Annotated in this window: 41 protein-coding genes and 2 pseudogenes (2 of these 43 running past the window's edge); 17 read left to right on the top strand and 26 right to left on the bottom strand. The window is 41.4% G+C overall.

Annotated features, from left to right (window positions below):
- The 7 genes and pseudogenes from V7K30_RS05125 to pilM form a co-directional block, all read right to left on the bottom strand.
- Nucleotides 1-104: the start of an HU family DNA-binding protein gene (locus V7K30_RS05125; RefSeq protein WP_292772118.1), read on the bottom strand. Its footprint begins 181 nt before the window's first position; the window shows 104 of its 285 coding nt (coding positions 1-104); the start codon lies at nt 102-104; its stop codon lies beyond the left edge, outside the window.
- 601 nt (nt 105-705) lie between these two features.
- Nucleotides 706-1,211: pseudogene (locus tag V7K30_RS05130) on the bottom strand (Uma2 family endonuclease); the annotation flags it as partial.
- A gap of 273 nt (nt 1,212-1,484) precedes the next feature.
- A complete protein-coding gene (locus V7K30_RS05135) occupies nt 1,485-2,060 on the bottom strand; it encodes a Uma2 family endonuclease (protein ID WP_334997739.1) in 576 nt (191 codons plus the stop codon).
- Nucleotides 2,061-2,216: 156 nt separating this feature from the next.
- Nucleotides 2,217-4,640 carry an AMIN domain-containing protein gene (locus V7K30_RS05140; protein WP_334997741.1) on the bottom strand — a complete coding sequence of 808 codons (2,424 nt, stop codon included), beginning with the start codon at nt 4,638-4,640 and terminating at the stop codon, nt 2,217-2,219.
- 395 nt (nt 4,641-5,035) lie between these two features.
- Nucleotides 5,036-5,803 carry a pilus assembly protein PilO gene (locus V7K30_RS05145; RefSeq protein WP_334997743.1) on the bottom strand — a complete coding sequence of 256 codons (768 nt, stop codon included), beginning with the start codon at nt 5,801-5,803 and terminating at the stop codon, nt 5,036-5,038.
- A complete protein-coding gene (locus V7K30_RS05150) occupies nt 5,800-6,576 on the bottom strand; it encodes a PilN domain-containing protein (RefSeq protein ID WP_334997745.1) in 777 nt (258 codons plus the stop codon). The genes V7K30_RS05145 and V7K30_RS05150 overlap by 4 nt, the downstream gene beginning before the upstream one ends.
- Before the next feature lie 4 nt (nt 6,577-6,580).
- Entirely contained in the window at nt 6,581-7,708 is a 1,128-nt protein-coding gene (pilM, locus tag V7K30_RS05155; protein ID WP_334997747.1) for a type IV pilus biogenesis protein PilM, read from the bottom strand.
- A gap of 141 nt (nt 7,709-7,849) precedes the next feature.
- Here pilM and V7K30_RS05160 point away from each other — a divergent pair, with 141 nt between their 5' ends.
- The gene (locus V7K30_RS05160) at nt 7,850-9,148 is read left to right on the top strand and encodes an ABC transporter substrate-binding protein (RefSeq protein WP_334997749.1); all 1,299 of its coding nucleotides are present in this window, start codon (nt 7,850-7,852) and stop codon (nt 9,146-9,148) included.
- A 112-nt stretch (nt 9,149-9,260) separates the two neighbouring features.
- Here the strand turns inward: V7K30_RS05160 and V7K30_RS05165 are convergent, their stop codons facing one another.
- The 3 genes from V7K30_RS05165 to V7K30_RS05175 all read right to left on the bottom strand — a co-directional run bounded on the left by V7K30_RS05165 (nt 9,261) and on the right by V7K30_RS05175 (nt 11,634).
- On the bottom strand, nt 9,261-10,550 hold the full coding sequence (locus V7K30_RS05165) for a bifunctional folylpolyglutamate synthase/dihydrofolate synthase (protein ID WP_334997751.1): 1,290 nt from the start codon (nt 10,548-10,550) through the stop codon (nt 9,261-9,263).
- A 161-nt stretch (nt 10,551-10,711) separates the two neighbouring features.
- Nucleotides 10,712-10,837 carry a photosystem II protein Y gene (locus V7K30_RS05170; protein ID WP_229547922.1) on the bottom strand — a complete coding sequence of 42 codons (126 nt, stop codon included), beginning with the start codon at nt 10,835-10,837 and terminating at the stop codon, nt 10,712-10,714.
- Between the two features lie 269 nt (nt 10,838-11,106).
- Nucleotides 11,107-11,634 carry a gamma carbonic anhydrase family protein gene (locus V7K30_RS05175; RefSeq protein ID WP_334997753.1) on the bottom strand — a complete coding sequence of 176 codons (528 nt, stop codon included), beginning with the start codon at nt 11,632-11,634 and terminating at the stop codon, nt 11,107-11,109.
- 242 nt (nt 11,635-11,876) lie between these two features.
- Between V7K30_RS05175 and V7K30_RS05180 the strand changes: the two genes are divergently transcribed.
- The 5 genes from V7K30_RS05180 (at nt 11,877) to map (ending at nt 17,716) form a co-directional block, all read left to right on the top strand.
- Nucleotides 11,877-12,386, top strand: coding sequence for a TIGR02652 family protein (locus tag V7K30_RS05180; RefSeq protein WP_442941047.1), 510 nt, complete (start codon nt 11,877-11,879; stop codon nt 12,384-12,386).
- A gap of 153 nt (nt 12,387-12,539) precedes the next feature.
- Nucleotides 12,540-12,983 carry a VOC family protein gene (locus tag V7K30_RS05185; protein ID WP_334997757.1) on the top strand — a complete coding sequence of 148 codons (444 nt, stop codon included), beginning with the start codon at nt 12,540-12,542 and terminating at the stop codon, nt 12,981-12,983.
- Between the two features lie 333 nt (nt 12,984-13,316).
- A complete protein-coding gene (locus tag V7K30_RS05190) occupies nt 13,317-15,980 on the top strand; it encodes a M16 family metallopeptidase (RefSeq protein WP_334997759.1) in 2,664 nt (887 codons plus the stop codon).
- A 103-nt stretch (nt 15,981-16,083) separates the two neighbouring features.
- Nucleotides 16,084-16,608: a plastocyanin/azurin family copper-binding protein gene (locus tag V7K30_RS05195; RefSeq protein WP_334997761.1), complete on the top strand. Its 525-nt coding sequence runs from the start codon at nt 16,084-16,086 to the stop codon at nt 16,606-16,608.
- Between the two features lie 280 nt (nt 16,609-16,888).
- Entirely contained in the window at nt 16,889-17,716 is an 828-nt protein-coding gene (gene map, locus V7K30_RS05200; protein ID WP_334997763.1) for a type I methionyl aminopeptidase, read from the top strand.
- Between the two features lie 110 nt (nt 17,717-17,826).
- On the opposite strand, the gene V7K30_RS05205 is transcribed toward map, so the two are convergent.
- Nucleotides 17,827-19,323 (bottom strand): hypothetical protein, encoded by a 1,497-nt coding sequence (locus tag V7K30_RS05205; RefSeq protein WP_334997765.1) that lies wholly within the window; start codon nt 19,321-19,323, stop codon nt 17,827-17,829.
- Between the two features lie 198 nt (nt 19,324-19,521).
- On the opposite strand from V7K30_RS05205, the gene V7K30_RS05210 reads away from it, so the two are divergent.
- Nucleotides 19,522-20,925 (top strand): amidase, encoded by a 1,404-nt coding sequence (locus V7K30_RS05210; RefSeq protein WP_334997767.1) that lies wholly within the window; start codon nt 19,522-19,524, stop codon nt 20,923-20,925.
- A gap of 2 nt (nt 20,926-20,927) precedes the next feature.
- Nucleotides 20,928-21,604: pseudogene (locus V7K30_RS05215) on the top strand (Crp/Fnr family transcriptional regulator).
- Nucleotides 21,605-21,775: 171 nt separating this feature from the next.
- On the opposite strand, the gene V7K30_RS05220 reads toward V7K30_RS05215, so the two are convergent.
- Nucleotides 21,776-21,967, bottom strand: a complete 192-nt coding sequence (locus V7K30_RS05220; RefSeq protein ID WP_334997769.1) for a hypothetical protein — start codon at nt 21,965-21,967, stop codon at nt 21,776-21,778.
- A gap of 269 nt (nt 21,968-22,236) precedes the next feature.
- Entirely contained in the window at nt 22,237-23,103 is an 867-nt protein-coding gene (locus V7K30_RS05225; protein WP_334997772.1) for an aldo/keto reductase, read from the bottom strand.
- Between the two features lie 325 nt (nt 23,104-23,428).
- Here V7K30_RS05225 and V7K30_RS05230 point away from each other — a divergent pair, with 325 nt between their 5' ends.
- Nucleotides 23,429-24,190, top strand: a complete 762-nt coding sequence (locus tag V7K30_RS05230) for a hypothetical protein (protein WP_334997774.1) — start codon at nt 23,429-23,431, stop codon at nt 24,188-24,190.
- 264 nt (nt 24,191-24,454) lie between these two features.
- Nucleotides 24,455-24,724 carry a DUF3146 family protein gene (locus V7K30_RS05235; protein ID WP_372726526.1) on the top strand — a complete coding sequence of 90 codons (270 nt, stop codon included), beginning with the start codon at nt 24,455-24,457 and terminating at the stop codon, nt 24,722-24,724.
- A gap of 37 nt (nt 24,725-24,761) precedes the next feature.
- Here the strand turns inward: V7K30_RS05235 and V7K30_RS05240 are convergent, their stop codons facing one another.
- The 3 genes from V7K30_RS05240 to ntcA all read right to left on the bottom strand — a co-directional run bounded on the left by V7K30_RS05240 (nt 24,762) and on the right by ntcA (nt 27,694).
- The gene (locus V7K30_RS05240; RefSeq protein ID WP_334997776.1) at nt 24,762-25,217 is read right to left on the bottom strand and encodes a resolvase; all 456 of its coding nucleotides are present in this window, start codon (nt 25,215-25,217) and stop codon (nt 24,762-24,764) included.
- Nucleotides 25,218-25,363: 146 nt separating this feature from the next.
- A complete protein-coding gene (locus V7K30_RS05245; protein ID WP_334997778.1) occupies nt 25,364-26,854 on the bottom strand; it encodes a DUF3084 domain-containing protein in 1,491 nt (496 codons plus the stop codon).
- Nucleotides 26,855-27,022: 168 nt separating this feature from the next.
- Complete coding sequence (ntcA, locus tag V7K30_RS05250) at nt 27,023-27,694, bottom strand: global nitrogen regulator NtcA (RefSeq protein WP_094347373.1); 672 nt, start codon at nt 27,692-27,694, stop codon at nt 27,023-27,025.
- A gap of 379 nt (nt 27,695-28,073) precedes the next feature.
- Here ntcA and fabI point away from each other — a divergent pair, with 379 nt between their 5' ends.
- From fabI to V7K30_RS05275, 5 genes are all read left to right on the top strand, one after another.
- A complete protein-coding gene (fabI, locus tag V7K30_RS05255) occupies nt 28,074-28,850 on the top strand; it encodes an enoyl-ACP reductase FabI (protein WP_334997780.1) in 777 nt (258 codons plus the stop codon).
- An 81-nt stretch (nt 28,851-28,931) separates the two neighbouring features.
- Nucleotides 28,932-29,567, top strand: a complete 636-nt coding sequence (gene hisB / locus V7K30_RS05260; RefSeq protein ID WP_334997782.1) for an imidazoleglycerol-phosphate dehydratase HisB — start codon at nt 28,932-28,934, stop codon at nt 29,565-29,567.
- A gap of 202 nt (nt 29,568-29,769) precedes the next feature.
- A complete protein-coding gene (locus V7K30_RS05265) occupies nt 29,770-30,747 on the top strand; it encodes an ABC transporter ATP-binding protein (RefSeq protein WP_334997784.1) in 978 nt (325 codons plus the stop codon).
- A 518-nt stretch (nt 30,748-31,265) separates the two neighbouring features.
- The gene (locus tag V7K30_RS05270) at nt 31,266-32,735 is read left to right on the top strand and encodes a polysaccharide biosynthesis/export family protein (RefSeq protein ID WP_334997786.1); all 1,470 of its coding nucleotides are present in this window, start codon (nt 31,266-31,268) and stop codon (nt 32,733-32,735) included.
- Between the two features lie 1,127 nt (nt 32,736-33,862).
- Nucleotides 33,863-35,113 carry a right-handed parallel beta-helix repeat-containing protein gene (locus V7K30_RS05275; RefSeq protein ID WP_334997788.1) on the top strand — a complete coding sequence of 417 codons (1,251 nt, stop codon included), beginning with the start codon at nt 33,863-33,865 and terminating at the stop codon, nt 35,111-35,113.
- 924 nt (nt 35,114-36,037) lie between these two features.
- Here V7K30_RS05275 and V7K30_RS05280 read toward each other — a convergent pair.
- The 10 genes from V7K30_RS05280 to V7K30_RS05325 all read right to left on the bottom strand — a co-directional run bounded on the left by V7K30_RS05280 (nt 36,038) and on the right by V7K30_RS05325 (nt 50,398).
- Nucleotides 36,038-38,266 (bottom strand): GumC family protein, encoded by a 2,229-nt coding sequence (locus V7K30_RS05280; RefSeq protein ID WP_334997790.1) that lies wholly within the window; start codon nt 38,264-38,266, stop codon nt 36,038-36,040.
- A gap of 229 nt (nt 38,267-38,495) precedes the next feature.
- The gene (locus V7K30_RS05285; protein ID WP_334997792.1) at nt 38,496-39,686 is read right to left on the bottom strand and encodes a glycosyltransferase family 4 protein; all 1,191 of its coding nucleotides are present in this window, start codon (nt 39,684-39,686) and stop codon (nt 38,496-38,498) included.
- A 33-nt stretch (nt 39,687-39,719) separates the two neighbouring features.
- Nucleotides 39,720-40,484, bottom strand: a complete 765-nt coding sequence (locus V7K30_RS05290) for an FkbM family methyltransferase (protein WP_334997794.1) — start codon at nt 40,482-40,484, stop codon at nt 39,720-39,722.
- Between the two features lie 205 nt (nt 40,485-40,689).
- Complete coding sequence (locus tag V7K30_RS05295; protein ID WP_334997796.1) at nt 40,690-41,991, bottom strand: UDP-glucose/GDP-mannose dehydrogenase family protein; 1,302 nt, start codon at nt 41,989-41,991, stop codon at nt 40,690-40,692.
- Nucleotides 41,992-42,060: 69 nt separating this feature from the next.
- Nucleotides 42,061-43,113, bottom strand: a complete 1,053-nt coding sequence (locus V7K30_RS05300) for a glycosyltransferase family 4 protein (protein ID WP_334997798.1) — start codon at nt 43,111-43,113, stop codon at nt 42,061-42,063.
- Between the two features lie 171 nt (nt 43,114-43,284).
- Nucleotides 43,285-44,523, bottom strand: a complete 1,239-nt coding sequence (locus V7K30_RS05305) for an O-antigen ligase family protein (RefSeq protein WP_334997799.1) — start codon at nt 44,521-44,523, stop codon at nt 43,285-43,287.
- Nucleotides 44,524-44,863: 340 nt separating this feature from the next.
- Nucleotides 44,864-45,862 carry a glycosyltransferase family 2 protein gene (locus V7K30_RS05310; protein ID WP_334997801.1) on the bottom strand — a complete coding sequence of 333 codons (999 nt, stop codon included), beginning with the start codon at nt 45,860-45,862 and terminating at the stop codon, nt 44,864-44,866.
- A 63-nt stretch (nt 45,863-45,925) separates the two neighbouring features.
- Nucleotides 45,926-47,359, bottom strand: coding sequence for an oligosaccharide flippase family protein (locus tag V7K30_RS05315; protein WP_334997803.1), 1,434 nt, complete (start codon nt 47,357-47,359; stop codon nt 45,926-45,928).
- Between the two features lie 384 nt (nt 47,360-47,743).
- Nucleotides 47,744-49,186, bottom strand: a complete 1,443-nt coding sequence (locus tag V7K30_RS05320) for a sugar transferase (RefSeq protein ID WP_334997805.1) — start codon at nt 49,184-49,186, stop codon at nt 47,744-47,746.
- A gap of 1,050 nt (nt 49,187-50,236) precedes the next feature.
- Nucleotides 50,237-50,398: a hypothetical protein gene (locus tag V7K30_RS05325; RefSeq protein ID WP_334997807.1), complete on the bottom strand. Its 162-nt coding sequence runs from the start codon at nt 50,396-50,398 to the stop codon at nt 50,237-50,239.
- A 712-nt stretch (nt 50,399-51,110) separates the two neighbouring features.
- Between V7K30_RS05325 and V7K30_RS05330 the strand changes: the two genes are divergently transcribed.
- Together V7K30_RS05330 and V7K30_RS05335 are read left to right on the top strand one after the other, a co-directional pair.
- Nucleotides 51,111-57,071 (top strand): amino acid adenylation domain-containing protein, encoded by a 5,961-nt coding sequence (locus V7K30_RS05330; protein ID WP_334997809.1) that lies wholly within the window; start codon nt 51,111-51,113, stop codon nt 57,069-57,071.
- Nucleotides 57,072-57,591: 520 nt separating this feature from the next.
- Nucleotides 57,592-57,671 carry the beginning of an aldo/keto reductase gene (locus tag V7K30_RS05335; RefSeq protein WP_334997811.1) on the top strand. It continues 1,102 nt past the right edge of the window, so 80 of the gene's 1,182 nt are visible here — the first part of the coding sequence; the start codon lies at nt 57,592-57,594; its stop codon lies off the right edge, out of view.

Raw genomic sequence — 57,671 nt, forward strand, 5'->3', positions numbered from 1 at the left:
GCTTCAATAATCGTTTCCAAAGCGGCAGTTAAGACTTGATCCGCTTGTTTCTTGGTAACACTAGCTTTTTCAGCTACGGCATCAACTAATTCACCTTTGTTCATGTCAAACTCCTGAAGGTTTACTTGAGATTCTTTACGGATGCACCTTGACACATCTGTACTGAAATCTTTGTTTGCGGAAATACAAAAATCATCCTTTGGGAGTATTTTTATTCAAAACGGCTGTACATCCCATCGGCTCGACTTTTCAATGAATCATTCTAAGGTGTTGTAGCCTGATGTGGATAGATGAAACCATTAATTTATATAGATTTCAGGATGTTTTGTAATTTTAGGGTACTTGTTTCCCTAAAAACTACCCCAAAAGTAGGAAAAATACTTAGTAAAAACCGCGTAGGCGCAGCCCGCCGCAGGCATCGCTCAGTGAACAGGGGAGTGGGGAGGTGGGAGATGGTTAGTATTTGTTGAGATTAATTAAGGATTTGAAGAGTTATTGAAAATCGAAGCCTCTCCCTCTCCTGACTTTAATCCCTCTCCTTACCAAGGAGAGGGACAGGTTTTGCGTACTAAAACCAGGGTGAGGTTTTCTTGAGCTATTCGATAAACCATAAATTGCGTCCAGAGAAACTTGTGTGTACACAGTAAGTAAGTCCACCAGGGGAGAGGTTTGGCGATAATTATGGTCAATTTGCCGGACATGGTTTTACTGTTCCCTAGCAGAAATTTTCTGTTGCACCCAAGCCCGAAAAGCACGGGTGGTAGCAATTTCCCCATTCTTCTTCGCTTCTTGCATAAACAGAGGAATCTCTTTGACCGACACAGGCGCAAAAGTAGGGCTGGTTTCAACTTCTGAGTATTGCCCACCTGCAAGCGTGTAGACTCGCAACACACTGCCGTTATAACGCCAAAATTCCCGGACTGCGATCGCAGCATAAAACTTAAGCTTGTCTATTGCAGACCTGGAATATTCCACTTCCAGCACCAGGTCAGGAGGTGGGTCGATCGCTATGTTAATATTTTCCTGATCTCGAACTAATGCTTCATTTTGGATGTAGTAGCTACTATCTGGCTCGGCTCCCCGCTGCAAATCATTCCGCGTTAAAGTTAATGAACCAGCGCGTCAATTTCCCAGCCCAACTCTTCGCACAGCACCCCAACAAAACCTTCAATTACACGGTTTGAGTTCTCGTGCGGCATTTGTGGGGCTATTGGGTTGTTCTGCTGAATCAGTCATTGTATCGCCTGTCTTCTACTCTCTTAATCTTAGGTTTAACCTTTTTTAGTTAAAGAGTAGGACTTACGCAGAAGAGATTCCCCAACCCCCTTAAAAAGGCAGCTTTTCAGATCCCCCCCTTTTTAAGGGGGGTTAGGGGGGATCAAGGTTTCAGGTTTTCAGTGCGTAAGTCCTAAAAGAGGTGTGAATATGACAATCAAAGAACAACTTATCGAAGAAATTGAATCAATACCACACACTCCGAACTTTTACCAAATTCGTTGTATATTGAGTACAAAACCAGATAAAACATTTTCCCCGGAAATAGTTTGAGGAAATTTTAAAACTTCCACATCTTGTCCTGGACGATAAATTTCTACTTCCTGTTTTTTTCGGTTTATTAACCAACCTAGACGACAACCATTTTCGATATACTCTTGCATCTTATTCTGAGTTTTTTTCAAGCTGTCATTAGGTGAAAGTATCTCGATAACAAAATCAGGACATAGGGGAATAAATTTTTCTTTTTGTTCTTTAGTCAAAGCATCCCAACGAGATTTTTCCACCCAAGAAACATCTGGACAACGGTCAGCCCCTGAAGGTAAAGTAAATCCAGTTGATGAATCAAAAACTTCGCCCAATTGATTTTGGTCGTTCCAGAACCATATTTGAGCGTTAATAGTAGAATTACTTTTTCCTGTTTCCCCTCCTGTGGGTGGCATTATAATCAACTCTCCTTGGGCATTGCGTTCTAATTTTAAATCGGGGTTTTCTTCACACAATTGATAAAACTGCTCTCTTGTCATTTTAATGACAGAATTGAGGTTTAATGTAAGTGCTGTCATAGGAGTATCTCCCCTTTTTGTTTGCTGACTGGGCTATAAACCTATATCCATTTTGTTCTACACCACAATAAAAGTGAACAAGAAGATCCCCGACTTCTTAAAGAAGTCGGGGATATGAGTCTTTGCCAGAGGTGACTCACCCGCTTATCATCTTTATTACCTCGCCGGAATTTTCAACCCCCGACGCTCAAGGATTTGCCGCACTTCTGGGCTGGGGGTGTAGTTATAGCCGTAGGAGGAGTTATCAGAGTCATCCATGATTTGAGGTGTGAGCAATACAATCACCTCACTACGCTGGTTCTGTCTATTTGTACTTCTAAATAGCGAACCAATTAGTGGAAGATCACCCAAGATGGGAATTTTGGAAACAGTTGTCCGGTCTGCATCTTGAATGATGCCTGAGAGAATTAGCGTTTGACCATCTCGCAGGCGAATCAAGCCAGAATTAAGAGAGCGCTCAGATACCAAGAATATTTGTTGGCTACCACCCCCGCCAACGTTGATGGTAGCTGGAGCTTGGGGTGCTTTGACGACAGGAGCTACCGATAGAGAAACAAAACCATTGTCGTCAATCCGCTCAATTTTGACAGCTAGGGTTAAACCTACTCGGTCTTTTTCCGCTGAAATCGTTTCTGTAGCAAGATTTGCATCGCGAACGATTTCCCTTTTAATATTGCCTACCACTTCTTGAGTCAGGTTTACATTAGCGGTTTGGCCTTCTTGCACAATTAAGGTTGGGTCTGTCAAAATCTTGGCGTTGCCATTTTGCACTTGAGCCTGCAAGCTAGCGAGAAGACGCTTAGGAAACTGGAATAAACTTGGCAAAGCTGTAGTAGCTGCACCAAGAGTACCTTGTGTAATACTTGATGTGCCATCAGCGTTCCTTGTAATGATATTATCGGTTGCTGGGGTGATAGTAGAGAAACCTGGTTGTAGGGGGTTGCCAGTAGGCGCAATAGGTTGATAGAAAGTGCCACTTCCTGGGTTTGCAACTCTAGTGATGTTGCCGTTTGCGTCTACTACTACCGTACCTGGAGTAGTTCCTGGAATAGCTACGCCTGTGTTGGGGTCAACGAAAGGCGTTCCTGTAACGGGATTCTGGATGACAGGTGTACTAGTCACACTGGTTGATGCTTCAGCTCTTGTAGCTGGTCTCGAACCACCAAAATTCAGAGATGCTGCACCGCCATCATTGCTAAAGTAGTTGTTACCAACCCCAAAGGAAAAGCTAGTGTTGTAGTCCTGGGTATTCAAGAGGTTAACATCGATAATCTTGACGTTGACTACAACTTGACGACGGCGGATATCAAGCTGAGTTAGTTGAGCCATCGCAATTTCAATGAGTCTAGGAGGGCCAATTAAGGTGAGCGAATTAGTGCGCTCATCTCCTAATGCCTGTAAACCTCTCAGTAATGGGCTAGAGTCTTTAAAATCAACGCGTTGAGGTTCAACTCTGGTTTCTGTAGTCGTCTGAGTTTGGGTGATAGGAGCAACTCCAGTACCCACGGGTATGGCACTAACGCTAGTAACTTGTCGTTCGCGGCTGACGGCACTTTCCGCCCCCAAACCGACCAAAAAGTTCAGGGCGACTCCCACCGTTACCTGATTGAGTCGCATACTACGCATAATCATGTCACGGGTCGCATTAGGTAGTTTAGGCCCAACAAAAACTGTGCGATTACTGCGGTTAGCTTCTAAACCACTCAAACGCAAGACGTAGTTAAACACATCTTGCACTGGCTCGTTTTCTATATCCAGAGAGATTGTTTGAGAAGTTGCCTGACCTCCAGCACCAGCAGCTTGCTCACCTGCGATATAAGCCAGGTTCAAATTAGCAGCACGAGCAAGCAGTGACAAAACCTCACGCACCGGCGCATCTCGCAGCACTAGACGGGGTACACGTTCCTGAGTTCCTAAGTCAATGGCGCTAGGAGAAGCATCGGTATTGGAAATCGCAATATCCCCCACTGGTGGGGCGACGGCTCTAGGTAAGAAAGGTGGAGCCTGACTCAGAGATTGACCTGGCCCAGCAGCTTGTGCTGGTTGTCCGTCAATGGTGATTTCCGGGTTGGGAACGAGAACACCTGGCTTTTGACCAGGTTGGACTGGAGTAGAAGCAGGCGGTGCTGTGGGTGTTGGCGCTGTTGGCGTTGGTGCTGATGCTATAGTGCCTGCGGATGGGCTAAAGCTGAGTGTAATTCCATTTGACGATCGCACCACCGGTTGACTGCTAGGTACATTGCTGCTGCCAGTTACCGTCACCCGGATGCTATTGGCATCAAGCTGACTAACCTCGACAGACGCAATTCCTGGTGCTGGGCTATCTTGACGAAAACTATTACCTTGTGGTAATCGTAATTGAGTATTAATAATATCTGCTACTAAAGCCTTGCCTCTTTTTGTAGTGAAAACTTGGGGGCGCGACCCTGAAGAAGTTTTCAAAGCAACACTAATTCCACCATCAACTGGATTTAACTGGACATTAGTAACTTGACTAATTTGTGCCCAAACTGGTTGAACTGCCAAAAATACAAAAGCGGCAGCACCTAATATAAAACTATTACCGTGAAGCTGTTTCACAGTTCATTCCTCACCTGATAAAACCTTGTTTACAAATAATTTTGAGTTTCAAACTCTCAATTTTCCATAGTCCGCCTCCGCGGACTTCACTTGTGTGCCCGTAAACTTCGCGAATTCTATTCGCCCTGGCTCTAAGTTGACTTAAGTTACAAGGGCGGTTATAAACCGCGTCTACACAAGCAAAACACGCCTTTCCTTCTCTACCAGAGGCTGCGCCAACGGAACGCCAAGGGCGAACGCGGGTTTCAAACCCTGAGTTTTTCCTTAGTCCGTGTAGGCGGACTACCCTTCGGGAACGCCAAGGGCGAACGTTTGTATAGCCGCGAATTCTATTAGCCTTGGCTCTAAGTTGACACGGATGACATCTGTGCGCCCCTACTTAGCACTGTTCACTATTACTTTTTCGGGGCAATTTTAGCTGCTGCGGCTGCTATTTCTTCTGGAGTAAGTGGCATCAATACCTGTAATTGGAATGATGTATTAATCGCTGCTGGGCCTACCTGCATAGGCGTTTTATCTAATGGGGATCTTGACTCTACTGGAGCTAAAGTTGCTTGATAATCTTTAACTATTAACAAAGGCTGTAAACGCTCAATGTTACGCATTATCGATTGTGTTTGTTCATAAGTTCCTGTAATTTCGGCATTAACACTGCTGCGTTGCAGCTTGCCGTCAACCTGTAGTCCTAGAGTTCCATCGGTAACTGGTTCTGGTTTTTGGGAAACCGGCACAAATTTCTTCAGTTTGGCTCTTACTGCATTAATAGAAGTTGAAGTATTGCCAGACTCAACTAAGCGGTTCATATCCAACAGCAATGTATCTAAGGTTTTTTCGTTAGCAAATAAACCTAAAACCTGAACTTTTTGCTGTTTTGCCTGCGCTAGTTCGTCTTTAACTTTGTTAATCAGTTTGATATTGGCTTTTTTTTGCTCAATTTGCGCTTGCAGTTCGGAGGTTTTGGCTTGCTGCTGCTGATAGCTTTCCCAAGCTGGCATCAGCAGGTTTAACAATATATAACCTGCTCCCGCTAAACCAATTACCCCCACCAAGATCCCAATAATTTTTGGTGTGAAGGCAATACCAAAGATTACGGGGGACGCTGGCGTTTCCTGATCGAATTCCCCACCATGTTCGGCAAAATTTAAATCATCACTCAGCGTCATTTTGGAATGACTCCTGTTTGTTGCATACTACGAATTCGAGTCACTAACCCCACCGTGCCTTTTTTTTCCAACTCCCGGATTAATTCCGAAGCTGGAACATCGCTCATACTCGATTGAATAGTGTATTTCACTACTTGGGGTGGCTTAATTATTACACCAGTAGAAGGTTGACCCATACCTGGTGTTAAGGGAGCATCTACTAACGTTGCCGTCAGAATTCTGCTTTCTGTGGACTTCAAGAACTGAGACTGTTGTAAAATCAATAAGAAATCATTGACATCGTTAAAAGAACGAGCCAAGCCGGTAATTTCTAATCCCCCGGCGGGATTGTTTGCTGGCTGACCTGCCGCTACCGCAATGGGCGGAAGTTGCTTGATAGTCTCGATTTGCACTGCCGCTGGGGTGCGATCGCGCAAATCTTGCAGCATTGCTGACCAAGGACGAATCTGGTCAAATACAGTGACTAAAGCTTGGGTTTCCCCTTTAATTGTGTTCGTCTCGGCTTTAATTTTGTTAATATTTCCTATTTCTGTGTCTAACCTCTTGCTTTCCTGATCTAGTTGTGCTACTGTCCCCTCTAATTGAACAATCTTCCCTTGCAAAAACCACCAACCAAGTCCCAATAAAGCTGGAAGAGTTACACCTAGTGCAACTCCCACATACAGTGGTGTCATATTCCCTGTAGGCAGGTTTAGGGCTATTCCTCTCTTTCTCTCAGGCTTTTTCTGGAATGCTGGGCGGTCTTTAAGAAAGTTAACATCTAGACTGTACATTTTGTTACACCTCCCGCATTCCTAGACCGAGTACGATCGCCAAGCCAGAGCGTTGCACCTGTGGATATTTATCAGTGTCAACTTCCAAAGACAAAGCCCCGATTGGATCTATTTGGGTAGTTGGCAAGCTCAATCGTTGGGTAAAAAACTCATCTAGCTGTTGGAGTCCACCTCCTGGCCCAGCTAATAAAATCTGCGCTACCTCCAAATTTTCACTTTGATTGAGGTAAAAATCGATGGAACGGCGCAGTTCATCCGTTAGTTCTCCCAATACTCTCAATATGGCTGCCATACCAGGATTGAGTTCAGTGACGCCGGTTTTGCCACCGTCTATGGAAGTTGGGGTGATGACCATTCCGTATAACAGTTCCATATCTCGTGATGTGGGTAAGCTCATTGCCCTTGCTAAGGCAGTTTGCATTTGATAAGTCCCGATTGGGACTGTGCGCGAAAATTGCGGCACTCCGTTAATGATGATGGCGATTTCTGTACTGTCGAACTCTATATCAACAAGTACTGCTGCTTCTTGCGGCCCAAATTGTCGCAGTTGCTCCCGAATAGTCCGAATCAGAGCAAAACTGTTAATTTCTAAAACATCAATTTGTAATCCTGCCTGCTCGAATGTACTTATATAGGTATCCGTTATCTCCTTGCGGGTGGCAACTAGGAGTACGTGTACTTTTTCAATGCCATCTTCATCTACAAAATACCCAAGTTTCTGATAATCTACATCAGCCTCTTCACGAGCATAGGGTAAATACAAACCTGCTTCATGGTTCAGCACCATTTCTCGCAGTTCTTTATCATCTAACTCTGCTGGCACAGGTATTATCCGAACGATGGAATCTCGTCCTGGTACACCAGTAGCAACACGAGAAGTTTTGATTTTGCTCTCAGCTAGCGCCTGCTGGATTAATTGCGCCATTGCTGGAGAGTCGGTGATTTGACCATCGGTAACTATCCCTTCTGGGACTGCTACCGATGTAAAGGTTTCTAGTTTCAAACCTTGACCCTGCTTGCGTAGCTGAACTACATTTACCCGTTCGGGAGCAAGTTCAATGCCGACCCCTTTTTTTGATTTGCCAAACAGACTTTTTGATTTGCCAAACAGACTATTGAAGCTTTTTACCACAGTTGTGCCCGCTGGACTGCTAAATTGAAAATTTAAATGATACTAAGAAATGGACTTGGTGCTAGGTAATTTATTTAGCCTATAATCTCGACAATTCTGTCTAAGCTTTTCACACTGAGCAAGCGTAAAAATACTGGGAAAATGATTCAATTACGAAAATTTAAACAACTTATTGCTTTGGCACTGCTTGGCTTATTAACCAGTTGGATTGTAAGTTGCAGCACAGGTAATGTTGGTACAGGTACAAAACAAGCTACTTCAGGAGCGGCAACTGTTGAGTTTTGGACAATGCAACTCCAACCTCAATTTACCGACTACTTCAAAAGCCTAATTGCGAGTTTTGAATCGCAAAATCCAGGTATAAAGATTAACTGGGTCGATGTACCTTGGGCGGCGATGGAGAACAAAATTTTAACAGCTGTCTCAGCAAAAACGCCACCTGATGTAGTTAACCTCAATCCGGGTTTTGCTTCCCAACTTGCCGGACGAAATGCCTGGTTAGATTTAGATGCAAAAGTCCCAAACGATATACGTTCCTCCTATCTACCGAATATCTGGAAATCTTCCACGCTCAATGGCAAGAGTTTTGGGATTCCCTGGTATCTCACCACACGGCTAACCATTTATAACACTGATTTATTAAAACAGGCAGGTATCAATAAACCACCCGCAACCTACGCAGAATTGGCACAAGCAGCCCAACAAATTAAAGATAAGACTGGCAAATATGCCTTTTTTGTGACTTTCGTACCGCAAGATTCCGGTGAAGTGCTGGAATCTTTCGTGCAAATGGGAGTCACCCTAGTAGATGCTGAGGGGAAAGCGGCGTTTAATTCAGCACAAGGGAAGGCAGCGTTTCAGTATTGGGTGGACTTGTATAAAAAAGGGTTGCTTCCTAAAGAAGCTTTGACCCAAGGGCATCGCCACGCGATCGATTTATACCAATCTGGAGAGACTGCGTTTCTAGCTTCTGGGCCCGAGTTTCTTAAAACGATCGCTAATAATGCCCCAAAAATTTCTCAAGCTTCGGGAATAGCCCCTCAACTCACTGGTGACACAGGCAAGAAAAATGTCGCGGTGATGAACATAGTTATTCCCCGCGACACCAAACAACCAGATGGCGCTGTGAAATTTGCTTTATTTGTCACCAATGACGAAAATCAGTTAGCCTTTGCTAAAGCTGCAAATGTCTTACCTTCTACAGTCAAAGCATTATCTGATAGTTACTTTAAAGATGTTCCAGCTAATGCTTCAATAATAGAAAAAGCGCGAGCTATGAGTGCTAAAGAACTGGAAAAAGCAGAAATATTAACCCCCACATTGAAGGATTTCAACAAACTGCAAAAGGCAGTTTACGAGAACTTACAAGCAGCAATGTTAGGGGAGAAGACTGTAGATAAAGCTGTAGCAGATGCGGCGCAAGAGTGGGATCAAAGGTAGAGTTAGGAGTTAGGAGTTAGGAGTTAGGAGTTAGGAGTTAGGAGTTAGGAGTTAGGAGTTAGGAGTTAGGAGTTAGGAGTTAGGAGTTATGATTAAAAAACTCCTAACTTCTTTATATCCTCTGAGCCTCTGCGGTTGATAAAAAATCGCCTACTAAATAAAGAGAACCACACAAAACGATTAAATCGTCTGTGGTTGAGGTTGCGGCTTCTAATGCTGTGAATAAATCTGGATGTATTTGGCGATCGCTTAATTCGGGACAGAGAGTGTAAGCTAGGTTTGATAAGTAGTCTAGGTCAGCGGAAGTTCTACCAGGCCAAGGTTCTACTGGTATTGGTACTAAAAAAAGGCGATCGCCTGGTCGCAGCAAGGCGGCAAAAATATCAGCATGATCCTTATCGGAAAACATTCCCATAACCCAATTGATGGGCTTGTGGTTAACTGTATCTAAGCTATCGACATACTGGCGAAGAACTTGGGCGGCGGCTGTATTATGAGCGCCATCAAGTAATAATTTATGGTCTTTCCAGGTAGTCCATTGCATCCGCCCTGGCCATTTAGTTTTTGCCATGCCGTTAATTATGGCTTCTTCAGAAATCTGCCAACCCTGTTTTTGGAGAATTTCTAAAGCAGCTAAAGCCAAAGCTGAATTAGTTAATTGAATCTGTCCCGCTAACGGCAATTGGTATTTAATTAATTTAGAATTTTGAATAGTTTGATATTCTGCCCATCCTGAGGCTAGTTGATGGGCGGGTTGAGGCGTAAAAATCGGACATTGTAATTCTAAAGCACGCGATCGCACAACTTCCTCAGCATCTGGTGGCAATGGCCCAACTACAACGGCACATCCAGGTTTGAGAATACCCGCTTTTTCTCTAGCAATGTCAGCGACGGTAGGGCCAAGTTGTTGCCAGTGTTCCCGGCTGATGGAAGTGATGATCGTAACCAAGGGTTCCAAGCAAACATTGGTAGCATCTAAGCGTCCTCCTAGTCCGACTTCTACCACAGCCACATCGACTTTCTGCTGGGCAAAATATAACCAAGCAGCGGCCGTAATTACTTCAAACTGAGTTGCCGATTCGTCCTCAGGACGAATCGCAGCTTGGACTTTTTCTAATAATTGGCTCAATTCCTCAGAGGAAATTGGCTGTTCATTCAGACAAATACGTTCCGTCCAATCAACTAAATGGGGGGAAGTGTAGCGTCCTGTACGATAACCAGCCTCAATAAGTACTGAGGAAAGATAGGCACAGACCGAACCTTTACCATTAGTGCCAGCAACGTGAATTACCGGGACTTGGTGATGAGGATTACCGAGATTTGCCAGCAGATTGACAATGCGATCGAGTCCCAAATGGACACCAAAGCGTTGCAGGGGTTGTATTACAGAATCGATATCCAAGGAAGAGGGAGTGGGGAGTGGGGAGTGGGGAGTGGGGAGTGGGGAGTGGGGAGTGGGGGAAGAAGGACTATTGTCCAATGCCCCATTAATCGAGATGAATAAAACCGACTGCCTCTGTAAAGACAAACAGCCGGTTGAAGAGTAATCATATTGAGCCGAATTTAAGCTTCCCGATCCAAAAAGCCTTGAATTTGTCTTAAAGCGGCAGCGCCAATATTAAACACTGCCCAGCCAGCAGCAATGGCGACTGGTGCTAAAACGATCGCTATACGGAAATCGATATCCATATCTAGAACCCCTCTTTTAAGTAGAAATTAAAGTTTTGTCAACTGCTCTCATTTTTATTTTTAGCTGAAGTGGGTAACTTTTCCCAACCTATATGTAAAGAATGTTTAAATTATTGGGGATTGGGGATTGGGCATGGGGCATTGGGCACTTGTACTGAGCGAACGCGAGTGCGTCTCGTAGAGAAGCCGTTGGCGCAGCCTCTCCAAGAGTTGTATTGGGCATTGGGCATTGCTTATCCTCCTAGTCCCCAGTCCCCGGTCTCCAGTCCCTAAGACTTATTAAAGCCGATATCAGTACCTTTACCAGCATGAACTAAAGCTAACTTTTGGTAACGTTTAGCGTGTTCAATGAGTTCTGCGGCTTCAGCCTCTGTTACTTGCCGTAACACTTTGCCAGGAATGCCTACAACTAGTGACAAAGGCGGTATATTTTTAGTTACGACTGCACCAGCACCGATAATGCTACCAGCACCCACTCGTACCCCGTCTAAAATCACTGCGCCAATGCCAATCAAACTTCCACGCTCAATGTAGGCGGAATGCACCACAGCGCGATGCCCGACGGTAACATGATCTTCTAAGATTGTTGGAAAACCAGGATCACCATGTAGAATTGCACCATCCTGAATATTTGTGCATTCGCCAATTTCAATGCGTTCAACATCTCCTCTAACCACTGCTCCATACCAAATGCTCACTCCTGCTGCTATATTTACCGAACCCATAACAACAGCATTGGCTGCGATGAAGGCAGCTTGAGAAAAATCGACAGATGTCCAGTAAGAAGCGGTAGACACGATAGAATATGAATATGGTACCCAGGAACACTGGAGAAACTCCAACCTTTGAGGCTGGTTGCACAACCAGGATATCACAGCGTCAAGCCTCTACGTTGAGGAAAACACTAGTGAACAATGTTCCTGCCGCAACTCCGTGTCTGTGCAGCAGTGAGCAAGTAAGCCAAAGTTGTGGAGCCGAAGTGTATAATCCAACCCACTAGTGCTGGTGAAGACAAAATTATGTTTGTACGCACTTCATGATGAATCCAGGCTTGCAGTACCCGATGTTTGGGCCTGAAATACAGTGTCCCCATTGTCGCCAGACTATTCCGGCGCTGACACTAACTGATACCTATTTGTGTCCGCGTCATGGCGCATTTGAAGCTAATCCTAAAAATGGAGAGTTAATCCATTTGCAATCGGGGCGTCATTGGCGGAGGTGGAATAATGAATGGTATAGACAGCATACTCATCCCGATGGTATTCGCTTTGAAATTCACGAAGCATTAGACAAGCTGTATACCCAAGGCTATCGAGCAACAAAAGTGATCATTGCTCTACGCTATCAGGAATTAATGAGTGGCTACTTAGAACGCAGCACACCTTGGCGTTCTGGACAACCAGAAGCTACTCCTGCGCGTTTGTACGGCTTACCCGTAGAGTTTAGCCCCGATACCTCAGAAGATCCGTGTTGGGAAGTGATTAATTTTGACTTGGAAAAAGAGCCTGGCGTCCCTGTACGCTACCCCTATTTCAGGTTATTTGAGTAAAGTTAGGAGTTAGGAGTCATTCAATTTTGGATTTTAGATTTTAGATTTTAGATTTTCCTTCAATCCAAAATTCAAAATCTAAAATTGACAGAGTTAGGAGTTAAATTCAATTTATAACTCCTAACTGATAACTCACAACTCCTAACTTTTGTTATGCACCACGCTTCTATTCGGACTGCGAATATTCATCGAGCGATCGCTTTCTACGAACATTTAGGGTTTACAATTTCGGAACGCTTTACTACAGGCTACACGCTAGCTTGCTGGATGGAAGGATTGGGCGGCAGAATTGAACTGATCCAAATTCCCGAACCAAAACCAGCCCCAGATGCGTTTGCTGACGAACATTATGTGGGGTATTATCATCTCTCGTTCGATTTAACTGAGATTACACCAGATTTACCTAGCTGGTTGACAAGTTTACAAGAACGTGTATCTCTAGCTGCTGATGGTCAACCGGAAGAATTACAACCGTTGAAGGTACTTTTAGAACCGACACAACAGCAAATAGGCGATCGCATTTACGAAGTGGCTTTCATTGCCGATACCGATGGCTTACCTCTGGAATTCATTCGGATTTTAGCAAAACTCCCATAATTTAGCTTTTTTATTACCTTTATTGCTAATATATTTTTTTCTGTATTCTTGCCGAGGTAACAGATTTATACACCAGATTAAACTGTGGTTATTAACCAAAATAATTATGTAACTTAATTTACAGATATATCTGCTCAATACATATATGGATTTTCTAGATTTTATAAATATCCCTTGCCGTTATTACAGCTATTTTCAGGTAAATAGCTGTAATTTTAAACTTATGGCTAGTAGCGTAGCGGTTTTTTGTTGAGCGATCAACCTGCTGATAGCCAACATGCAACTACATCTAACAAAGAAAAATACCAGTCAACCTTGCTAGCAAAAAGAATAATGTCCTCAACACTGACAGAAAATGTCCGCAAGACAGTGCTGGAGAATGGTCTAACTGTCCTGACAAAGGAAGTGCATACTGCGCCAGTGGTGACGGTGCAGGTGTGGTATATGGTTGGCTCACGCAACGAAGAACCGGGCGTGAATGGCATTGCCCACCAGTTGGAACACATGATGTTTAAAGGCACTCTAAATCGTCCGATTCAATTTGGCCGTTTGTTTAGTGCTTTAGGTAGTGATTCCAATGCTTTCACCAGCTATGACCATACTGCATATTACGGTACTGTGGAACGAAACAAGCTGAAAGCGCTCTTGGTATTAGAAGCGGACAGAATGCAAAATTCCCAGATTGAGCCAGAGCAACTAGCGAGTGAAAAGCGAGTAGTAATTTCCGAGTTGCAGGGTTACGAAAATAGTCCAGAATATCGCCTCAACCGTGCCGTCATGCAGGCAGTATTTCCTAATCATGCTTATGGGTTGCCTGTAGGTGGTACCAAAGCTGATGTTGAGAAATTTGAGGTTGAGCAGGTACAAAAATATTACCGCAACTTTTACAGTCCCGATAATGCCGTCTTAGTGATTGTAGGAGATTTTCAAACTGCAAATACCCTCGAAACAATTAAAGAAGTATTTGGCAAACTAGCAAAAAAAGTGAGGAGTGAGGAGTTAGGAGTTAGGAGTAAAAATACTTTTACCTCATTTACCTCACTCAGTACTCCCATAGTATTGCGAGAACCGGGGGCGGGGCGACTGTTACAAGTTGTGTATCCGCTACCAGATGCGAATCAACCAGATGTGCCGGCGCTGGATATTATGGATTACATCTTTACAGAGGGACGGAATTCTCGCCTTTATCAGGCGTTGGTGGAATCAGGTTTAGCTAGTGAAGTTACAGCATCCGTTACCAGTTTGCGAGAATCTGGCTGGTATGAGGTGTTGGTGACGGCGGGATCTAAACAAGATTTGAAAAAAATTGACTCAGTATTGAGTAGCGCGATCGCCAATGTAGCAGAAAAAGGCGTGACATCTGAGGAAGTTGAACGAGCCAAAACTCAATTAACAGCAGATGTAATTTTGAGTAACCGTGATATTACTTCTCAAGCAATGCGATTGGGCAATGATGAGACAACTGCTGGTGATTATCGCTACACAGACCGTTATTTGGCAGCTGTTCGTCTGGTGAAGCCGACGGATGTTGTTGCTGTGATTAACAAATACCTCACAAAAGAAGCCCGGACAGTAGGCTTTTTTGAACCAACCCAAAAGCAGATAACAGGGGTTGGTGACAAACCAGATTCAGCCCAAACTACAGAGAATTTCTCTCCGGGCGTGCCTGTGCTTCCTTCTGAGGTGGTGAAGTATTTACCGCCTGTGGATTTGGCTACAGATGTGATTGCCCAAGTATTACCACAGGAATTTAAATTTACCAACGGACTGCGGATATTACTGTTACCTGATAATAGTACTCCCACCGTTACCTTGAGCGGTCACATTCAAGCCGGGACAGAATTTGATCCAGATAATCAAGCTGGACTGGCTGCTTTTGTGGCAGAGAATTTGCTAAATGGTACTAAGAGCAAGGATGTCTTAACTATTGCCAAAGTCTTGGCAGAACGAGGCGCGAGTTTAGACTTTGAAGCATATGGCGAAGGTGTGCATATTGAAGGTGATAGTTTAGCAGAGGATTTGCCGATACTCCTTAAAGTATTGGCAGATGTTGTTAAAAATAGTACCTTTCCAGTCAAAGAGTTGGAACTGTATCGCCAACAAAGTTTAAGTGATCTGCAACTGGAATTAGATGAGCCATCAGAAGTAGCCAGAAGAATATTTGTTCAGTCAATTTACCCGAAAAAACATCCCTTACATACTTTTCCCACAGAGGCAAGTTTACAGCAGATTCAGTGCCAGCATCTGATTGATTTCAAAGCTAAACATTATCGTCCAGACACAACAGTGCTAGCGCTGGTGGGAGATTTTGATCTGGACAAAGTGCGATCGCTGATTAAAAATGAGTTTGGTAACTGGGAAGTTAGCGGCCAAGTACCAACATTAAAATATCCTCCGGTGCCAATGCTGGAGAAAATAGTCAGTGTCAACCCAGTCTTACCGGGTAAAGCCCAAGCTGTAACTTATATGGGTTACACAGGTATTAACCGTTATGATCCTCGGTTTCATGCAGCCTTAGTATTGAACCAGATTTTGGGAGGCGATACCTTATCTAGTAGACTAGGTGCAGAAGTGCGCGATCGCCAAGGTTTGAGCTATGGAATTTACAGCTATTTCCAAGCCGGCAAGAATGCAGGCACATTTTTGATTGAGATGCAAACTAGTCCAGAAGATAGCACCAAAGCGATCGCTAGTACCCGCCAAATACTACAGCAAATCCATCAACAAGGCGTCACTGCACTGGAAGTAGAAACAGCTAAACGCACCCTCATCAGCAACTACAACGTTTCGTTGGCAAACCCAGAGGAATTAACAGATAGAATTCTGATGAATGAGGTGTACGGACTAGATAAAGGAGAATTGCACTCCTTCACTGAGAAAATCCAGAAAGTCACCCTTGACCAAGTTAATCAAGCGGCTAGTGAGTTACTCAACCCAGATCAAATCGTAGTCGTTACTGCTGGGCCATCTGTGTTAGCAGAGAAAAGCATTAGGTAGAAAGGGGCAGTGGGCATGGATAATATAAAGAATGGGTAAAGTGGTTTTTTCCACTACCTATTAATTATTCCTGCTCACTAGCATTGCCTTTTGAGAACTACTGATGAAAATTTACAACTATTTATATCAAATTGTAATTACATCTCTGACTTTCCCTACTACTGCTTGGTTGCAAATATTACGACGGAACTACGTGATATTAACGTTGCTCCTGAGCCTAAATTTCATCGCTGCGACTCCAGCAATGGCGGCGAATTTGTCTGGCGATTTGCTTAAGCAACCAGCTACAGAAATTACAATTAGCTTGGGTAATTCGGCTAACGAACTCAAGTTTGAGCCAAATCATCTGGAATTCGAGGCTAGCAAACGCTATCAACTCCGGCTTACCAATCCCAGCCAACTAAAGCACTATTTTACTGCTAAAGATTTTGCCGATGGCATTTGGACACAAAAAGTCCAAGCAGGCAAAGTAGAAATAAAAGGAGTCATTCACGAACTGGAACTCAAGCCAGGTGCTGAGGCAGAATGGGTATTTGTGCCCCTGAAATCTGGTACTTATGGATTGCGTTGTTCAATACCAGGACATACGGAAGCAGGGATGACTGGAGAAATTGCCATCAAGAATTAAAAATTATTTGACTCAGTATTTGGCATCGATCTAATGTTTCAATTAAAGATAATTGAGCCAAGTACCATAGTGGGCAGCGAAAAATAAGTTATGGCGGTTTTGATTCAAATCCAACACATTAGAAGTAGGCGAATGTGTTATTCTGTATACATTAGCGGCTAAACTGGAAGAATCCCTATCAGGGATTAAAACAACTGAAATTATAGATATTATTTCTCAAGTAATCTAGAGAAAGCACTGATACTTCAGCGGCAGAGCCACCAGTAATTATTAATTTCCTATGAACATTTTCAGTAACTTACTTCCTCAAACAACTCAGCCTGCAACATCAAAAAAACAGCGCCGAGGAATTGAAATTAAATCGCCGCGTGAAATTGAAATTATGCGGCAATCAGCGAAAATTGTGGCAACTGTCCTAAAAGAAATTTCCGAGCTAGTAAAGCCAGGAATGACAACGGCTGATTTGGATGCTCATGCAGAAAAACGTATCCGCGAAATGGGTGCAACACCGAGTTTTAAAGGATATCACGGTTTTCCAGGTTCTATCTGCTCCAGCATTAATAATGAAGCAGTACATGGCATTCCTAGCCCCAAGAAAGTCATCCGCGTGGGGGATGTATTAAAAGTAGATACGGGCGCTTATTACCAAGGCTTTCATGGTGATTCTTGCATTTCAATTGCTGTCGGTGAAGTGACGCAAGAAGCTGCTAAATTAATTCGCGTCGCAGAAGAAGCTTTATATAAGGGCATTGAACAAGTAAAGGCTGGTGTATACTTACTTGACCTAGCTGGAGCAATTGAAGACCATGTGAAAGTTAACGGCTTTAGCATAGTCGAAGAATTCACTGGACACGGTGTCGGTCGTAACCTGCATGAAGAACCTTCAGTATTCAACTACCGTACCCGCGAGATGCCAAATGTTAAACTCCGTGCGGGGATGACGCTGGCAATTGAGCCAATTTTAAATGCGGGTTCTAGACACACCCGAACATTATCTGACCGTTGGACAGCAGTCACTGTGGATAATTCTTTGTCGGCTCAGTTTGAGCATACAGTATTGGTGACAGAGACTGGTTATGAGATTTTGACTGACCGTTCTAAGGTGTAATTTTTACTTGTAATTATCTGTTGTTAAGAGAGGTGAAGCGTCGAAAGAGGGCGATTTGCCTCTTTATTTTTTTAACCCACATTCTGCAAATTAATTTGAATCAAGGACTGCTATATTTGACTGATAGCTGCATAGTTAGTTTTATAAATAAGAAGCATCTCTTTAGCTTGTATAGAGACAAATGTCTTCTCTGGAATCGCTTCTAATAAATTGATTGCTTGCTCCCATTTATCTTTTGATTGCTGTCGAATTAGTAGTGAATGAGGCGAATTTTGGACAAATAAATTAGCTTCTATTGCTAGTTTTTGGGCTGATTCTAAGTTTGTTAAGGCTTGATTTTCAATTAACACTCTTTGACTGATAGATTTATAGTTAATCCGATAGTAAGCTGATTTATTCTTTGCTCGGTCAGAAACTGATGTTTCATTAGGAATACTATCTAATAAGTTTATTGCCTGATACCATTTAGTTTCTGCTTGTTGCCAGGTTTTTAGAGGATGCGGTGGATTTTGAACCAGATAAGCAGCCTCCATACCAAGTTTCTGAGCAGATTTGAACTTTGCGATGGCTCCGCCGACGTCTGGGACGAACGCACTTCCTTCTTGAGTTAAACTTAGACTCATCTGCTGCAATTGTGGACTTTGCTCTTTAATTTTCCAAACACCAAAACCTAAAACTACTATACTTGAGACTATGAGCAAAGCCGAAAGGACTATTTTTGGTGTCGAAAACTTTGGTACTATTTCTACATCCTGGCTAATAATTGGTTTTTTACTACTTTGTTCTTCAATCTTTTTTAGGGCTTCTTCCGCCTGTTCTCTTAAAGTGTCACCCTGAATGATTAAAGCAGCAATTTGTTCTTGGAAATAATCACAATCATTCAGAATATCCGTCAATTCTTGAAATTTGCCATTACTCGATATAATTAATTCGTGGTCATCATCTAACCACTCTAAGGCGAAGCCAGATTTACCACAGAAAGCAGACACCCCTAATAAAATATTTAATAAGCTATGACTATTTTTAATGGCATTAAAAATATAATTTAATTTTTGCTGTAACTCTAATAGCTCATTTTGATAAATGCTAACTTTTTGAATTTGACGTTCTAAAATATTAAAGTTGCCAAAGTCTAACTTAATCTTTAAGCATTCAGCAATTTCCTTAAAATGAGCGGTTAGGCTGAGATGATTAATATCAGAATTTAGTTGATTGACCAACTGAAGATCACTGAGAATATCGGCGGCTATTGCCTGCAAAAAATAACCCCATTCAATCCAAGAATCAATTTTTAACTGTAAATCAGTTAATGAAATTTTAGTTTCTGAGTTGCCAAATTTTTCTGCGATCGCTGGAGCTACTAATCCAATACTAGGTATAAATAAACTAGCTACTGTATCTATTCGAGGAAGTGTAGCGATCGCAGAATTTTTGACGTGATCAAATCTCAATTCCTGAGCAATTAATTTGTTAATATTCCGTAGTTGTTCCTGAGCATTATTGATCAGGATAATTTGTTCCATAATTTGATTAGAATCGCCAATAGTCAGTTTGAGACTCTGAATCAGTGTTGGCAATTCACTAACAAGTATTTCTAGGTTAGCCATAAATACCCCTTGGGGATTTGTCGAAAGTTTATGCGAAACAATTAAAATGGCTTGAGTAAGAACGTAACCACGCCTGTTGGATCTGAGCAGTCACAAATCTCAGGAGCCATAAAAGGTATAGTTCCCGGAAATCCTGCTAAAGTAACAATTTCAGTTTTAAAATCCCAGAGAAAGACAAAATTACCCATTCACTAACGTATGAATGAAGTTGATTTAGCATTTACCCCAGCACTAGAGTTGGCGCAATTAATTCGTCGCCGGGAGGTATCACCGCTAGAGTTGGTGGAAATATATTTAGAACGGATTGGGCAGTTGAATCCCCAATTAGGAAGTTATTTTACGGTGACGGCAGAACTAGCGATCGCAGATGCCAAAGCCAAAACAGAATTATTGACAACTACCTCAGAACTACCGCCATTTTTTGGGGTGCCGATTTCGATTAAAGACCTCAACGCTGTAGCGGGTGTTACCTGTACTTTTGGAAATCCGGCATTACTGAACAATATCCCTAACTATGATGATGGGGTTGTGACGCGGATTAAGCAAGCTGGGTTTACTATTCTCGGTAAAACAGCCACTTCCGAATTAGGATCATTACCTTACAGCGAACCTACGGGTTTTCCCCCAGCCAGAAATCCGTGGAATTTAGAATACACCCCTGGCGGTTCTAGTGGTGGCGCGGCGGCGGCGGTAGCAGCGGGATTGTGTGCGATCGCTCAAGGTTCTGATGGCGGTGGTTCAATTCGGGGGCCTGCGGCTTGTTGTGGTTTGGTGGGACTCAAACCATCCAGGGGCAGGGTGAGTAAAGCACCCGTAGGCGAACGCCTCGCTGGAATTGCCGCCAACGGGCCACTCGCCCGGACTGTCGCTGATGCTGCCGCCTTTTTGGATGCTATATCTGGCTATACCACAGGCGATCCTTACTGGTTGCCCGATCCCGAACCATCATTTCTCGCCGCCACTCAGACAAAACTCGGTGCTTTGCGAATTGCTTTTGACACTAGCATTTCTCCTTTAGGAGAAGCTGACGCCAACTGTCAGCAAGGTGTCCGCCAAACAGTCGAGTTATTAGAACAACTCGGCCACCAAGTTGAACACAAATCCCCGGATTTTAGCGGTTTAGTTGAACCATTTCAAATCGTTTGGCAAGTTGGGGTAGCTGCGTCAGGACTTCCTGTTGAAGCCTTGCAACCATTAAATCGCTGGCTATTTGCCCGCACAGGTTCTGTTGCTGAGTACCTCAAAGCAGTTGCCCAAATGCAGGTAGTGGCACGGCAGATTGTGGCGTTTTTCGATACCGTGGATGTGCTGGTATTGCCAGTTTATCTACATTCACCCATCCTGGTTGGGGAATGGGCTTCGCTGAGTCCAGAAGAGACATTCCAAAATATTATTCAATGGGTTGCCCCTTGTCCGCCTGCTAATGCAACTGGACAACCTGCGATCGCAATTCCTGTAGGTTTTGATAGTAATGGTTTGCCCATGAGTGTGCAGCTAATTGGTAAACCTGCGGCTGAAGCTACCCTGATCAGCCTAGCAGCCCAATTAGAAGCGGCTAACCCTTGGATTGATCATCGTCCAGCCTTTGCAATATCGGGCTAATCATGCAGCCATCCCTGGAACAACTTTTGCAAATTATTGTGTTTGCAGGTTTAGAAACAGCAGACAAAGTAAGTTTGCAACCCTATACTCAGGTGCAACGCTATAGCAAAAGAGAGATTATCCTGCATGAGGGTGATGTCTTACCAGCAAAACTCTATGCTGTTTTCAGTGGATCAATTCAAGTTACCAAAACAGCAACAACGGGGAAAGAAACGATTCTCCGCGCCTTAGCTGCTGGGGAATTTTTGCGGCTCCTGCTTTGTTAGGAAATGGAATTTCCCCGGCAACTGTGACTGCTAAATCTGACTGTGAGATTTTGACTGTAGAGCGAGATGCTTTATTAAAAGCTATTGGGCAAAATTCTGAAATCGCATTACGAATACTGATGATTTTAAACAGTCGAATTCAGCAATTGCATGAAACAGTTCACGGATTAGTTTCTGAAAGAGCTATTGTTCGCCTTGCCAGGTTAATTCAATATTTTGCTGTCGAATCGGGAACTGATTCAAGTCCACAAGGCGAATGTTTAAAAGTCAAATTATCTTATTACCGCATGGCTCTGAGTAGCGGCATTACTTACGAAGAATGTGTGCGGTTAATTAAAAGTATCAAGTCAGTAATTCCCTATAGCCGGAGTGGGACGATTATAATACTTGATGCTGAGAAATTAGATGCGTAGTTTACCGCCGCAGGCATCGCTTCTGGTACAATACCACCTGAACATATTAGCTAATACGCTCTATAGGAATTCGGTTAGATTTTTGCAAAAGACTAGGAGAGAATACAGAAGGTTAAATCTGTTATAGACGCAAATGAGTTACAAGCAAGACTTAAGCGCCTGAATTCTTCTTCAATCAACTTTTTTTTGTTTAATATAGTTACGAAAGTCATTTATTGTGAGTTGATCGAGCCATTGATGATGTTCTTTGGTATAGTCACCATACCCCACTTCTAACTGCTGTAAAAATCTCAGCGTTCCTGCTACCCCTAAAGCATCAATTAGGGCTTTATATCCTTGTTCTCTAATTTCCGTCAGTTTCATTATTTTCTACCTCTGTTTGCAAAATATTCATTAACCAAATCGTCGGATTTTCTACTTGTGTCCGGTGCGTCCAATCGTTGTAACGCAAGTACAAAGAATCAGATTGATAGGGAAAAACCGCCTGCTAGTCTGCCTCTATAAAGTCACGCATTAGCAAGCGGTGTGTTTCTAAGATCATGTCTTTTCTTTATGCGCTGAGTGCAGGCAATCTAGGAATTTTAACTTTTACATTTTGCACTCTGCTAAATCTACGTTAGCTAGTGGAATGATTAAGTCGCCCGATCAATTTTTTGCACTTCTTGATCAGATAGTTTCACATTGATAGCTTGTACTGAGTCTTCAATGCTGGAAACCTTGCTAGCACCAGGAATTGGCAAAATAGCGGGCGATTTGGAACGCAACCACGCCAGAACGATATTATACACCGACACGCCTTTTTCTTTAGCTAACTGAGCGATCGCTGGGATATCTTGCAAGTCCTGATGGCGATGCCTACCACCAAAAGGACTCCAAGGCAAAAAAGTCAATTCTTGCTGTTCGCAATACTTCAACACGCCATCATTTTCTGGCTGTCGTTGCCAAGGGCTGTATTGATTCTGCACCGAGATAATATCTACCACATCCCGCGCCTGCTTAATTTGTTCAACGGAAAAGTTAGAAACTCCCACAAACCGAATCAAACCAGCCTCTACTGCTTCTTTAACTGCCGTAAGGGATTTTTCAATGCTGTAATTAGTATCAGGAGAATGGTATTGCCAAACATCGATGGGTTTAGCACCACCCAACGCCTCAAAGCTAACTCGAATTGTTTCGCGCAAATGTTCTGGGTTGCCGTTGCTTGCCCAGTTGCCATCGGGACGCATCAAACCGCCTTTAGTTGCCACAATTACTTGGCTAACATCGCCTTTGTAACTACTAAGTGCCTTGTGAATTAGCCGCTCGTTGTGGTGCTTATCTGACTCATCTTTGCAGTAAGAGTCGGCAGTATCAATAAATGTAATACCCAGATCCAAAGCCCGATGAATAACTTGGATTGATTGCGATTCAGGAGCGCGATTAGAAATTGACATGGGCATACCACCCAAACCGATCGCACTCACAAAGATACCAGTTTTTCCTAGCTGTTTGGTTTCCATGTTTCTAGCTGTAGCTTTCTGCCCCAATTATCTACTAGTTAGCCAAAGCTTTTTTAGGGATTCATCGGAAATCCTCCCTAGTACTTAGAGGATGTTTGAAAAGTATTAGGCGAATAGAATTCGCTACTACACAAAGCTTAGTCCACGGAGGTGGACTAATGCAAAATCAAGGGTTTTCTAACCCCCGGAGGTGGATAAAGTCTCATGTAGCCCAGACTTCTAGTCGTCAGAGCTTTCCAAACATCCTTTTAGATTTGGCGATAAGTGAATGGGCTACGAAGGGAATACTCTACTTAGGGGTTAAGTATTCTATACACAGGCACCGATGAAAATTGTAGAGGAAACCCGTACCAGATTGCAGCTAAAGCATCGGCCACTCAGATATTGGTTCAGCGGGTGGTGCATTTTTACTATCTGTTTAAGCTTTTTGATTTACTGCTTAGTTTTTGATTCTGCTTCAGTTAGTCTCAGTTGTACTCGACCTTCACCAAACCAAATTAACTGTGAATTGAAGCGGTTTAATTTGCTGGGAAGTATGGAGAAACTCAAAATGTTTGATCTCCAGGAAGCATACATTCTTACAAAGACTGGTAGCAAAGGATCGAAAACTTATCAAGTTATGATTGTAACTCCCTTTGGAGACTTTGCCCTGCTGTCACATGTTAGCTATCAAAAGAATGAGGAAGTTGCCTTTCAAATCAGCGATTTTATCAACTCTGGGCAAACTTCCCTATTAGTGCAGCAAAATCAGCGGAATTATCTATTTTTATTAAATTTATTTACATTGATTATTATGGCGATCGCTGCTTTTTTTGCAACATCACCTGTAACTACCTGCACTTTCTATAAGAGTATCAATAAGGTATTTATAGAACGTAAAAGTCTCCGTGGCAACCAAGTTATCGAACATCCACTAGAAAATATTCTGCGTTTTGATATCCAAGAAAAGCAATATAAATACTCCAAGCTTTATCGGGCTGTAATTGTGCTGAAATCTTGGCATGAAATTCCAATTAACCCACAATACACTGATGAAAAAAGCATCAAATATGCAGTTTCTAGGATACACTTATTCCTAAAATATTAACCAAAATTATTCCCATTATGTGTAACTGTGCCCTGAGACTGAAGTCACAAGCTTACAGATAAAGCGTAACCGTTCACAGGCTTTTCGGTATTAAGTTCGTGCAGATTATAGCCGCAACTTCAGTATCCTGAAATCATCCGACTCATTAACACAACCTAGTCAACGACAAATACCCACTTTGTCGGTTTGTCTAATTAAGCTATGTTTGGTAAATAAAATAAGAAGCCTACATGATCGGCTGTTATTCTACACTTGACATAAAGCATTGTGAGTGCTAAAAGACGACTGCCAGAAACCATTGCCCATGTCAGAATCACCCGCCAATCTTGGCAACACGGCTTCCTTGAGGGCGAAGTGAGTGCAGGTGAGTTTGAGTGGCATTTCCAGTGGCATTTTCGCCGGGGAGAACTTGCCGTCAAGCCTTCCCAAGGCCGCGCCTTAATCAAAGAACCCCTCGGTCGGTTCTTGGAGCAACAAGATTACCAGCTAGAGCCTGGAGGAGACTATGCTTTTACTATTCGGGCGGAACTTTAAAAGTGAGGAGTGAGGAGACGCGATTAATCGCGTCTCCTCACTCTTCACTCCTCACTTCTGATTCAGTGAGGCGATTTAAGTATCTTTCGATTAAAAGGATGGCAACAATGTCATCTATTGGTCTTGGTGGCTGTCGCAGACCTTGTGGCAATAGCTTTATTAGCCCTTTGGGTGGGAACATTTGCCAATAGCGATCGCGTGCTTCTAAGGTTGTGTAGCGCTCATCCACTAAAATGATACTCAGGGGTTCTGTCAATTCCTGATATAATTGCTGTCTCCACTCCTTGGCTGTAGTTTGGTCGCCCATAACCATCAAGGAGATCGGAAACTTTCGCCGTAGTGTCTCAATGGTGGCGATCGCCTCTTTTGCTAGCACAACCTGATGATAATATAGTTGCCGATCCAGTCCCATCACCGCTAAACCACACTTATCTCGACCTGGATCAAACCCCAAGATGACTGGTTGCGTTGGTGAAAATTCACGGAAATTCATAATAAATTCAAAATTAAAAATTAAGAATTAGAAATGTTCGCGTAGCGGATCGTAGAGAATAAATGGAATCACAGGAAGTATTTTAGCTGCTGTTCAAAATATGTTTAAATCTTACTAATAACAGTGTGCAAATATTTTTTTATTTTTTAAGTACTAAAAATAATTTGTCCGTTGACTATTGCCACTAATTTTACTCTCAATGGCCCGGCTGTATAAGTGTCCTCTGCGGCGATCGCTTTGATTTCCAATGGTTGATTATACTGTCTTAATTGGGTAACAAACCGCAGAAAAGTCCCGTCTACTTGGACATTTTCGACAATTCCGGCGTTACGGGCCCGAAATTGGGAAGCAGAAATCAGTATTTCCAGCCGCTGCTGTAACTGATAGGATGTCATGGTTTTAGAATCGGTAGTAGTTGTGGCCAGCACTGTGCCTCCCGAAAAAACCAATTGATTCCGGGCTGTATCGGCGAAAAATTCTATCTGCTTTTCTCCCCTAACGTAATTACCAGCCGAGAAAATTCGCACCACGTATTCTTTACCATCGCCAATCTGCTTGCTCAATTGCTCAATCCTATCTTGGGTCACGCGCAGTAGCTCTACATTTGCAGGATTTGCACCAGGCTCACTTAATTCGAGGTTGGCGTTGCGATTGGCTTCTTGTAAAAGTTGTATCACTGCCTGGCGAGCAGCAGCAGGTTGGGTAACACGAACTACACCAGCAGATAGAACTTGACCGCGAACTAAGGCCAGTTTCCCTAGACGCAAGTCGCGGTAGGACTGATAATATTTTTCTAGCCTTGCAACTTCCAGTTCTAGTTGCTCCTGTTGCGCTTCCAATTCTTTGAGGCGCGATTCCCGTGTGGCAATCACTTGCTCTCGCGCTGTAATTTCTAGATTACGCTTTTGAATTAGTTGATCCAGTTGGGCAATTTTTTGATCGCGTGCTTCTATCGCTTCTTGGCGGTTAGCAAGTTCGCGATCGCGTTTTTCAATAGCTGTTTTGGCTTCGTCAATCGCTTTTTTAGCTTCAGCATACAGTCGTTGTCGTTCTGTCTTCAGTAGTCCAACTGCCGCCTGTAGCTCCTTTCTCTGATTGGAAACGCTTTGGAGTTCAGCTATGGCTTTTTGGTACTGAGTTACAACTTGTCCTAGCTGACCTTGAGTGCGTTGGAGTTGAGTTTGGGTTTGAGCTTGTTGACTAATGGTGCGGTTCAACTGAGCTTGTGTTTGGCGTTGTTTGGCATTCGCCGCCTGCAAAGATTGATTAATTACCTGCAAGTCTTGTTGTGCTTTCGTTTGGGCAATTCTTGCTTGGTTTAACTCACCCTCTACCTGACTTTTCTGAGTTTCGGCGGTTTTTAGCTGTTCCCGCTTCTGTCTGAGGTCTGTTTGAATATCTTCTAACTCAAAGACTCCCTTTCGCAAGCCTTCGTCGGCAGCGAATAAAATCCCTAAGGTTGATGCTGAAATTAAACCACCCGTAAAAATAGTTACCAGTACAGCAGTATTTTTCGGACGAAGCTTAAAAAGTGAGAGGCGGGCTTTGCCAACTCGTGTGCCGATGCGATCGCCCACGGTTGCAATTACGCCTCCCAAGATCAAAATTGCTGCGATGAGGATGTATCCGGTGGTCATCTTTAGCTACCGAAATCCTTCCAGATACAGCCTACTACTTTTAACCATTGTTTGAAAAGAAGTGGAGATTGGCAATAGCTGAAATTGCTCAATTTTAGATTTACCTCTAGCTATTAGTGTCATTTTTAAAAACACAACACGCGCCAACTCCCCTTTCTCCAATTGCTTTTATGTGAACTGCCTACTTAAGGTAACAGGTTTATGCACAGTAATCTTCTTTTTGTGGATAGAAATCATCTTTTTTTCACGCAAATCCCCCAGTAGCCTAGTAACGGTAACACGAGTTGAACCAATTGCCTCTGCGATCGCTTGATGAGATAACTTCAGATCAATAGTGATCCCATCTGCACAAGGAACCCCAAAATCCCGACAAAGAATTAACAAAAAACTCACCAACCTAGAACCCATATCTCGGTGAGCGAGAGTTTCAATCATCATCTCCGTCTGTAAAATTCGTGAAGACAGACCTCGCAGCATTAACATTGATAATTCTGGATTTTCCTTGAGTGCTAGCTCCACCTGTTCAATTGGTGCTGACAGTAATTCCACAGGAGTAAATGCAACCGCATGGTAAAACCGATCCGACTTATTTCCCGTCAGCAATGACAATACACCAAAAACACTATTTTCCCGCAGCAACGCTACCGTTATTTCCTCTCCTGCCTCGTACACCCTGGAAAGTTTAACAGCACCTTTCAAAAGAAAATAAACTCGTTCGGCAGGATCGCCAGGAAAAAAGATCGTTTTATTGCGTTCAAACGTTTCCACAACTGGCGGAAACGCCCCGGTCGCCATCTGACGAAAAACATTTGCTAGGGCTTTATCTTGTGTCACGATCATCTCCCTTCCCCTACCCAATGCCGGAAAAACAAAAACTGATTACCTAAGAATACACCCGAAAAATGAATAAAGCACCGTCAACCTTTCTGTACTTTCCTATACTCAAACTAATCGCTTCATAACTCTTTGTTTATAATGATACATAATTGTTGATCCTTTCAGCTACTAATTGTTGATAAGTACTTCCAATAGCTGTATTTAAAAGGTTTTTTAAAGAATAAATAAAGATATCTTGAGAAAATCTTTAGGAAAAATCAAGAATTTTGTCACAGCAAACACCCTTACCAATATTCATTTTTGCAAATCCTGTGTAAAACAAAGACAAAACGTGCCTCAGATTCTAGTATGCTCCTAATGATCGATTGCATTAATAATTTCTATGCTGAATCTGACTGGAAAAAATGCTCTTGTTACTGGTATTGCCAATAACCGCTCGATCGCCTGGGGCATCGCCCAACAGCTGCACAAAGCCGGAGCAAATCTGGGTATTACCTACCTGCCGGATGAACGCGGCAAGATGGAGAAAAAAGTTGCGGAATTAGTAGAACCTCTCAACCCCAGCTTATTTCTTCCCTGTAATGTCCAAAATGATGAACAGATTCAATCTACCTTTGAGACAATCCGTGAACAGTGGGGAAAGCTAGATATCCTCATCCATTGTCTGGCCTTTGCCAGCAAAGATGATCTGACTGGAGATTTTAGCCAAACCTCTCGTTCTGGCTTCAACACCGCCTTAGAAATCAGTACTTACTCTCTGGTGCAGTTAAGTGGTGCAGCGAAACCTTTGATGACAGAGGGAGGTAGTATCGTCACCTTGACATATTTAGGCGGTGTCAGGGCAATCCCTAACTATAATGTCATGGGAGTTGCCAAGGCAGGGTTAGAAATGAGTGTGCGTTACCTGGCCGCCGAACTAGGGCCGCAAAATATCCGCGTCAATGCCATCTCCGCAGGCCCCATCCGCACTTTGGCATCTTCAGCAGTGGGTGGAATTTTGGATATGATTCATCATGTAGAACAAGTAGCTCCCTTACGACGCACCGTCACTCAGTTAGAAGTGGGCAATACTGCGGCTTTCTTGTGTAGTGATCTGTCTAGTGGCATTACCGGACAAGTTCTATATGTAGATGCAGGATATGAAATTATGGGAATGTAACACGATAAAGTTAGGAGTTATGAGTTAAGAGTTATGAATTTTTAACTCCTAACTCCTAACTTCTAACTCTTTCCATGCCCTATGCAAATTAGCAAAGTTAATTCAAGCTACGACCAGTCAACTAAAACCCCTCGAATTGCCACTGTTCACCGCACCACTGGTGAAACTGATGTGCAAGTTACCATCAACCTGGATGGTAGAGGAACTTGTACAGCAGCAACAGGTGTTCCGTTTTTGAATCACATGTTGCATCAAATTGCCTCCCACGGGCTGATTGATATAGATGTCCAAGCCAAGGGAGACTGGGAAATTGATGACCACCACACCAACGAAGATGTAGGCATTACCTTAGGGCAAGCTTTGAACCAAGCACTAGGCGACAGAAAAGGCATTGTCCGCTTTGGTAACTTTCTTGCGCCATTGGATGAAGCCTTAGTTCAGGTAGCGCTAGACTTTTCTGGACGCCCTCACCTCAGCTACGGTTTACAAATTCCTACCCAACGTGTAGGAACCTATGACACCCAACTCGTGCGAGAATTCTTTGTGGCACTAGTAAACCATAGCCAAATGACACTGCATATTCGGCAACTGGATGGCATTAATTCCCATCACATTATTGAAGCAACATTTAAGGCGTTTGCGAGGGCAACCCGGCTGGCGGTGGAAATTGACCCCCGTCGGGCTGGCGTGATTCCTAGTTCTAAGGGCGTTTTGTAGAAGGCAAGCAGGGGAAGATGAGGAAGAAAAAACTCCCAACTCCTGTAGACGCGATTAATCGCGTCTCTACTCCCAACTCCTAACTCCCAACTCCTAACTTACTCTGTTTGCGATAATTGACACACTGGTTGGTGATGGTTATTATCAGCCTACTGGGTAACTTGTAATTAATACCAAGCTGGTAAATAGTGATTTAATCGAGATGAAGTCTGTTGCAGATGACCCTGATTCTCAACTTAATACAACCGACACTCCGCCAGTAGTCCTAACTTCTGAGTTGCGAAAAGTCTATCGGACTGGTTTTTGGCTAAATCAAAAAGTCGTATCTCTCAAAAACTGTTCTTTAACAGTTTACAAAGGCGAAACCTTTGGGTTGCTGGGGCCAAACGGTGCGGGTAAAACCACCCTTTTAAAATTGTTGCTGGGAATTATTCGTCCTACCTCTGGACGAGGATTATTATTGGGTGAGCCACTAGGCGATCGCAGTGTTAAGCAATATATCGGCTATCTGCCAGAAAATCCCTATTTGTATGACTATCTGACTGGCTGGGAATTTTTGCAGCTAGCTGCTGGGCTATTCCAAATTCCCAAAAGTGTCCAACGTCAACGCATTCCCCAACTGCTGGAATTAGTGGGTTTATCGCAAGCCGATGCCCGCAAAAAGCTCCTGCGTCGCTACTCTAAAGGAATGCTACAGCGTGTTGGTATGGCACAGGCGCTAATTAACGAGCCAGAATTGGTTTTTCTAGATGAACCAATGTCTGGTCTTGATCCTGTAGGCCGCTACCAAATGCGGGAAATTATCTTGGCACTAAAAGCAGCTGGCAAGACGATTTTTTTCAACAGCCACATTCTTAGTGAAGTAGAACAGATTTGCGATCGCATTGCCATCCTCGCTCAAGGTGAATTAATTTGCTCTGGTTCCTTGAATGAACTCTTAGGCGGAAAAAACACAACATATCACGTCAAAGGCCAAGGTGGTGACTGGGAAATTCTCAAAAAATGGATACCCACTCTCAGATTTGAGCCTGATGGTTCCTGGCAAGGTACACTACAAGATGATTACTATGATTTCCTCGCCAGTCTTCGTCTCATGGAGGGTAAAATTATTGCCATGAAGTTGTCGCGTCATTCCTTAGAAGAATTTTTTATTCAACAAATCCAAAGAAAAAATAACTGACCGAATTAGTCTTCTTACTTATTGTCAAATAGTAAACTTTAGGTTGACTTGAGGAACAAAACCCAAACAAAATTTATACCTTTTTGAGTTTATCTTTCTCAAGCAACCCACAAAAAATCAAATTTCGATCTCTTTTTAAAGTTATTTGTATTTATTTAATGAATTTGTTCATAATTTTGGTAGTCATAGCAGATTTTAAATTACAGTTTAAATGTCATAAAATTGACTTTTACAAGAAAATTTTATTCGTAAGTACTTTAGTGGTTAACAGAGAATTTATTGTAGAAACTGCATTTAGTTGCGTAAATCCTATATTCTTTGATAATTGCTCTATTCAAGCAGCGTTAACTTTAAGTTAACTTCATTAAAAATTCAAATTCAATAAACAAATTTCCTCCGGAAAATCACACTTTTCGAGGAAAATAAGAGTGTTGGGGAACTTGAATACTTAGGTATAGTCAAAATAAAAATGTTTAGACAGTACTTTATTGATTGTAGTTTCAGAGTCTCAGGTAAATATGCTTAACACAAGTTTGTTTAAATTCCTAACTCAGCCAGTTGTGGGTGTGGCTTTGTTAAGTGCTGTCAACGTCGCTGTGCCATGTGTCAGTCTAGCTCAGGGACAACCATTACCATCAACTACACAAACACCAAGCACACCAACACAAATAGATACTAATTATTCATTAGGAGGCGGAGATCTCATCCGTGTAAATGTATTTGAAGTGCCTGAGTATACAGGTGAATACCAAGTTCCGCCAGGTGGAGCGATCAACCTGCCTTTAATTGGCAGCGTATCCGTTCTCGGACTAACAACTGAACAGGCTGCCGACGAAATTGCCAGAAGATATGCTCGCTTCCTCAAACGCCCCTTGATCTCAGTCAATTTGTTATCACCTCGTCCCATCAATATTTTCGTTGCTGGAGAGGTGACACGTCCAGGAGCTTACACTCTGAGTTTGAGCGGAGGTGCAGGGAACAATCCAGGTGTACAATATCCGACTCTATTGGCCGCATTGACAACAGCACAGGGTGTAACCCTGGCTGCGGATGTGACTCAAGTTCAATTACGGCGTAAAATAGGACGATCTTCAGAGCAAACCGTCACCGTCAATTTGAAGGAACTCATCCAAACAGGCAGATTATCACAGGATATTACCTTGCGGGATGGAGATACCATAGTTGTGCCAACAGCAACCAACTTTAACGTAGCAGAATCCCGCAATATATTTGCAGCTAACTTTGCCGCCAGCCAAACCACACCCCGCACAGTAACAATTATTGGTGAAGTTAACCGTCCCGGTTCGTATCTTGTCACCGCAGGTAACACAGATGCTCAGGGGGGCGCAACTACTAACAGTGGTACTGCCAGTCCCACTGGTTTACCAAATGTGACGCGGGTAATTCAATTAGCTGGGGGAATTACAGCACAGGCTGATGTTCGTAATCTCAAGCTACGCCGCCCGACAAGAACTGGATCAGAACAAGCTATAGATATCAATCTTTGGCAACTATTGCAGAGTGGTGACGCCAATCAAGACATCATTGTGCAAGACGGAGATACGATTGTTATTCCGACGGCAACTGAAATCAACCCCGCAGAAGCTACTCAATTAGCTACCACTACTTTGTCTCCTACACGCATTCAAGTTGGTGTAGTAGGCGAAGTTAAAAAACCAGGGTTAACAGACGTTCAGCCGAATAGCTCTTTAAATCAAGCTATACTCGCTGCTGGCGGATTTAATGATGCCAGAGCTAGTAGTAAGGCTGTTGATTTGATTCGCCTCAACCCTAATGGTTCTGTCACTAAACGTATAGTAAAAGTCGATTTCTCCGCCGGAATTAATGAGCAAACTAATCCCATACTCCGCAATAATGATGTTGTGGTAGTCAATCGCTCTGGTGCAGCTAGCTTTGGGGATAGCGTAAGCACTGTAACTGGACCTCTAGGGATTATCCTTAATCTTCTGAACATTTTCGGACTCTAGTTTAAGATATAGATGCAAATTAGGGGCGTTGGTCAACCCTCTTCATCCCTAAAATTGCACCATCCTTGAATCAAAGCTCAATAGTCAAGAGTTAATATAGCAATCCTATATAGACTCATAATAGGAGTATTAAATTAACTCTTGTACTGCCTTTTGAGAGTAAGAATAAATGATGCGTTTAAATATGACGCATATAGCCGTACTCTTACAGAGAAGCAAGCTATGCAAAGTGTCTCTTATTCCAAAGAAAAACTTGTAGCCTAGAAAAGGCGTCTTCGGACTCATATAGACAAGTTAGCTACGCACCCGCCTCAAGCATAGGTAAAGACAAGAGTAGGGTTAATAACTGGTTTTCTCTTAGCGATCATTTCCTCCAAAACTGTGTTTTCTATCCACTATAATTAGAGAAATTTTTAGTAAAATTACTCATTGACAAATTTTGTAGACTTTAAAACTTTCACTGAAAATTCTTAATCTGCATTGATAGGCTTTTGCAAGCTTTGTTGTAGATACTCGGATTGATTATGATAATGAGAATATTTTAGAAGGTAGAGGCGACACATGCTAGTCTCTGCCTTATTTATTATCATTTTATGATTCTTATTATCATAAGAATTATTTAAGTAAATTAACTGATTGATGACAGATATACTATCTCAACCATAGATACCGCGTATACACAGTAAAATGATGTCGAATTGGAAATGACGCCATTTGTACGGTTGCTTGGTGTCCATTAATGGGGTAACTCAGGATACTGATAATTTTAATCCAGTAGTTTTACCTGATACAGGAGGTTTCTTATAGTACAAGCTCAAAAACCATTTAAGCTATATTTACGCAAAATTGCCCAGGTGTAAACCTAATAAACCGTGTATAACTTTACATATGGCCGTTATACGACCGTATCCAATACTGAGTTACTGACTAAGGCTAGAGCTACTGACCGTTGACGATTCAGTTTTTGCAACATACCCTATTTTTTCCCTATGATGATTCATGGTTTCGGTTTTCTCAGTTTGAGCGCATCTCTTGTACTTCCCTGGGCATTAACAGGTCTGGTTCAAGGGCAGAGAATAACAGAGTCTTTAGTTAAAGATGTTCGTCAGTCATCCACTAATCAGGAAATGTCACTACCCAGCCGCAGGCTGATCAGTGCTATTCCAACTGCGACAACATACTATGTTAGTGGTACAGGAAACGATAGAAATAGCGGACTCACTACCTCATCCGCCTTTAGGACAATTCAAAGAGCAGCAAATCTGACTAACCCTGGCGACACCGTACTTATTATGAATGGGGTATACAAGAATACAATCAAAAATGGAGCGGTAGTAGAGATTAAACGCTCTGGAAGAGCAAATGCATGGATTACGTATAAAGCATATCCTGGACATCGGCCGAAACTTCAGCACAATGGATGGCATGGAATTTGGATTTACAATGGAGCGTCATATGTTGAGGTAAATGGGCTGGAGGTTGTAGGAAACAATAGCAATATAACCCGTGCTTATGCGCTGAGTCAGAAGTATAACCAATCCAACCCTGTGACGAATGGAAACTGCATCAGCATAGATGGACGAGCAAGTGGTTACACCCACCATATACGTATTCTCAACAATAAAATACATGATTGTGGAGGCGGAGGCATTACAGCTATAGAATCTGACTATGTGACACTGGATAATAACGAGGTATTCAATAATGCCTGGTACTCAGTCTTCGGCTGTAGCGGCATTTCGCTGCTCAACGCTCGGAATTATGACAACAGCAAGAACTACAAGATGTTTGTGACTAGAAACAAGGTCTACAACAATCAAATGTTGGTTCCCTGGATTGAGAACGGAAAGTTCCAAGACGGTAATGGCATTATTATTGATCGTTCAAGAGATTATGGATATCGAGGACGTACTTTGATTGCCAACAATGTCTCATATAAAAATGGTGGTTCGGGCATTCATACCTATGAAAGTGACCATGTCGATATTGTCAACAACACAACTTATCTGAATAACCAGACTGCGGGAATTAATTCCGGGCAAATCATGAGTAATCATTCAGATGATATCAAAGTTGTCAATAACATCCTTTATTCTGCGCCTAACAAACCAATAAACCTGAATACTAAAAGTACCAACGTTACTTTTAACTACAACCTCTACAACTACAATGGTTTTAGTGTAAATGCCGTCGGACCTAATGATATTATGGCAGATCCACAGTTTATGAATGCCTCGATTGGCGACTTTAGACTGAAGCCAAGGAGTCGGGCAATCAACAGTGGTTCTAGGTGGAATAATCTGACAACTGATATTCTAGGCAAGGCTCGTGTGTATGGTTCAGCATCCGATAGAGGGGCATACGAAATGCGGTATTAGTTAACAATGACTTTTGCCAATTTACGAAAATTGACATAAAACAAAACTGGATGATGCGTGCCTATTTTTGCCATCAGGTAAAAACTGAGTCAATAAAACCCTGTATGATTTTTGTGGAAGGAATTTTTATTGTCCTATCTGCATGCACTGCGGCTCTAAGTTTTGCTTAACAGTCAAGCACACGCTTCTCTTGAAACCGTTTTGGCAAAGGTATTGAGTTAATAGTATGACATCGGGTTGTATGGCAAAATCCTGATTTATATAGAGTTGTTGTATACAACCCATTGTTGTAACCCACATTCAGAACCTGATATACAGCAGATTACAGGTTTATGAAGTACAGTAGCAGCAGTTTGTTAACCAGTTTCGTAGATGCTTGAGATTAACTAAATCAAGTGCAGTCGCAATTAGGATATCAACCATTTTTGTATGTAGTAAGCTGAAAAACATCTAATTTGCATAAGTAAATTAAACATAATTCTTCTGGGGTGGGCAACATGATCACCCTAATTATGCAATTTAAATGTGGAACACCTTAGCTGTAGAAAATTGGCGTAAAAAAGCTTTAAAGCTGTGATCACTAATGTTCAATCCCGTCTAACTTACCCTTGACACTTCCACCCTACTTTACAGGTTTCGATTACCTTTAATTTTCTTCTGTTTGAGTAGTTTTTGTAGAAAGACTTTGCTCACATCAAATCTGCTTGTCACTTTTATGATGGACATGTTTCCTTATCGATGTCACTCAAATTAGTCACATGGAAAAAAATATTACGTTACAAGCTATAATTTTTGCCGAATAACAAGGTGACGTTATTTGATTTGGATCAAGTCGAGATAAACTATCTGGGGTCAGAGGAACTACGAAATTCTAGTCAATGCTTTATTGATATGTCTTTTAGTAGCCCCTAAACTTTGGAGATTTTATTTTTTTGCAAGTCCCTTAAGTTCTTTTCTCAACTCCCTTGGTTTAAAATATTCGTGATCATGATATAAATAACTACTAGATTCATTTTTATCAATGATTCCATTTACGACCAAACCTAATACATTGTAATTGGATCTCTCTAACATTTCTTGAGCAGCGTTAGCACTGTTAGAATCAATTACCCCAGGTCGAGCTACTAACAAAATCCCATCAGTCATTTGACTTAAAGTCAAAGCATCGGCTGCCAAAAGGAGGGGAGGAGCATCAATAATTACAAAATCATAGTTATGTTGAGATGAGAAATTTTCAATTAACGATGCCATCCGTTTGGAGTCAAGCAAAGCAAGTGGGTTGGGAGGTCTAACTCCAGCAGTTAAGACATCAAGATTATCCATTACCTTAGATACAGTAACGTCAAATTCAACCTGCTCTACAAGAACCTCACTCAAACCAACTGCATTGCTTAGTTGCCAGAGATGATGCTGAGAAGGAACTCGCATATCTGCATCAATTAGTAAAACTTTACGTCCTAGTTGAGCGATCGCTGCTGCCAAATTAGCTGAAACTGTAGACTTGCCTTCTTTAGGAACTGCGCTAGTTACAACGATAGTTTTGAGCACTTTATCTGAACTCAAGAATTTCAGATTGGCTTGAATCATTCGGTACATTTCGCTAGTTAAAGAGTAAGGTGTATCTCTGACAGCAATTTTTTGAGTTATTGATTCTACATTTGAATAACGGGAGCGAACCTTTTTAACAGACAAAGGAATAATTCCTAGCAACGTATATCTAAATACATCTCTGACTTCCTTAAGTGTTTTCAGAGATCTATCTTTCATGCCTAAAAAGAGAACAGTTGTAGTGGCCAAAAATAAACCGAACATCACTCCTAGCACCAAAACTATAATTTTTTTGAATAATACTGGCTTATCTGGCACTAAAGCCCGAGCAATAATCCGCGAACTGGCTGTATTTGTATTCTCAAGTAACTGTAATTCTTGAACCTTTTTCAATACAGTTTGATATGTCGATTCTGCAACTTCAACTTTCCGTTCTAACTCCCGCTGATTTTGTGCTAATTGGGGTATGATTTTCACTCGCTGTTCGTAAATAGAACGGGAATTATATAGAGAAGAGAGTCTTTTAGCTAAACCAAAGCGCTGTATTTCTGACTGCAGAAAACTTTGGATCAGGTTTTGTCTAAGTTCTCCAATCTGCAATAGGCTCTGCGGAATTTGTGTTTGATTGCCAACAGTCTGACCAATTTGCTGTTGCAGAAGGGATTTTAAGCTAGCTTTCTTTGCTTCTAGGTTAATAATTATGGGGTTGTCATCTAGGAAACGGCTACGCTCAATCGCTAGCTGCCGATCAGTATCTTGAAGTTGTGTAAGAACTCCTTGCACTGCAGGTGACTGACTGAGGGCACTCACAGCGATTGCTTCCTGAGAATTTAGCTCTACTTTCTGACGCAGTTCATTGGTTTGGGCGTTTACTTCGTCCAGTTGAGCCTTAACAGTATTCATCTCATTGTCTAAATTCCCAATAGTCGTAACGGCTGACTTTGTCTCCTCTGATAAATCTGCTATTTGATGCTTCTGTTTGAATATACGTAGTGCTACTTCTGCATTATTAACAGCCTCTTGAGTTTTAGGAAGCTGTTTGGCAATATTTTGACGAGTTGCTGCCGCCTCAGAGCGATTTGTCAGAATATCATTTTCTAAATAAAGACTCATGATTGTGTTGACCACTGCCGCTGATTGCTCGGGGTCAGGGCTGGTATAGCTAATTCGCAATACATCTGTCCCAGCAACAACTTTTATCTTCAAAGATTTTTGGAACTTTTCTACTTCTATAGGTTCACCTTCATTATCTTTCAGTCGGAATTTATCTATTGTTTGCTGCAATATAGTAGGGGAAGAAATAACTTCTATCTGAGTGTTTATAGGATTTTGAGTTGCTAGCAGCGATTTTAAATCTCCTGCATCACCTCCTTCAGTGTTACTAGGCAAAAGATTAGATCCTACTACTTTAAAAGAAGGAATTCTAAATAATAGTTTTCCTTCGGCTTCATAGGATGGCTTCATAAATTGTGTAGCTACAGCACTGAGCATAACTGTAGCTGCAAATATCGCAGTAGCAGGTAGCCACCATCGTTTCAATATCAACAAGTAACGATTAAGGTCTAAATCAATAGATTCTCTAGATTCCATAGATTTTTCTGACATAAATCTTCAAAAGTACAGGTTTTAAACGATAAACTCAATATTTATCTACTTAGAGTAGATACAAATTAGAGTAGGTACAAAGCGCAGCTATTGATAAGACTAGTACTATTTTACAATGTAAGTCCAGGATCAGGTTTAATCCCGAATGTCCTTGTGGCATTCCCAACATAGCAACGGCGAGTGAGACGGTAAGCCCCCACTGTATCCAAAGCATATAGTAGTGGGTACTTCACTTGCGTTGCCAAGCTTTTTCATAAGCCTCTAACAGTTTAGATACTTGATGTCGCCACTCTAGTTTCTCTTCCATTCTTTGTCTACCTAGCTTTCCCATTTGCTGTCGCCGCTTACTATCGTCTAGAAGTTCAAGAATGTTCTCGGCAAAATCCACGACATCATTGCCCTTGGCATAAACAGATGCTCCTTCTGCCGACCGCCTTCCTTCCAAAAGGTCAAACTGAACAATGGGTTTTCCCATTGCCATGTACTCCATGATCTTGTTCATCGTTGAACGGTCATTGTAGGGCATTTTTTTATCGGGATTAGCACATACATCACAGCTAGAAAGTCGTGCCAAAAGTTCATTATCAGGAATACGTCCGGTAAATTCTACAAACTCCTTAACTTCTAACTCTTCAGATAGTGCCTGAAGCTTCTCAAACATCGGTCCACTACCGATGAGCATAAAGTGAATATCCTGGCGTTTTTTTTCATAGACAATGTAGCGCACCGATTGCAACAGGTAATCGATTCCCTCTGGTTCTCCCATGACGCCAACATACCCTACCAAATACTTTCGACCTTTACGGTAGACTGGGTTGGGCGGTACGGGTTGAAAACGGGAAAGGTCAGGCCCACTGCGAACAACGAAGACATCCTCTGGACTCTTGCCTCCACGGGTAAGTGCTACCGAGAGGTAAGATTCATTAGTTGAGATAACTACGTCTGCTGTCGTAAAGGTCAATCGCTCAACCAATGAGAGTCCATAATAGAAAATGTCTCGTCGTCCATACTTAGCTTCATACATCTCCAGATTGATATCATGGTGATCAAATATAACTCTTACACCCTTGAGCAACTTGAACCATCCTGCCACCAAAAATAGTAAATCTGGAGGATTACAAATGTGGACAATATCAAAACCCCGCTCTTGCCACACCCGATGGGCAAGGCGAAACTCCCAAAAAAGAGCTGTACCATACTCCCGTAAATATCCTGAAACCGAGCTGATATCAGGTGGCATTTTGTGGCGATAAATATGAACCTGATCGATTACTTCGTATTCTTGTTCAAAGCCTTTACCTTTGGGACAAATCACCGAAACTTCATACCCAGCTTTTATCAGGGTGGTGGCTTCCATCCATACACGTCGATCAAAGGGAACGGGTAGGTTTTCTACAATTATTACAACTTTCTTAGACATATCTCATTTGCCTTTTAATTGGCTTTTCATTTTTTAGTCATTTTTTGTAGGTTTAAAAAGAAAATTATTAACTTTTCCTCTATTTTTATGACTAAATATTGCTTTGGTATCATCTTCCAAAAACGGCTTTTGATATTTTTCATATGAGAATTGAGATAAAGGAAAAAATTTCCCTTGATTCAAAAACCAACCTTCATATCCAAGATCAGTAATTTTCTCGAATACTACTTCAATAGGCTCACTGCCTAGATGTCTCTGCTCTATTTCTACTAGAAGAACTGGTTTTTCTCGGAGAATGGTTTGCCGTCCTCCTTCGATTACGTGACTCTCATGTCCTTCTACATCAATTTTTATAAATGAAACATCTTGAAAGTTGTAATCATCTAGGCGTTTGATTGGTACTTCTATATCCTGATGTTGACCCTCTGGTTCCCTAAAACTAGCTAGAGCGGAATAAATTTCTCCTCTGATGATTGGAATATGTAAAGTCAGTGTTCCCTCAGTGTCAGAAAGCGCAACATTATTAATTTTTATATTGTCGATTCTGGATTTACCTATTACTTCGGCAGTTCCAGGTTGTGGCTCAAATGCATGTACTACGCGACAAAACTTAGAAAGTGCATAACTATATAATCCTTTGTTTGCTCCGATATCGATAGCAACTCTGTTCTTGGAAACTAAATCTTCTAAGTACTTAATCTCATTATCAAGTGACCCTCTAAGTTGCTTGACATAAAAGAGAATTTGAATACGGAATTGTGGAGGGCAGAGACTTATTAGATAGTTTTGAAAACTCATGATTTACTCCTGAAAACAGTGAGACTATACAGTTCAAAACGGAAAATTCAGAGGTGTTCTTTGCTTATCTACAGTGAGTGAGTAATTAAATGCGCTAGATATCAACTTATAGTGATAATTTTCTGGATGTACCAGTACTTGAGCAAAGCAAAGGGTAGGTACATATCCAGAAAATGCTTAAGTTATTTCATTGTCAATCTTTTGCTTACCAAGCAATACCAGAATAATTTAACTCCTTAATCGGTTCAGTAAACACACTTGCCAGATCCAAAATTTGTATTTCTTTGAGCGCTTCTCGTAATATCTGGCGAAACTCTGGACTAGCATGGGTAACTATTACTAATTCTGCGCTCTCCAGAGCTTGTTGGGGTTCTGCAACTAGCAGCTCCTCAAAATGAGGGAGGTTATTTTGGATATAGGTCAGATTGGTTCCCATTAACCGAGCTTCATAGACGGCTTGGTCATAAATTTTTATCTGGCAGCCTTCCCCAATCAATCGCTTAACTAGCAGCACTGCTGGACTTTCTCTCAAGTCATCTGTACCTGGTTTGAATGCCAATCCTAAAATAGCAATCTTCCTTGCCCCAAGGCGTAATACCTGCTGGGCGGCCAAATCAACTTGGAGGCTGTTAGTAGTCGGAAGGGCATTTAGTAGGGGGACTGGTACATCCATGTTCCGTGCGTAGTAAAGCAAAGCACTCAAATCTTTGGGCAGACAGGAACCACCGTAGGCAAATCCAGGACGCATGTAAACAGGGGAAATATTTAATTTCGTGTCTTGTACAATGATGTTCATTACTTCTCGTCCATCTACGCCAAAGGCTTTGGCGACCCGTCCGATTTCATTAGCAAAGCCCACCTTGGTAGCGTGCCAGCAATTAGCAACATATTTAACCATTTCTGCTACAGATGGTTTAACTACAGTGAACGGTGCATCTACTGTGGCATACATCTGCCGGACTGCTGCTTCTGCCACAGGAGATTCAGTACCGATAATGGTATAAGGTGGTTGATCGTAATCTTTGATAGCCGAACCTTCGCGTAAAAACTCTGGGTTAAATGCTAGATGAATAGAATTATCACCTATGAGACTATCTAGCAGATTTTGACACTTTTCCAATGTTCCTGGAGGGACAGTGCTACGCAAAACAACCACATGGCTTTCAGTCTTATGAATGGCGGCTTTCCCAATCTGCTTACACACATTCCAAACGTAGGTAAGATCCGGTTCTCCCCTCTCTGTTGGAGGTGTTCCAACGCTAATCAGGGAAACATCTGATGCTAGCACCGCCGCTTCAGTATCTGTAGTAGCTCTGATTAAGTGAGCTGCGACTCCATCAACCAACAATTGACTCAGCCCTGGCTCTACAATGGGCGACTCTCCTTTGCCGATCAAATCCACTTTTTCGGGATTTACATCTACCCCAATCACTTCGTGTCCATCTCGTGCCAAGCAAGCTGCTGTTACGGCACCGACATATCCCAAACCAAAAATGCTAATTTTCATAACTACCAGCTGTTATTTTCTCATAAAGGACAAAAAAATTCAGCCCTTATAACGCTCTTCCATAGCATCTTAATTTAATACTGAGTGATATAAATCTATAAAATCAACCCAATGCTTTTTGATGTCTAAAGGAAAAACACTTGTTCTCGCCTTTGCTCCTAGAGAAAGTCTCAAAGCCTGATTTTCAATCAAAGACTTAATAGCATCTGATAACTGCTCAATATTACCTGGATTAACGATTAATCCATTTTCAGATTGAGTAACTATCTCAGGTATGCCTCCTACTGGTGTAACTATGACTGGTAACTCCCAAGCCATCGCTTCCAGCATTGCTAATGGAAGACCCTCGTTGTAAGAGGGCAACAAAAAAACATCCGCTTTAGTTAAAAGAATATCACGTTCATCTGACCCTATCCAACCAGGCAATTGTATATAATTTTCTAGATTTAAAGTCGTAACTAAATTGCGTGCTTGTTCTATGTCACCATCTCCTGCCATAATCATACTTGATCTGGTTTTATATTCAGTAGGCAAAAAAGAAAAAGCTTTGATCAAATCAAATGCTCCTTTACGCTGACCAATTCGTCCTAAAAAAAGTAAGTTCACTTTACTAGAAACGGAACGGTATGGAACTTCAGCAGGAACTTTTACTGGATTGTAAAAAACTACAACTTGTTCTGGTTTCAGACCAAGGTTTTCTATGTAGAAGCTTTTCCAACTTTCGGATAATACAATTAAGCGTTGACACTTGCAAAATATCCAACTTAGCAATTTCTGTATCCATTTTGGAAGTCCAGCGTAGAAAAGATGAAATTGACTACCATGAGCATGTAAAATTATCGGCTTGTGAAATACCCAAGCTAAAAGTATCATAATTGCTTGTCGTAAAACACTGCCGCGCTGGGAAATTTCAATTTGAACAATATCAACTTCTTCCCTTATTAACATCCACAGAAACTTCCATATAGCTTTCAAAAACACCATGATTTTGAATGCTATAGCTCCTTCATAATACTCGTGAGTAATAATATGAAATATTTGGACTTCAGAAGGAGCATACTCCAAAAAAAGTTTCTCGTAACCGGAAATACCACCCTGTTGAAGTAAGCTAGGACCTAGCATAATAATCTTGAGAGTATTAGTTCGACACATAAGCTGTAATTTTTCAATAATTGGTCTATTTTTAATTAATGTATCAACGAAAGAATCACAATTTATCGTTTGATTTATTTTTCCAGATTAAAAGCACCGCCTAGTTTTCTCCTGAGACTGAGGAAGTCTGTTGATTCTATTTTACAGATTTGCGCGTGTAGAAACTTTACTTGTTAATATTGCTGATACATAAAGTATCCATTCAAGACTATTTTGCTCTAACAATGAAGTTTCAGTTAGATTTGAAAGAATAATAAAGGTAAGATAAACTAAAAGCCATAAGTTTTCAGATGTTTGATTCCACCGAACTAAATATATGGCTCTTAATAAATTAATAACGAACCCAATTAGAAAAACCAAAACTCCTAGTAGACCCAACGCTAGCCAGACATCAAGAAAACCATTGTGAGCATTAGGAGCATCCCATTGTATTGTTTGTATAAGAATAGAATGATCACTGTTCTGATCTATCCAGAATGCTCCATAGCCATATCCTAGCCACGGTTTTTTAGCAATCATCTGCAACACAGCAGGCCATAATTCTGAACGTCCAGTGAGTGTTGTGTCCTTACCTATTGAGCCTAGAATTGTATCAGCTTGTAAGATAAACCATGTATAAAATGCTATGCAAATGGTTGAGAAGAACGTCAAAATAGGTATCATAAATTTATATTTTAAAGGTATTATTCGATAATATATAAGAAAAGCTGCTGTAATGATTATAAAATTACCCATAGATGTTGTTGATTTGGAGAATAATACAAGTACTCCAGAAATAAAATAGCCTAGCCATGAAACCCAGCGATTTTCTCGATTAGTCATAGCAAGGAAGAAAAATATTGCTGCACTAAGTACAAATCTCTTGCCAAGAATATTTTTCTGTGGGTATATTCCTCGCCAAGCAGTTGTGTCAATATCACCTCCACCAATACCTCCAATACCATATTGTGGTATTAATAGAACAAATAAGAAACACATTACTGCTGAGATCCCAAGCATGTATGCACATAACTTCAGTTGTTCTTTTAAGGTGTAGCGTGAAGCTAAATAAAGCCCAAAGAGCATTGTTCCTGCCAGACCAAAAACACGACGTATAGTAGTATCTGAATCTAAAGACCAAAAACTAGAAAGTGCACAAACTACGAGTATTACCCAAATAAATTTATCTCTGCTAAAGACGTAAGTAACTTTCTTCCAACGTAGGCTAATTAAGAAAAGGGTAACTATATACGTAAAAGTGAAAAGCAATCGGAATATGATTCTATCACCTTCTTTGATAGTAAAGCCATCCGTTATAAAAGGATCTAGTGGAGTTCCTGAATAGATAAACAAAAAAGTTATTGTAACTAATTGTTCAGCAAAAATTAAAATTTTTCTCATTTTTTATTATATGTAAATATCATCGTATATTATATAAGTCACAAAGTTGTAATTACTAGTCTCAGTTTATTTTGACAAATATTTTACTATCTCTCTCTATTAAATCAGTTTTGATGAGATGGCTGTATTTTTGGGGTTGACATTTTTTTCATCAAGCCCGAAGACAGAAGTAATCTACGCTTCAAAACGTGTAATTTAAAGACAGACGTTTTGTATCTCGCACTATGGTTATATAGCCACAATTCACTTTTTTAGTGGTCTTGAAATTCACGCTTCAAGATTTTTGTTTTTTGTAATTCTTCTTATCTCTGCCCTCTGCTTTTCTTTTGTGAAGAGCCTCTTATGTTTTGAACTTCTTGGCGAAAATAGAGCGAACTTGCTGCCTGAACTGCTGAGGGAATAGCCACATAGTTAAGTACAAGCATATATCAATCGGTCGGAGCTTGCCCCATCGTATAGCTTCCCATAACAAAGGAAAGAAGGCTTTCCAATCACCTACTAAGGAGGCAGAAGGAGTGATAATTGTTGCAATGAAGCCGGAATAAGCTTTTGGTGTTACTAAATTGCGGGTGGAACGAATCCAATCTAAGGAATATTGCCAGTCGTTGATGTTGCTTAAGCGCTTGATTCCCATTTCTGAATGCCAGATTGCCATAGGCTCAGGTACAAACTCTACTCCTACACCTTCGATAGCACTAACCCGAAGCAACCACTCCCAATCCTCATGTCTGTAAAATTTTTCTTCTAGAGGCATTTTTTGCACTAACTCTTTTTTCACGAAAATAGTTGAGGTTTGTATGCAGGCCTCTCCTTTAAAAAATGAGTTACGCGCAAAAAGATATTCACTTAAATGTTCAGAAAGGTTAGGTAGCCTTCTCGGACAAATAAACTCACCTTTGTGAGTCTGGGAAATGAAACGACTGGCGACAACTGGAAAATCATAATGGGAATTATTTGCTACTTCAAGTTGACGCTCTAATTTTTTTGGAAGCCATTCATCATCGTCATCTAAAAAGGCTATCCAAGTGCCTTTAGCTTCTCTCACACCAGTATTTCTAGCCCCTGATGGTCCAACATTTTTTGGTAGTTCTATTACTCTCAATCTTGGATCGGCTATCTGAGATAGGACATTGACTGTTTCCTGATCGGGGCCGTCTATTATCACAATCACTTCAATTGATTGCAACGTTTGAGTTAATGCAGTTATGACACCCCTTGCAACAATTTGTGGTCTATTGCGTGTAGGAATTACAACGCTGACTATTGTTTGGTTATTTTCATTTATCATTGCTAATTTTTGGGTTGTTGCTTTTTCTGGTTGAAGATATTCAATATTCATTGCTCTAGTTATCTTATGATTTTGCAAACTTGCTATTTTAGAAGCAGGATCGAGATTGAAACTTCATCCCTTTTTTACAAACTTTTCCCATATCAGATTAATTCCGCCTAAAGCATGAATACTCATAAAAATAACAAATAAAATATATGAGGAAGTCGCAATAATCAGAGTTAATAAAAAGTCTAAATTAATATTTTTTAAAATTAAAAATACAACTAGCATCAAAGTGCCAATTATAACTGGACGGCGAATCATTCGCCATAAATTTAATGGAAATAAGAGAGTATATGTGAAGTAAACATACTGGCTAAAGCCAAGAATAGTCATTAGCAATGCCATTATAGCTGCACCTAGTAAATGATATTGGGAAACTAATGCCACACCTACCAAACTTCCTAATGTAGTTGTAATAAGCACTTCACGCAGGTTCACTATCTCAAAATGATTGGCTACAAGTAAATAGCACAGTGTGCGTATGAAAGGCAAGAAAAGCAGTGATATAGCACTTATACTCAGAGCTAAACTTCCTTGAGCAAAACTAGGTGTATAGATAAAAACCAGTAAATCTTTGCCAAAAAATAACAATCCAAGGAATAAGGGTAATCCCATAGTTAGTAGAATTTCAATAAAGCTTTCAGCGATCGGCTGCTGCTTTTCCCGTCCTTGATCTGCTACTTTTGAGAGTCTCGGGAACATTGCTACAGTGATACTGTTGGCAATAATCAAAAAGGGTTGTAGCAGTTGTAGTATTCCACCAAAAAGACCTACTAAAAACTCATTTCCCAACAATGAAAGAATCAAGATTTGAATTCTGCTACTGACTACAGCCATTGCTTCAATAGCAACAAATGTCCGTGCATTTTTAATTGTATCCCATACAAAAATTCTATCAATCTGCCATTGGATTTTGACTAAGCGTGTGATCAGAATCCATTCAATTACCAGAATTAATGTTTCCGAAAAAAATAGGATCGCTCCCAGATATTCAATTCCATACTTCAGTTGCATTGCCCAGATCATTATTAGTAGGCGTAAGATATACACTGGGACTGTAGCAATGGCAATCAAATGCATCTTTTCTTTAGCTTGGAAAATTGCCTCCGTGATGTTGGAAAGTGCAAAAGGAATAATCGTTAAGCCCATAATGTAGCAAACAGTAGAAGTTTTGGAATTATAGGGAAGTAAAAACACTACAATAACTAACGTCCCATAACTCAAAAAACTAAATATTAATTGCAACCAGGTACCACTCATTAAATAAACAGATGTTTTTTCTGGTTCACGGGCTATTTCTCTGGTAAACAATATTTTTAGCCCCTGTGAAGCAATGCCCACAAACATAAAGTAGTAGCTATACGCTAATAGATACTGCCCTAAAGCCTCAACTCCTAGAGTACGAGCAATAGCAGCGGTTAATACAAATGCTGTAACGCTTTGCGCTAACCGATTGACTATCATTGAGAGGGAATTACTTATTAATTTGTACTTTTCTACCATTCTGAAATTATTAATCAGCCTATTTCGTTAATTTTGAATCACCAATATCTATAAATCTCAAGACTTACTTTTTCTGAATATACCGTTAGAACTTTTTTAGCTTTTCCATAGATACTAGTCATACGAGTTGAGTACAAAAATACACTTTCGTTTAGCTTATATCATTGCACGATTGAGTGTGCCACTCATTCCAATTATTTATTAATAAATCTTTTGAGTTTTCAATCCAAAAGCTTTTATCCGAGTTAAACAGGTAGTTTTTCACTCAGTAAAGTAGAAAAATCTAAATTTAATGCGTGATAAATTATCTTAATCAAGCAATCTTTGTATCAATACATAAACCGTATAATGACTGCTGTCCGGTATGGTTTAGTTTTTATTACCTTAGTAGGCACCTTCTTTTTTCAAAACTACCATAACTGTTTTGAGGAGAATTTCAAAGTCTAACCCAAGCGACCAATTTTCGATGTAGTTAAGATCAAGATTAATCACTTGTTCAAAATCTAAAATATCCGAGCGACCTGAGACTTGCCAAAGACCTGTAATACCAGGTAAAACTTCATGTCGGATAAAATGATGTTCAGAAAACTTATCAACATCTCTAGTAGGTAAAGGGCGAGGTCCTACTATACTCATTTCTCCAAAGATAACATTAAAAAGTTGAGGTAATTCGTCTAAACTGTAACGTCGAAGAAATTTTCCAACACGGGTAATGCGAGGATCGTCTTTAATTTTAAAGATAATCCCATCTTTCGTTTCATTTAATGCTTCTAATTCTTTCTGTAATTTTTCCGCATCAGACCTCATAGTTCTGAATTTCCATACTTTAAACTGTTGGCCATGTAAACCTATACGGGTTTGCCTGTAAAATACTGTGCCAGGAGAGTCCAATTTTATAGCTATAGCTATAGCTATATAAATAGGGAATGATAACATTACAAATAAAGCCGCGAAGCAAAAATCACAACTGCGCTTGATCCAAAAATCTTTACCTGTAATTATCGGACAATCCAAGCTCAGACAAGGCATTCCTCCTATTTTATTAAATTCTACGTTTCTATAAATTGGTTTTAATTCCATCGGTAAAATATGAACTTGGATGCCAGATGCTTGAAATAACCAACATAAAAACATTCTGTTTTTTAAAGCATCCCAAGATATAAAAACTTCTGTTACACCTAATTGATTAAGTTGATTCAATGTTTGCTGACGTTGATATCTGTCTAATGAATTAGCATTCGCCGTACCAGATACAATGTAGTGTTTTTCTTTTTTTATAAAGCTAGCAATCTGCTCATGATCTTGAGGATCGCAAATAATGAAGACAGAAGAACGAACTATTTTTTTCTGCTTGCGCAAATATTCAAGAGTAATATTTACAGCATATCTACCAGTACAAATAAAAAATATACTTAGCAACCAAGATAATAATATTAATCTTGGGCGTGTAATATCAACAACTGGTTTATATAAAAAAGAAACTAATAGTATTAATCCATGAGCAAAAGTTAGCGATTTGATAATATTGAAATAGTCATAGCGTTTTTGACCTTCTCGATAAATACCTTCGACAGCTAGTGATCCTATTTGAATCGCAATGGTTATTAAAATCGGTAAATAATGACTTGGTATATACCAAGTAAAATACCCAGAAGAAGATTGATATCCAGCTAAAACCCAAGCTAAGGATAAAAGAGTATAGTCTACTAAAAACAATGTTGTTAATCTCAACCACCATGAACCCTTGCGTACCCTGACAAATGCAGATGCACGTAAATCCAAAGGCACTTCACTGAATTTATTTGTTGTAATGCTTTGATTACTCATAGTTAGGAACACTTAGTGTAGTTAAAATTTGACGGAAACTTATATAAGACAAGTGGGGTATCTCACATTTTTATTTCAAAGAAACCTGACCTTTGTAGTCTACTATTAACATTTTCTTAGGAGTAATCTTAAGTTCTTGATCAAAAGCATCTTCCAGGGTCGGTTTGAGTGCGGTTACTACCCATATACTTAGCTTTTGTTGCAGGGTAAAATCCAGTTTATTCAGGAAATTTTGAGCTTTGATACCGCCGAAAAAAGGATTTGTTGGTGAGTTAACTTATAGTTGAATAAAATTCCTGACGTTAATAATCAAGTAGGTCAGGTAAAAATATTAGAATTTTTAAGGTGCGTAATAGTTGAACTGAATTACTACAGTTTCATTGCAGAGTTCTACTTTTATACTTGAAACAGTGATATCCTTCCAAAATTACTGTAGCATGTTTAGCTAGACTAATTCAGCTTTGCTTAGAAGTTCTCTGTTTCTTTACGCATAATTACTGATTAACAAAACTTACAAACATAACTTACAGCAAAATGCATCAAAAATTTGACTATTGTTACAAAACTTTACATATTGCATATTGTGGTTAAACTTGGGTCAAGTTTCATAGACATCTCTAGATAATTGGTCACAGATTAATGAAAATAAATTTTAATAACTGAAAGTAATATCAACAATGTCTGATATCTGTGAGTCCTATCATATGTGCGTTACAAGCATTTTTATCTCCGAAGAGAGAGTAATCTTTTTTGATCCAATTTTTTTGCGTCCATATTACATTTTGGACTGTTCTAATCTTGTCTATCAAAAATTGAGGGCTTAGGCACGGTGGTATCACCATAAAAAAATCAACATTGGATTTGCTACAAGTCTTTGCTTGTAGCCAAAGAGCTTGAACGGGTGTTCGCTGCGAGAAAAAAGCAAATATTTTATCTGTATCTTATGTTACATTTACACAAATACTAAGTTCATATGCAAGGTTTTCACCTTATATATAGTGAGATTAAACGTACTTGATGAGAGTTTTACTGAGTCAGGAAAACGCTCTCCTAAGAAACCGCATTTGCTTGAGGTTGCGGCCCTGACTTGAAAGTGCTGAGTGCTGATGAGCCAGTGCGTTGCTGTGAGTCCACCCCTGTATACGGGTTTACCGCCGTAGGCGACTGGCGGTAGCGAGGGACGAGCGTCACCCGAAGGGAGGTTCCCTCCATTGTCGCAACTGGCGTTGCTAAGTAAAAAAATACTACTACCTAAGCACCAGCCCCTCTTCATGTGTTCTGGTGTATGCAGTTTATGACGGTTACTTAATTTAAGCAAATTATAATTATGGCTTTACACTATTTTTACATATGAAGAAAGACAATGAAGATTCGGTAATAATTATTTTTCTCTTCAGCAAATTTTCATAAAAGAGGATAGAGTCTTTACAGTATTATATTTTGAGTTATCTAAATTATGTAAAACGAAAAACTTTTGTTTGTCAACTAAAGCTAAATTTGCAAATTAAATGCTTGTTTATGCCTGTAACGCAACAACAAAATCATACATTTTTTTTTGATTTTAATTGTATTTTCAAGCAAGTTTTAGTTAAAAATAATATAGGGGATAAAATAATGCGGTGGTTATTATGTTAACTATAAATCGATTAACTAAAGTTTTAAAGACAATTGTCTTTGAAGATGTATAGAATTAGCCTGGTTACTGCAAACCGAAAGCCGCAACCACTTTGGGTAGGTAAGCTACGTTCAGCGTCCAGCTATTAAGGCTAACTAGGCTTTGTTTCTCTAGCCTCAGGATAGAAGCTTAAGGGCGTTAATTTGTAGCCTCATATAGAATTTGGTATAAACACATAATATACAATAATTAATAAATCAATAAATCAATAAAAAAAGGCCATTTCCTGATGGAGTTGATATATAGAAAATGCAAATAAATAGCCAAACTTCAGAATATCAGCAAAATATTCCGTTAAATACCTTAACTCACATTATCGGCACTCAAGTTCTACAGGAATGGAATGAAACCCAAGTAGTTCATCATCAGGATCTGTGTATCCATCAAATGTTTGAGATGCAAGTAGAGCGATCGCCCCAAGCCATTGCTGTAGTATTTGAAAATACACAACTTACTTATCGGCAGTTAAACCAGCGCGCGAATCAACTAGCGCACCACCTACGTAGTTTAGGCGTTGGGCCGGAAGTACTTGTAGGTATTTGCTTGGAGCGCTCCTTGGAGATGATCGTAGGACTGCTGGGAATTCTCAAAGCTGGAGGCGCTTATGTGCCTTTAGATCCGGCATATCCTTCAGAGCGTTTAGCCTTCATTTTGGAAGACACCCAGACACCAGTATTGTTAACCCAAGAAAAATTTGTCAAGAATCTACCACCGCATCAAGCACAAGTAATTTGTCTGGACTTAAACTGGCAAGAGAATATCCGAAACAGTCAAGAAAATCCTGTAAATGAGACGACGACTGATAATCTCATCTATGTAATCTACACATCGGGATCTACAGGACAGCCCAAGGGTGTAATGAACCCTCACCGTGGGATCTGCAATCAACTCTACTGGAAGCAAACAACCTTTGGATTAACTCAGGTAGACAAAGTTTTACTGACTATTTCTTTTAGCTTCGACCCCTCAGTGTGGCAGATATTCTGGCCATTGTGCTTCGGAGGGCAATTGATCATAGCTCGCCCTGGTGGACATCAAGACACTGCCTATCTTGTAAAGGTGATTACTCAGCAGCAAATCACTGTCTTGGCCTTAGTACCTTCCATACTTCGGGTCTTACTGGAAGAGAAGGGAATTGAGAATTGCCGATTCCTCAGGCATATTACCTGTGGTGGTGAAGCTTTACCTGGCGAACTGATAGAACGCTTCTTTGCCCAACTGAATTTGGACAATGTTCTCCATAATTGCTATGGTCCGACAGAAGCTTCCATTGATACTACTTTTTGGACTTGCCAACGCGGCACTAATTATGCCATTGCTCCCATTGGTCGCCCCATTACTAATGCAGAGATTCACATCCTCGATGAAAATTTGCAGCCTGTGCCCGTTGGTGAATCAGGTGAACTGCACATTGGTGGTATTGGTCTAGCGCGAGGCTATCTTAACCGTCCAGAATTGACTATAGATAAGTTCATTTTCGACCCTTTTAGCTCTGAGCCTGGGGCAAGTCTTTACAAAACTGGGGACTTGGCACGTTATTTGAGCGATGGTAATATCGAGTTCCTTGGTCGCATTGACCACCAAGTAAAGATTCGTGGCTTCCGAATTGAATTGGGAGAAATTGAAGCCATATTAGGTCAACATCCTGCACTGACACAGACTCTGGTCATAGCTAGAGAGGATGTTACTGGTGAAAAGCAACTCGTGGCATATGTTGTTGCCAGTTCAGAGCAAATTCCTAGCCAGGTTGAATTGCGTCGCTTTTTGCAAGGTCAGCTACCTGAATACATGGTGCCTGGTTTCTTTGTATTTTTGGACACCTTCCCATTAAATCCCAACGGTAAAATAGACCGCCGCGCCTTGCCTGCACCAGATACATTCACTCTTAGGGTGTCAACTAACTTTGTTCCACCTGAGAATTCGACAGAAGAAGTCTTGGCTAGCATCTGGGCGAAAGTTTTGCGTCTGAAACAAGTAGGCATTCACGACAATTTTTTTGAATTAGGAGGTCATTCACTGCTGGCCACTCAAGTGATGTCTCGGGTTCGCCAAGCCTTTCAGATAGAAATACCGTTGCAACTCTTATTTGAGAATCCAACGATCGCTACTTTAGCTCAAGCGATGCCTACGGCAACCCGTTCGCGTAGCGTCTCCGACAGGAGAAGCGGGAACGCTCAAAATGAGAGTCAAGAAAATGATCCCCAAAATCAGACTATTCCCCAAATAGCCAACCGGGAGTCAGCCCCTTTATCCTTTGCCCAGCAGCGAGTGTGGTTTTTGCAGCAGTTGCAACCCGACAGCCGAGCATATATCGTCTCGAATGCACAGCGCTTAACAGGCAAGTTAAATGCGGGTGTATTGCAACAGTCACTAGATGCGATCGTAGTCCATCACGAAGCACTGCGAACAAACTTTATTACATCACTTGATGGTAGCCCCATACAAGTAATTGGCACGCCTCGGCCAGTGGAACTCAAAATAATTGAGGTAACACAGGAACAAGTGGAATGTCTCCTAAAGGAAGAGGCGCAACGCCCCTTCAACTTAGAATCTGATTTGATGCTGAGAGCTACTTTGCTCCAGGTAGATGAACAGGAGCATATACTCTTGTTAGTCATGCATCACATCGCCTCAGATGGCTGGTCAATAGGCATTCTCTGGCAGCAGTTAGCAGCCGTTTATGATGCTCTTTTGAGCAGTAAGCCTTCCCCTCTGGCAAAATTGTCCATTCAGTATGCCGATTTTGCTGCTTGGCAACACCAATGGCTATCGGGTGAAATACTCGTAAGCCAAATCAACTACTGGAAAACCCAGTCAGCAGGTGCTAATACAGTATTAGAATTACCAACCGACCGACCACGGCCACCAGTCCAAACTTACCAGGGAGCAGTGCAATCCCTGACGCTACCCCAGAACCTGAGTGCATCCTTAAAAGAACTTTCGCATCAGCAGGGTGTTACCCTATTCATGACATTGCTGGCGGCTTTTGGGACAATACTGTATCGCTACACTGGGCAAGAAGACATTCTCATCGGTTCACCCATTGCTGGTCGGAACCAAGTTGAAACCGAAGGGTTGATTGGGTTCTTTGTCAATACCCTCGCCATACGCACTAACCTTTCAGGCAACCCAAGTTTCCGGCAGTTACTTACTCAAGTTCGAGAAGTAACACTAGGAGCTTATGCTCACCAAGCTCTGCCCTTCGAGAAGCTAGTAGAAGAACTACAGCCAGAACGAGATATGAGCCACTCACCGCTGTTTCAGGTAATGTTTGCCTTCCACAATACCCCAAGCCAACTCTGGGAACTTCCGGGATTGACCATTACCCCTCTAGAAGTGCATAGCGGCGCAGCAAAGTTCGATCTTACCCTCGACCTGAAAGAAACTTCAGAGGGGATCAAAGGTGGAATTGAATACAACACAGACTTATTCGATGCTACAACTATCGCTCGAATGCTGGGGCATTTTCAAACTTTACTTGAAGGGATCGTCGCCAATCCAGAACAGCATATTTCAGATTTACCTCTGTTAACAGCAGCTGAACAGCATCAGCTACTGGTGGAGTGGAATAATACCCAAACTGACTACCCCGAAAATACCTGCATCCATCAGTTATTTGAAGCTCAAACCGAAAGAACTCCCAACGCCATTGCCGTAATCTTTGAGAACCAGCAACTAACTTACCAGCAACTCAATCACCGTGCTAATCAGCTAGCGGATTATCTGCAATCACTGGGAGTCAAACCAGAAATCCCTGTGGGGATTTGTGTAGAGCGATCGCTAAATCTAATAGTTGGACTTTTAGGTATCCTGAAAGCAGGTGCAGCCTACGTACCCCTAGACCCAGCCTATCCCCAAGAGCGCTTGGCGTTCATGTTGCAAGACTCGCAAATTTCCATTTTATTAACCCAGCAACATTTATTAAAAACTCTTCCATCCCACCAAGCCAAAGTTATCTGTATAGATAGCGACAGGGATTACATCACCGCACATCAGCAAAATTCGCCACCAAGTTACATTGCTCCCGATAATTTAATTTACACAATTTATACTTCTGGCTCCACAGGGAAACCCAAAGGTGTACAAATTACCCATCGCAGCGTCCTTAACTTCCTCACGGGGATGCAACAGCACCTACAATTAACCAACCTTGATAGTCTGTTGTCAGTTACTTCCCTATCTTTTGATATTGCGGTTTTAGAAATTTTTCTTCCCCTAACACTAGGAGCCAAGGTAATTTTAGTCAGTCGGGAAGTTACTGCCGACGGTTTACAGTTATTACAACAACTCAATAACTCTGCTGCAACTGTTATGCAAGCCACCCCTGTGACTTGGCAAATGTTACTAGAAGCAGGATGGGAAGGAAATGCCCAACTGAAAATTCTCTGTGGTGGTGAAGCCTTACCTCAAAATTTAGCTAACCACTTACGTCAAAGAGGTGCTGAAGTTTGGAACTTATACGGACCGACAGAAACAACTGTTTGGTCTACAATTCATCGAATTAAGCAGGAAGAAGCTTTAGTGACCATTGGCCGTCCTATAGCCAACACCAAGATTTACATTTTAGATAAATATTTGCAAACCGTACCTGTGGGTGTCCCAGGAGAACTATATATTGGTGGTGCAGGTTTAGCACGGGGTTATTTCCATCAGCCTAAACTAACAACAGAAAAATTTATTCATAATCCATTCAGTTGCGACTCTGAAAGCCGCCTTTACAAAACGGGTGACTTAGCCCGTTATTTAAGTGATGGCAATATCGAATACCTTGGTCGCCTCGATAATCAAGTAAAAATTCGGGGTTTTCGCATCGAACTTGGAGAAATTGAAGCTTTATTAGCACAACACCCCACTATACAGCAAACTGTCGTCACAGCTAGAGTTGATAATCCAGAAAATCAGCGACTAGTTGCCTACATCGTTCCTCACCCAGAACAGACACCAACCATAGACGAACTGCGCTACTTCCTCAAACAGAAACTGCCAGAATATATGGTGCCTAGTGCTTTCGTTTTACTAGACACCCTACCCCTAACCCCCAACGGCAAAATCGACCGTCGCGCTTTACCAGCACCAGACTTAACAAGGCTTGATTCAGAAAACACCTATGTGGCTCCCCGTAATGAATTAGAATTCCAACTGACCAAAATTTGGGAACAAGTTCTGGGCATTGAGCCTATCGGTGTCAGGGACAACTTCTTTGAGCTAGGAGGACACTCGATATTAGCAGTAAAACTGTTTTGGCAAATTGAGAAGACATTTAGTAGAAATCTGCCTCTTGCCATTCTGTTCCAGTCAGGGACTGTAGAAGCTCTAGCCAAAATAATCTGCCAAGAAGAAGATTTAGCAATAAACTTGGCTTTAGTAAATACCTTAGACCAATCAAAATCTAGCTGGTCATCCCTGCTAGAAATTCAACCCAATGGTTCAAAACCACCTTTTTTCTGTATTCACGGACTGGGTGGAGAAGTCTTGTGTTTCCGTGAATTGGCACTGCATCTGGGGTCAGATCAACCATTCTACGGACTACAGCCACAAGGGCTAGATGGAAAACACTCTTTCCATACGCGGATTGAAGACATGGCAGCGCACTACATTCAAGAAATCCAGACCCTTCAGCCCAATGGTCCTTATTTTCTGGGAGGCTATTCTTTTGGCGGTGTAGTTGCTTTCGAGATGGCTCGGCAACTCCAAGAGCAAGGCGAACAAGTTGGTATTCTAGTTCTGCTTGATAGTTGTCGTCCAGGTTATAGCTGGCGGCCGTCATTTCTCAGGCGAGTTTTTTTGCATTTAAATAATGTGGTTCAACAAGGTCCTATCTACCTTTGGCAAAAGGTTGTGAGATGGAGCCATTGGCGTAAGCACCATCTCCAAAATACATATAACCGTTACTTGGAAGAGGTACTTCATTTACCTGAAACTGACAAGCATTTAAAGATTATAGATGCTAACACTCAAGCCATGAGTGAATATATCTTTTCACCTTACTTTGGTCGAGCTATCCTCTTGCGAACAGACGATCAGAGTCGCAGCGAAGCTATAGGTACAGAATACGATCCTCAATTCGGCTGGGGCGATGTAGTTGCTGGAGGATTAGATATCCATTACATTCCCGGATCTCACCTTGGCCTACTTAATGAGCCGCAGGTACAGGTGTTAGCCGAAATATTGAGAAATTGCTTAACTCAGGCGCAGTCTCCAAAGAATTAATTTTAACTTTTCCCTCGGTTCAGGATTTCAAAATAGCAGACCCCAACGGCAGAAAATGACACCTGAGAGTTATTAGCTGATGATATTGTGAGATCACTGCTGCAAGAGGGTTTTCCGACCCAGGCAAATGGCGATTGTGCAGCCTCTTCTCTACGAGAGGCTGCGCCAACGAATCATTTTACAAGTGGCGTGAGGGCAAACAAGGATCACTCGAAGGGTATCTGACAATCCTCTACCTTTGCACAACTTACCACTGCTGGGTAGTTTTGCTATTTCTTAGTTTAAAAACCAATTGGCAGAATAATGGAAAAATGCTTGCTAGTGGTAACTAGGATGAGATAATTATTCTGTGGAACTGGAATACTGGTAACAGTCGAATAACCAAAAGACCTGACCGATTTAATAATGCGATGAATCTTGCTAGTGTCACAGATTGAACAGAGGTAATTATTGTGGCACTGAAAGCTCGAATGACTGTCGTTTTTAGGTTTTAAGTTGGTAAGCAATCCCCAATCTACTGATGCTATATAGACGATTTGGACGCACAGAATTACAGATGCCAGTGTTTTCTTGCGGTGGCATGAGATATCAGTTCAAATG

This window comes from Nostoc sp. (genome assembly GCF_036917655.1).
In the GTDB taxonomy this organism is placed as follows: Bacteria; Cyanobacteriota; Cyanobacteriia; order Cyanobacteriales; family Nostocaceae; genus Nostoc.

Coding starts and splice junctions, on each gene's coding strand:
- V7K30_RS05285 (WP_334997792.1), bottom strand. CDS start 39,686: ATGTCTAAGAAAGTTGTAATAATTGTAGAAAACCTACCCGTTCCCTTT.
- fabI (WP_334997780.1), top strand. CDS start 28,074: ATGCTGAATCTGACTGGAAAAAATGCTCTTGTTACTGGTATTGCCAAT.
- V7K30_RS05145 (WP_334997743.1), bottom strand. CDS start 5,803: ATGACGCTGAGTGATGATTTAAATTTTGCCGAACATGGTGGGGAATTC.
- V7K30_RS05210 (WP_334997767.1), top strand. CDS start 19,522: ATGAATGAAGTTGATTTAGCATTTACCCCAGCACTAGAGTTGGCGCAA.
- V7K30_RS05190 (WP_334997759.1), top strand. CDS start 13,317: ATGTCCTCAACACTGACAGAAAATGTCCGCAAGACAGTGCTGGAGAAT.
- V7K30_RS05270 (WP_334997786.1), top strand. CDS start 31,266: ATGCTTAACACAAGTTTGTTTAAATTCCTAACTCAGCCAGTTGTGGGT.
- ntcA (WP_094347373.1), bottom strand. CDS start 27,694: ATGATCGTGACACAAGATAAAGCCCTAGCAAATGTTTTTCGTCAGATG.
- V7K30_RS05315 (WP_334997803.1), bottom strand. CDS start 47,359: ATGGTAGAAAAGTACAAATTAATAAGTAATTCCCTCTCAATGATAGTC.
- V7K30_RS05325 (WP_334997807.1), bottom strand. CDS start 50,398: ATGGAGGGAACCTCCCTTCGGGTGACGCTCGTCCCTCGCTACCGCCAG.
- V7K30_RS05180 (WP_442941047.1), top strand. CDS start 11,877: ATGAATCCAGGCTTGCAGTACCCGATGTTTGGGCCTGAAATACAGTGT.
- V7K30_RS05305 (WP_334997799.1), bottom strand. CDS start 44,523: ATGAGAAAAATTTTAATTTTTGCTGAACAATTAGTTACAATAACTTTT.
- V7K30_RS05290 (WP_334997794.1), bottom strand. CDS start 40,484: ATGAGTTTTCAAAACTATCTAATAAGTCTCTGCCCTCCACAATTCCGT.
- V7K30_RS05300 (WP_334997798.1), bottom strand. CDS start 43,113: ATGCTAGGTCCTAGCTTACTTCAACAGGGTGGTATTTCCGGTTACGAG.
- V7K30_RS05205 (WP_334997765.1), bottom strand. CDS start 19,323: ATGGCTAACCTAGAAATACTTGTTAGTGAATTGCCAACACTGATTCAG.
- V7K30_RS05195 (WP_334997761.1), top strand. CDS start 16,084: ATGAAAATTTACAACTATTTATATCAAATTGTAATTACATCTCTGACT.
- V7K30_RS05245 (WP_334997778.1), bottom strand. CDS start 26,854: ATGACCACCGGATACATCCTCATCGCAGCAATTTTGATCTTGGGAGGC.
- V7K30_RS05310 (WP_334997801.1), bottom strand. CDS start 45,862: ATGAATATTGAATATCTTCAACCAGAAAAAGCAACAACCCAAAAATTA.
- V7K30_RS05135 (WP_334997739.1), bottom strand. CDS start 2,060: ATGACAGCACTTACATTAAACCTCAATTCTGTCATTAAAATGACAAGA.
- map (WP_334997763.1), top strand. CDS start 16,889: ATGAACATTTTCAGTAACTTACTTCCTCAAACAACTCAGCCTGCAACA.
- V7K30_RS05225 (WP_334997772.1), bottom strand. CDS start 23,103: ATGGAAACCAAACAGCTAGGAAAAACTGGTATCTTTGTGAGTGCGATC.
- V7K30_RS05170 (WP_229547922.1), bottom strand. CDS start 10,837: ATGGATATCGATTTCCGTATAGCGATCGTTTTAGCACCAGTCGCCATT.
- V7K30_RS05220 (WP_334997769.1), bottom strand. CDS start 21,967: ATGAAACTGACGGAAATTAGAGAACAAGGATATAAAGCCCTAATTGAT.
- V7K30_RS05275 (WP_334997788.1), top strand. CDS start 33,863: ATGTCACTACCCAGCCGCAGGCTGATCAGTGCTATTCCAACTGCGACA.
- V7K30_RS05185 (WP_334997757.1), top strand. CDS start 12,540: ATGCACCACGCTTCTATTCGGACTGCGAATATTCATCGAGCGATCGCT.
- hisB (WP_334997782.1), top strand. CDS start 28,932: ATGCAAATTAGCAAAGTTAATTCAAGCTACGACCAGTCAACTAAAACC.
- V7K30_RS05160 (WP_334997749.1), top strand. CDS start 7,850: ATGATTCAATTACGAAAATTTAAACAACTTATTGCTTTGGCACTGCTT.
- V7K30_RS05240 (WP_334997776.1), bottom strand. CDS start 25,217: ATGAATTTCCGTGAATTTTCACCAACGCAACCAGTCATCTTGGGGTTT.
- V7K30_RS05295 (WP_334997796.1), bottom strand. CDS start 41,991: ATGAAAATTAGCATTTTTGGTTTGGGATATGTCGGTGCCGTAACAGCA.
- V7K30_RS05265 (WP_334997784.1), top strand. CDS start 29,770: ATGAAGTCTGTTGCAGATGACCCTGATTCTCAACTTAATACAACCGAC.
- V7K30_RS05330 (WP_334997809.1), top strand. CDS start 51,111: ATGCAAATAAATAGCCAAACTTCAGAATATCAGCAAAATATTCCGTTA.
- V7K30_RS05230 (WP_334997774.1), top strand. CDS start 23,429: ATGAAAATTGTAGAGGAAACCCGTACCAGATTGCAGCTAAAGCATCGG.
- V7K30_RS05150 (WP_334997745.1), bottom strand. CDS start 6,576: ATGTACAGTCTAGATGTTAACTTTCTTAAAGACCGCCCAGCATTCCAG.
- V7K30_RS05280 (WP_334997790.1), bottom strand. CDS start 38,266: ATGTCAGAAAAATCTATGGAATCTAGAGAATCTATTGATTTAGACCTT.
- V7K30_RS05320 (WP_334997805.1), bottom strand. CDS start 49,186: ATGAGTAATCAAAGCATTACAACAAATAAATTCAGTGAAGTGCCTTTG.